The organism is Spirillospora sp. NPDC048823, from assembly GCF_043198445.1.
Classification (GTDB): domain Bacteria; phylum Actinomycetota; class Actinomycetes; order Streptosporangiales; family Streptosporangiaceae; genus Spirillospora.
The window spans coordinates 288,358-345,604 of the sequence record NZ_JBICUT010000001.1; the positions used below are offsets into that span (position 1 = coordinate 288,358).

General features: G+C 72.6%; 48 protein-coding genes and 1 pseudogene (2 of these 49 running past the window's edge). 22 read left to right on the forward strand and 27 right to left on the reverse strand.

Annotated features, from left to right (window positions below; all coding sequences use genetic code 11):
- Together ACGFK0_RS01135 and ACGFK0_RS01140 are read left to right on the forward strand one after the other, a co-directional pair.
- Positions 1-1,711, forward strand: the 3' portion of a protein-coding gene (locus ACGFK0_RS01135) for a DUF5682 family protein (protein WP_392898255.1). The gene continues 581 nt to the left of window position 1, outside the view; 1,711 of the gene's 2,292 nt are visible here — the last part of the coding sequence; its start codon lies off the left edge, out of view; its stop codon occupies positions 1,709-1,711.
- A gap of 105 nt (positions 1,712-1,816) precedes the next feature.
- Positions 1,817-3,010 (forward strand): VWA domain-containing protein, encoded by a 1,194-nt coding sequence (locus ACGFK0_RS01140; RefSeq protein ID WP_392898256.1) that lies wholly within the window; start codon positions 1,817-1,819, stop codon positions 3,008-3,010.
- Here the strand turns inward: ACGFK0_RS01140 and ACGFK0_RS01145 are convergent.
- On the reverse strand, positions 2,999-4,477 hold the full coding sequence (locus ACGFK0_RS01145) for a protein kinase (protein ID WP_392898259.1): 1,479 nt from the start codon (positions 4,475-4,477) through the stop codon (positions 2,999-3,001). The two genes, ACGFK0_RS01140 and ACGFK0_RS01145, sit on opposite strands and share 12 nt — an antisense overlap.
- A gap of 134 nt (positions 4,478-4,611) precedes the next feature.
- Here ACGFK0_RS01145 and ACGFK0_RS01150 point away from each other — a divergent pair, with 134 nt between their 5' ends.
- The 6 genes and pseudogenes from ACGFK0_RS01150 to ACGFK0_RS01175 form a co-directional block, all read left to right on the forward strand.
- On the forward strand, positions 4,612-5,679 hold the full coding sequence (locus ACGFK0_RS01150; protein WP_392898261.1) for a DUF6777 domain-containing protein: 1,068 nt from the start codon (positions 4,612-4,614) through the stop codon (positions 5,677-5,679).
- 25 nt (positions 5,680-5,704) lie between these two features.
- A complete protein-coding gene (locus ACGFK0_RS01155; protein ID WP_392898264.1) occupies positions 5,705-6,118 on the forward strand; it encodes an ArsR/SmtB family transcription factor in 414 nt (137 codons plus the stop codon).
- On the forward strand, positions 6,115-7,143 hold the full coding sequence (locus ACGFK0_RS01160; protein ID WP_392898267.1) for a cation diffusion facilitator family transporter: 1,029 nt from the start codon (positions 6,115-6,117) through the stop codon (positions 7,141-7,143). Before ACGFK0_RS01155 ends, ACGFK0_RS01160 begins: the two co-directional genes overlap by 4 nt.
- A gap of 287 nt (positions 7,144-7,430) precedes the next feature.
- Complete coding sequence (locus ACGFK0_RS01165) at positions 7,431-8,654, forward strand: hypothetical protein (protein WP_392898270.1); 1,224 nt, start codon at positions 7,431-7,433, stop codon at positions 8,652-8,654.
- Between the two features lie 115 nt (positions 8,655-8,769).
- Entirely contained in the window at positions 8,770-9,030 is a 261-nt protein-coding gene (locus ACGFK0_RS01170; protein ID WP_392898273.1) for a DUF6406 domain-containing protein, read from the forward strand.
- 44 nt (positions 9,031-9,074) lie between these two features.
- Positions 9,075-9,209, forward strand: a pseudogene (locus ACGFK0_RS01175) (DUF397 domain-containing protein); the annotation flags it as partial.
- 233 nt (positions 9,210-9,442) lie between these two features.
- On the opposite strand, the gene ACGFK0_RS01180 reads toward ACGFK0_RS01175, so the two are convergent.
- From ACGFK0_RS01180 to ACGFK0_RS01200, 5 genes are all read right to left on the reverse strand, one after another.
- Entirely contained in the window at positions 9,443-11,440 is a 1,998-nt protein-coding gene (locus tag ACGFK0_RS01180; protein WP_392898277.1) for a glycoside hydrolase family 44 protein, read from the reverse strand.
- A gap of 7 nt (positions 11,441-11,447) precedes the next feature.
- The gene (locus ACGFK0_RS01185) at positions 11,448-12,959 is read right to left on the reverse strand and encodes a cellulase family glycosylhydrolase (RefSeq protein ID WP_392898280.1); all 1,512 of its coding nucleotides are present in this window, start codon (positions 12,957-12,959) and stop codon (positions 11,448-11,450) included.
- A gap of 24 nt (positions 12,960-12,983) precedes the next feature.
- On the reverse strand, positions 12,984-14,126 hold the full coding sequence (locus tag ACGFK0_RS01190) for a cellulose binding domain-containing protein (protein WP_392898283.1): 1,143 nt from the start codon (positions 14,124-14,126) through the stop codon (positions 12,984-12,986).
- 152 nt (positions 14,127-14,278) lie between these two features.
- Complete coding sequence (locus ACGFK0_RS01195; RefSeq protein ID WP_392898286.1) at positions 14,279-15,166, reverse strand: amidohydrolase family protein; 888 nt, start codon at positions 15,164-15,166, stop codon at positions 14,279-14,281.
- Positions 15,167-15,186: 20 nt separating this feature from the next.
- On the reverse strand, positions 15,187-16,188 hold the full coding sequence (locus ACGFK0_RS01200; protein WP_392898289.1) for an alpha/beta hydrolase: 1,002 nt from the start codon (positions 16,186-16,188) through the stop codon (positions 15,187-15,189).
- A 173-nt stretch (positions 16,189-16,361) separates the two neighbouring features.
- Between ACGFK0_RS01200 and ACGFK0_RS01205 the strand changes: the two genes are divergently transcribed.
- Complete coding sequence (locus ACGFK0_RS01205) at positions 16,362-17,348, forward strand: diacylglycerol/lipid kinase family protein (protein ID WP_392898292.1); 987 nt, start codon at positions 16,362-16,364, stop codon at positions 17,346-17,348.
- Here the strand turns inward: ACGFK0_RS01205 and ACGFK0_RS01210 are convergent, their stop codons facing one another.
- Positions 17,349-17,960: a PadR family transcriptional regulator gene (locus tag ACGFK0_RS01210; RefSeq protein WP_392898295.1), complete on the reverse strand. Its 612-nt coding sequence runs from the start codon at positions 17,958-17,960 to the stop codon at positions 17,349-17,351.
- 59 nt (positions 17,961-18,019) lie between these two features.
- Complete coding sequence (locus ACGFK0_RS01215; RefSeq protein ID WP_392898298.1) at positions 18,020-18,874, reverse strand: aldo/keto reductase; 855 nt, start codon at positions 18,872-18,874, stop codon at positions 18,020-18,022.
- Positions 18,875-18,964: 90 nt separating this feature from the next.
- On the opposite strand from ACGFK0_RS01215, the gene ACGFK0_RS01220 reads away from it, so the two are divergent.
- The gene (locus ACGFK0_RS01220) at positions 18,965-19,630 is read left to right on the forward strand and encodes a DNA-binding response regulator (RefSeq protein WP_392898301.1); all 666 of its coding nucleotides are present in this window, start codon (positions 18,965-18,967) and stop codon (positions 19,628-19,630) included.
- 5 nt (positions 19,631-19,635) lie between these two features.
- Here ACGFK0_RS01220 and ACGFK0_RS01225 read toward each other — a convergent pair whose 3' ends face one another.
- Together ACGFK0_RS01225 and ACGFK0_RS01230 are read right to left on the reverse strand one after the other, a co-directional pair.
- Positions 19,636-20,028, reverse strand: coding sequence for a hypothetical protein (locus ACGFK0_RS01225; protein ID WP_392898304.1), 393 nt, complete (start codon positions 20,026-20,028; stop codon positions 19,636-19,638).
- Complete coding sequence (locus ACGFK0_RS01230) at positions 20,028-22,352, reverse strand: DUF4132 domain-containing protein (protein WP_392898306.1); 2,325 nt, start codon at positions 22,350-22,352, stop codon at positions 20,028-20,030. The genes ACGFK0_RS01225 and ACGFK0_RS01230 overlap by 1 nt, the downstream gene beginning before the upstream one ends.
- Before the next feature lie 126 nt (positions 22,353-22,478).
- On the opposite strand from ACGFK0_RS01230, the gene ACGFK0_RS01235 reads away from it, so the two are divergent.
- The 4 genes from ACGFK0_RS01235 to ACGFK0_RS01250 all read left to right on the forward strand — a co-directional run bounded on the left by ACGFK0_RS01235 (position 22,479) and on the right by ACGFK0_RS01250 (position 26,294).
- Positions 22,479-23,954: a flavin-containing monooxygenase gene (locus ACGFK0_RS01235; protein WP_392898309.1), complete on the forward strand. Its 1,476-nt coding sequence runs from the start codon at positions 22,479-22,481 to the stop codon at positions 23,952-23,954.
- A gap of 75 nt (positions 23,955-24,029) precedes the next feature.
- Positions 24,030-24,797, forward strand: a complete 768-nt coding sequence (locus tag ACGFK0_RS01240; protein ID WP_392898312.1) for an SDR family NAD(P)-dependent oxidoreductase — start codon at positions 24,030-24,032, stop codon at positions 24,795-24,797.
- 161 nt (positions 24,798-24,958) lie between these two features.
- Positions 24,959-25,912 carry a DMT family transporter gene (locus ACGFK0_RS01245; RefSeq protein WP_392898316.1) on the forward strand — a complete coding sequence of 318 codons (954 nt, stop codon included), beginning with the start codon at positions 24,959-24,961 and terminating at the stop codon, positions 25,910-25,912.
- A 61-nt stretch (positions 25,913-25,973) separates the two neighbouring features.
- Positions 25,974-26,294 carry a GroES family chaperonin gene (locus ACGFK0_RS01250; protein WP_392898319.1) on the forward strand — a complete coding sequence of 107 codons (321 nt, stop codon included), beginning with the start codon at positions 25,974-25,976 and terminating at the stop codon, positions 26,292-26,294.
- Between the two features lie 78 nt (positions 26,295-26,372).
- On the opposite strand, the gene ACGFK0_RS01255 is transcribed toward ACGFK0_RS01250, so the two are convergent.
- The 4 genes from ACGFK0_RS01255 to ACGFK0_RS01270 form a co-directional block, all read right to left on the reverse strand.
- Positions 26,373-26,825: a hypothetical protein gene (locus ACGFK0_RS01255; RefSeq protein WP_392898322.1), complete on the reverse strand. Its 453-nt coding sequence runs from the start codon at positions 26,823-26,825 to the stop codon at positions 26,373-26,375.
- Positions 26,826-26,845: 20 nt separating this feature from the next.
- The gene (locus ACGFK0_RS01260) at positions 26,846-28,297 is read right to left on the reverse strand and encodes a multicopper oxidase domain-containing protein (protein WP_392898324.1); all 1,452 of its coding nucleotides are present in this window, start codon (positions 28,295-28,297) and stop codon (positions 26,846-26,848) included.
- 73 nt (positions 28,298-28,370) lie between these two features.
- Complete coding sequence (locus ACGFK0_RS01265; RefSeq protein ID WP_392898327.1) at positions 28,371-29,423, reverse strand: multicopper oxidase family protein; 1,053 nt, start codon at positions 29,421-29,423, stop codon at positions 28,371-28,373.
- Between the two features lie 253 nt (positions 29,424-29,676).
- Positions 29,677-30,687, reverse strand: coding sequence for an SMP-30/gluconolactonase/LRE family protein (locus tag ACGFK0_RS01270; protein WP_392898330.1), 1,011 nt, complete (start codon positions 30,685-30,687; stop codon positions 29,677-29,679).
- Positions 30,688-30,789: 102 nt separating this feature from the next.
- Between ACGFK0_RS01270 and ACGFK0_RS01275 the strand changes: the two genes are divergently transcribed.
- Entirely contained in the window at positions 30,790-31,242 is a 453-nt protein-coding gene (locus ACGFK0_RS01275) for a MarR family winged helix-turn-helix transcriptional regulator (protein ID WP_392898333.1), read from the forward strand.
- 37 nt (positions 31,243-31,279) lie between these two features.
- Here ACGFK0_RS01275 and ACGFK0_RS01280 read toward each other — a convergent pair whose 3' ends face one another.
- Together ACGFK0_RS01280 and ACGFK0_RS01285 are read right to left on the reverse strand one after the other, a co-directional pair.
- Positions 31,280-34,303 carry an AAA family ATPase gene (locus ACGFK0_RS01280; RefSeq protein WP_392898336.1) on the reverse strand — a complete coding sequence of 1,008 codons (3,024 nt, stop codon included), beginning with the start codon at positions 34,301-34,303 and terminating at the stop codon, positions 31,280-31,282.
- Positions 34,300-35,427, reverse strand: a complete 1,128-nt coding sequence (locus ACGFK0_RS01285) for an exonuclease SbcCD subunit D (protein WP_392898338.1) — start codon at positions 35,425-35,427, stop codon at positions 34,300-34,302. Before ACGFK0_RS01285 ends, ACGFK0_RS01280 begins: the two co-directional genes overlap by 4 nt.
- A gap of 117 nt (positions 35,428-35,544) precedes the next feature.
- On the opposite strand from ACGFK0_RS01285, the gene ACGFK0_RS01290 reads away from it, so the two are divergent.
- From ACGFK0_RS01290 to ACGFK0_RS01305, 4 genes are all read left to right on the forward strand, one after another.
- Positions 35,545-36,231 carry a RibD family protein gene (locus tag ACGFK0_RS01290; protein ID WP_392898341.1) on the forward strand — a complete coding sequence of 229 codons (687 nt, stop codon included), beginning with the start codon at positions 35,545-35,547 and terminating at the stop codon, positions 36,229-36,231.
- Positions 36,224-36,667 (forward strand): dCMP deaminase, encoded by a 444-nt coding sequence (locus ACGFK0_RS01295; protein ID WP_392898343.1) that lies wholly within the window; start codon positions 36,224-36,226, stop codon positions 36,665-36,667. Before ACGFK0_RS01290 ends, ACGFK0_RS01295 begins: the two co-directional genes overlap by 8 nt.
- 142 nt (positions 36,668-36,809) lie before the next feature.
- Complete coding sequence (locus ACGFK0_RS01300) at positions 36,810-38,243, forward strand: aldehyde dehydrogenase (RefSeq protein ID WP_392898346.1); 1,434 nt, start codon at positions 36,810-36,812, stop codon at positions 38,241-38,243.
- 109 nt (positions 38,244-38,352) lie between these two features.
- Entirely contained in the window at positions 38,353-41,697 is a 3,345-nt protein-coding gene (locus ACGFK0_RS01305) for a hypothetical protein (RefSeq protein ID WP_392898349.1), read from the forward strand.
- A gap of 21 nt (positions 41,698-41,718) precedes the next feature.
- Here ACGFK0_RS01305 and ACGFK0_RS01310 read toward each other — a convergent pair whose 3' ends face one another.
- From ACGFK0_RS01310 to ACGFK0_RS01320, 3 genes are read right to left on the reverse strand one after another with little or no spacing between them, the layout of a single operon-like run.
- On the reverse strand, positions 41,719-43,083 hold the full coding sequence (locus ACGFK0_RS01310; protein WP_392898352.1) for an MFS transporter: 1,365 nt from the start codon (positions 43,081-43,083) through the stop codon (positions 41,719-41,721).
- Entirely contained in the window at positions 43,080-43,943 is an 864-nt protein-coding gene (locus ACGFK0_RS01315; RefSeq protein WP_392899567.1) for an SDR family NAD(P)-dependent oxidoreductase, read from the reverse strand. Before ACGFK0_RS01315 ends, ACGFK0_RS01310 begins: the two co-directional genes overlap by 4 nt.
- A 38-nt stretch (positions 43,944-43,981) precedes the next feature.
- Positions 43,982-45,337 carry a flavin-containing monooxygenase gene (locus ACGFK0_RS01320; protein WP_392898355.1) on the reverse strand — a complete coding sequence of 452 codons (1,356 nt, stop codon included), beginning with the start codon at positions 45,335-45,337 and terminating at the stop codon, positions 43,982-43,984.
- Between the two features lie 126 nt (positions 45,338-45,463).
- Here ACGFK0_RS01320 and ACGFK0_RS01325 point away from each other — a divergent pair, with 126 nt between their 5' ends.
- Positions 45,464-46,573 (forward strand): helix-turn-helix domain-containing protein, encoded by a 1,110-nt coding sequence (locus ACGFK0_RS01325; RefSeq protein ID WP_392898358.1) that lies wholly within the window; start codon positions 45,464-45,466, stop codon positions 46,571-46,573.
- Positions 46,574-46,766: 193 nt separating this feature from the next.
- A complete protein-coding gene (locus ACGFK0_RS01330) occupies positions 46,767-48,434 on the forward strand; it encodes a serine/threonine-protein kinase (RefSeq protein WP_392898360.1) in 1,668 nt (555 codons plus the stop codon).
- Positions 48,435-48,513: 79 nt separating this feature from the next.
- Here ACGFK0_RS01330 and ACGFK0_RS01335 read toward each other — a convergent pair whose 3' ends face one another.
- The 8 genes from ACGFK0_RS01335 to ACGFK0_RS01370 are packed head-to-tail and all read right to left on the reverse strand — an operon-like array spanning position 48,514 to position 56,997.
- A complete protein-coding gene (locus ACGFK0_RS01335) occupies positions 48,514-49,353 on the reverse strand; it encodes an ATP-binding cassette domain-containing protein (protein WP_392898363.1) in 840 nt (279 codons plus the stop codon).
- On the reverse strand, positions 49,350-50,408 hold the full coding sequence (locus ACGFK0_RS01340) for an ABC transporter permease (RefSeq protein WP_392898366.1): 1,059 nt from the start codon (positions 50,406-50,408) through the stop codon (positions 49,350-49,352). Before ACGFK0_RS01340 ends, ACGFK0_RS01335 begins: the two co-directional genes overlap by 4 nt.
- Complete coding sequence (locus ACGFK0_RS01345; protein WP_392898369.1) at positions 50,405-51,394, reverse strand: sugar ABC transporter substrate-binding protein; 990 nt, start codon at positions 51,392-51,394, stop codon at positions 50,405-50,407. Before ACGFK0_RS01345 ends, ACGFK0_RS01340 begins: the two co-directional genes overlap by 4 nt.
- Positions 51,395-51,442: 48 nt before the next feature.
- A complete protein-coding gene (iolD, locus tag ACGFK0_RS01350) occupies positions 51,443-53,293 on the reverse strand; it encodes a 3D-(3,5/4)-trihydroxycyclohexane-1,2-dione acylhydrolase (decyclizing) (RefSeq protein ID WP_392898372.1) in 1,851 nt (616 codons plus the stop codon).
- The gene (gene iolB / locus ACGFK0_RS01355; protein WP_392898375.1) at positions 53,290-54,147 is read right to left on the reverse strand and encodes a 5-deoxy-glucuronate isomerase; all 858 of its coding nucleotides are present in this window, start codon (positions 54,145-54,147) and stop codon (positions 53,290-53,292) included. The genes iolD and iolB overlap by 4 nt, the downstream gene beginning before the upstream one ends.
- Positions 54,144-55,079, reverse strand: a complete 936-nt coding sequence (gene iolC / locus ACGFK0_RS01360) for a 5-dehydro-2-deoxygluconokinase (protein ID WP_392898378.1) — start codon at positions 55,077-55,079, stop codon at positions 54,144-54,146. Before iolC ends, iolB begins: the two co-directional genes overlap by 4 nt.
- Positions 55,076-55,927 (reverse strand): TIM barrel protein, encoded by an 852-nt coding sequence (locus tag ACGFK0_RS01365; RefSeq protein WP_392898381.1) that lies wholly within the window; start codon positions 55,925-55,927, stop codon positions 55,076-55,078. The genes iolC and ACGFK0_RS01365 overlap by 4 nt, the downstream gene beginning before the upstream one ends.
- Complete coding sequence (locus ACGFK0_RS01370; RefSeq protein WP_392898384.1) at positions 55,924-56,997, reverse strand: Gfo/Idh/MocA family oxidoreductase; 1,074 nt, start codon at positions 56,995-56,997, stop codon at positions 55,924-55,926. Before ACGFK0_RS01370 ends, ACGFK0_RS01365 begins: the two co-directional genes overlap by 4 nt.
- A gap of 178 nt (positions 56,998-57,175) precedes the next feature.
- Here ACGFK0_RS01370 and ACGFK0_RS01375 point away from each other — a divergent pair, with 178 nt between their 5' ends.
- A protein-coding gene (locus ACGFK0_RS01375; protein ID WP_392898386.1) for a nitroreductase family deazaflavin-dependent oxidoreductase crosses the window boundary here: on the forward strand, positions 57,176-57,247 show its 5' end (the start). The gene runs 1,440 nt beyond the window's last position; the window shows 72 of its 1,512 coding nt (coding positions 1-72); it begins with the start codon at positions 57,176-57,178; the stop codon falls past the right edge of the window.

Here is a 57,247-nt window from a genome sequence, read left to right on the forward strand (position 1 = left end):
CGCGTCCGGCGGGCTGCCCGCCGGCCATCTGCTGCGGGAGGAGCAGCGCGAGGCGCACATGCGGCGGACGCTGCGCCGCACGCTCAAGGAGGGGCACGAGCGGGTCGCCGTGGTGTGCGGGGCGTGGCACGTGCCCGCCCTCCGGGCGAGGGTCCCGGCGGCCCACGACGACCGGACGCTGCGCGGGCTGCCGAAGGCCAAGGTCGCGATGACGTGGGTGCCGTGGACGCACGGGCGGCTCGCCGGGCGCTCCGGCTACGGCGCGGGCGTCCGGTCGCCCGGCTGGTACCACCACCTGTTCACGGCCGCGGATCGTCCCATCGAGCGGTGGCTCACCGCCGCCGCCCGCGTCCTGCGCGACGAGGACCTGCACGTCTCGTCGGCGCACGTGATCGAGGCGGTCCGGCTCGCCGAGGCCCTGGCCGCGCTGCGGGGGCGTCCGCTGGCCGGGCTGGACGAGGTCACCGAGGCGACGCGGGCCGTGCTGTGCGAGGGCGCCGACCTGCCGGTCGAGCTGATCCAGCGGCGCATGGTGGTCGGCGAGCGGCTCGGCGCCGTCCCGGAACGGACCCCCATGGTCCCGCTGCAGCGCGACCTGCAGGCGGAGCAGCGGCGGCTGCGCCTCAAGCCGTCCGCGCTCGACAAGGAGCAGGATCTCGACCTGCGCAAGCCCACGGACCTGGACCGCAGCCGCCTGCTGCACCGCCTCCGCCTCCTGGACGTCGACTGGGGCGTCCCGTCCGACACGGGCCGCTCCAAGGGCACGTTCCGGGAGACGTGGACGCTGGCGTGGCGCCCCGAGTTCGACGTCGAGCTGATCGAGGCCAGCGTGTGGGGCACCACCGTGCGCGGCGCGGCCACGGCCCGCGCGGAGGCGATGGCCGCGCACGCCACCGCGCTCGCCGACCTGACGTCGGTGGCCGAACGCTGCCTGCTCGCCGACCTCGGCGACGCGCTGCCGACGGTCATGGACGCCCTCGCCGACCGCGCCGCGGTCGACACCGACGTGGCACAGCTGATGTCCGCGATGCCCGCCCTGGTCCGCGCGCTGCGCTACGGCGACGTCCGCGGCACGTCCACGGGTCCGCTCCGCACGGTCGTGGACGGCCTCGTCGTCCGGATCTGCGTCGGGCTCCCGCCGGCGGTCTCCGGGCTGGACGACGACGCCGCCCACGAGTTCCTCACCCACGTCGACGCCGTGCACGGCGCCCTGGCGCTCCTGGCCGAGGAAGGCCACATCGAGCGGTGGCGCCGCACCCTGGAGAGCCTCCTCGCCCGGCCGGACGTCCTGCACGGCCTGATCGAGGGGCGCCTCACGCGCCTCCTGCTCGACGCGGGCCGCCTGCACGACGTCCCCGACCGGATGGCGCGGGCGGTGTCCGCCGGCGCCGCGCCGGACCGCGCCGCCGCCTGGGTGGAGGGCTTCCTGTCCGGCGGCGCGCTGATCCTCATGCACGACGACGCCCTCCTGCGCCTCGTCGACGACTGGATCTCGGGGCTGCCGGGCGACTCGTTCACCGACGTGCTCCCCCTGCTGCGCCGCACCTTCGGCGCCTACGCCGACGCCGAACGCCGGTCCATCGGCGAGCGGCTCCGCCGCCGGGGCGAGTCCCCCGCCCATTCACCCGGCGCCGAGGAGGCCTTCGACGAGTCCCGCGCGGCCCCGGCCGTCGACACGGCCCTGCGGATCCTCGGCTGGCCGGGCCCATGACCACACCACCGTCGGTCCGTGTTCATGGCGGGCACCGGCGTGTTCCCGCCCCGCCGACGCCGCCCACCGGCGGGCGGGGCGCACGGATGACGAGGAGGGATCGGCGTGAGCGGTGAGAGTACGGAAGACCGGGACGACCGGCTGCGGCGGTGGCGGCTCGTCCTCGGCGGCGAGCAGGCCGACGGGACCGGGGTGTCGCTCACCGGCGACGACGCGCGGATGGACGGGGCCCTGGAGAAGCTCTACGGGGCCGGCGGGGGCCGGCCGCGTCCGGGGCGGCGCAGCGCCGGGCTCGGGGATTCGGCGCCGTCGGTGGCGCGGTGGCTCGGGGACATCCGCGCGTACTTCCCGTCGAGCGTCGTGCAGGTCATGCAGAAGGACGCGATCGAGCGCCTCGACCTCACCCGGCTGCTGCTGGAGCCGGAGATGCTGGACGCCGTCGAACCGGACGTCCACCTCGTCGGGACGCTGCTGTCGCTGAACCGGGTGATGCCGGACCGGGCCAGGGAGTCCGCGCGGGCGGTGGTGCGCAAGGTCGTCCACGATCTGGAGGGGCGGCTCGCGCAGAAGACGCGGTCGGCGGTCGGCGGGGCGCTGGACCGGTCGGCGCGGGTGCTGCGGCCGAGGCGGCTCGCCGACGTCGACTGGGAGCGGACGATCCGCGCGAACCTGCGGCACTACCTGCCCGAGCACGGGACGCTCGTCCCGGAGCGGCTCATCGGGTACGGGCGGCGGCAGCAGGCCGTGAAACGGGACGTGGTCCTCGCGATCGACCAGAGCGGGTCGATGGCGGCGTCGGTGGTGTACGCGAGCGTGTTCGGCGCGGTGCTGGCGTCGATGCGGTCGCTGCGGACGTCGCTGGTGGTGTTCGACACGAACGTCGCCGACCTGACCGGGCAGCTGCACGACCCGGTGGAGGTGCTGTTCGGGACGCAGCTTGGCGGCGGGACCGACATCAACCGGGCCGTCGCGTACTGCCAGGGCCTCGTGGCGCGGCCGGAGGACACGATCCTCGTGCTGATCAGCGACCTGTACGAGGGCGGGGCGCGGGAGGAGCTGCTGCGCCGCGTCGCGGCGCTGACGTCGGCGGGCGTGCAGGTCGTGGTGCTGCTCGCCCTGTCGGACGAGGGCGCGCCCGCCTACGACCACGAGAACGCGGCGGCGCTCGCGGCGATGGGCGTGCCCGCGTTCGCGTGCACCCCGGACGCGTTCCCCGACCTGATGGCCGCCGCGATCGAGCGCCGCGACCTGCGGGAATGGTCGGAGCGCCGCGACCCGGGAGCCGCGTCAGCGGGGTGATCTCGTCAGGCCGCGGGCGAGGAGGACCACGACGACGGTGGTCACGGCGGCGTGCCCGGCGAGCGCGGTCGGCTGGATCTCGACGAGCGCCCCCCACGCGCCCCACATCGCGACGCGCACGACGCGGGCGGCCATCACCGTCCACGCGGCGGGGCGGCTGCCGCGCCACGCGAGGATCACCGCCACCAGCGTGACCACCGCCACCACCGCGAACGAGGACGCGACCACGGGCAGCAGCCCGCCGCGGGCACCCTCGCTGAGCGACGGCCTGGCGATCAGGATGGCGAGTGCGGCCACGTCCAGCGAGGCGAGGAAACCCGCGAGGAGGAGCCCGGTCAGAAGCGCCGGTCCGCGCGGGAGGGACCGGTGGGTCCGGGGCGGCGGGTGCGGTGGCGCCGCCGGGCCGGACGCGCCGCCGCCCTGCGGCCATGGTGCCTGCGCCGTCTCCGGTGCTCCGGGGCCGTGGACGAACGGCGAGCCGCCGTCCGGAGCCGGCTGCCGGATCGTCACCGGGTCCGCGTCCTGGCCGTATCCGGCGGTGGGGCCGGGTGCGGGCGCCGTGGAACCCGGCGCCCGGAGGGTTGGGCCGGGCTCCTGGACGGTGGGGCCGGGGAGTCGCGCGGTCGGGGTCTCCAGCCGGGCGCTTCCGTCGCGGTCGCCGAGGAGCCACAGCAGGACGTCCTCGGAGGCCGGGCGGGCCTTCGGGTCCTTGGCGAGGCAGGCGGCGGCGACCTCGGCGAGCGGGCCCGGCAGGACGCGCAGATCGGGCGTCTCGTGCATGATCTTGTACATGACGGCGGGCAGCGGGCCGCCCGCGAAGGGGTCGCGGCCGGTGGCGGCGTACAGCAGCGTCCCCGCCCAGGCGAACAGGTCGGTGGCGGGCCCGACCCGGCCGGAGAACTGCTCGGGCGCCATGTAGGCGGGGGTGCCGACGACCTGGCTGGTCAGGGTGGAGCCGGCGTCGAACGCGCGGGCGATGCCGAAGTCGATCACGCGCGGCCCGTCCGGCCCCATCAGGACGTTCTGCGGCTTGAAGTCGCGGTGCACGACGTTCGCGCGGTGGATGGCCGACAGCGCCGTCACCGAGCTGATCGCGAGGCGGTCGAGGTCGGCGCCGGCGCGCGGCCCCTCCTCCTGGACGAGCGCGCGCAGCGACCGCCCCGGAATGTACTCGCTGACGATGTAGGGGCGGTCGCCGGCCATGTCGGCGGCGAGCATCTGCGCGGTGCAGAACCCCGCGACGCGCTGCAGCAGCGCCAGCTCGCGGACGAACCGCTCCCGCGCGCCGGCGTCACCGAGCAGCTGGGTGTGCAGGAGCTTGACGGCGACGCGGGACGGCTGCGCGCCGGGCTCCACCGGGCGGCCGAGGTACACCACGCCCTGGCCTCCGGTGCCGATCCGGCCGAGCAGCTCCCAGCCGCCGAGGCGCGCCGGGTCGGCCGCGGTGAGGGGAATCGGGCTCGCCATTCGTACCCCCGTCGGGTCCCCCGATACCGGCCGTGCGGCCGGCGAAAAAATTCCGGTATTCACCGGGCACAAATCCACTCCGCCCGGCATCAAAGAGTATAGGTACGGGGAGCCGGGATCGGGAGAGACGAAGCATGGCTGAGATCCATTCGATAATTGCCCGGCGCAGGGGGACGGCCGGGCCGCTGGCGGGGTCGGTCGCGGCCCTGGTGCTGGCGGCGGGCACGCTTTCCGGGTGCGGGGACGCGGGGGCGACCATCACCCGGCTGACGGTGGGGACGCCGGGCCCGGACCCGTACACGATGGTGTCCGACACCGACAAGATCGACGTCAAGGAGCGGCCGCAGGCGGGCGGGACCACGACGGGCGACTCGCCCGGGCTGTACGGCGGGACGCGGCAGGAGGCGTCGTGCGACCCGCAGAGGCTGATCGCGTTCCTGCAGGCCAATCCCGGCAAGGCGAAGGCCTGGGCGGGTGTGCAGGGCATCCCGGTGAGCGACATCCCGCGGTACGTGTCGCGGCTGACGCCGGTGCTGCTGCGCACCGACACGCTGGTCACCAACCACGGCTACCGCGACGGGAGGGCGACGAGCGAACCCGCCGTCCTCCAAGCCGGAATGGGCGTTATGGTCAATGGCTACGGCGTGCCCGCGGTGAAGTGCAATTGCGGGAATCCCTTGACCCGTCCGGAGAAGAAGATCTCCCCGGACGACGCGTCCTACACTGGCCGGTCCTGGCCGGGATTCGAGGAGCGGAATGTGACCAGGATCCGCCCCAGCGATTCCAAGAAGGGCACGATCGTCACGTTCGTCCTCGTCGATCCGGAGGGCACGATGGGGTTCGAGCGGCCCCGCGCCACCGAGGGCGAGGCCGACGGCCCGCCGACCGAGCTGCCGGCGACGGAGACCGAGGTTCCGACGAGCGACTCACCGTCGCCGGAAGACTCGGGTGTGGAGTCCCCCGGGACGGGCTCGCCGGGCATGGAGACGCCCGGCACCGGCCCGACGGGCACCGGTACGCCATCGCCCGGCACGGGGGACGACTCCCCCGCCTCACCGGGTATGACCTCGAACGATCCGGGTACGGGCACCGACGGAGATCCGTCGGGCGAGCGCACCGGGGGCTCGGAGTGGCCCGGCGGCACACCGGACGGCCCGATCTCGCTGCCGCCGTCGGAGGAGCCCGCCCCGCCGATCTCCTGAGACCGCCTGCGGTATATTTGCTCATATGAGCAGTGCTTCAGACGTCGCATCTCCCGCAACGCCTGCCGCCGCGTCCGCCGAGGCGTGCGCGGTCCGGGTGGTCGATCCCGAGAAGGTCGCCGTCGTCACCGCCGCCCTGCCGGACGCGGAGACGGTCGCCGAGGTGGCGCAGGTGTTCGGGCTGCTGTCCGACCCCGGACGGCTACGCGTGATCACCGCGCTGCTCGAAGGGGGAGAGATGTGCGTGTGCGACATCGCCGCGTCCTGCGGGCACTCGGAGTCGGCGGTCTCGCACGCGCTGCGCCTCCTGCGCGCCAACCGCGTCGTCCGCGTCCGCAGGGACGGCCGGATGGCCTACTACCGGCTGGACGACGCGCACGTCCGGATGCTGCTCGATCTCGCCCTTACCCACGTCGGCCACGGGGAGGAAGGCACATGATCGGGGACCGGGAGGGCGAGCAGGGCCGCCACGGACATGGGCACGGACATGGGCACGGGCATGGGCACGGCGTGTCGGCGGGCGCCGACCGGCGGCTGCTGGGCGCCGCGCTGGCGCTGATCCTGGTCTTCATGGCCGGCGAGGTGGTCGTCGGCTTCATCGCCGGGTCGCTGGCGCTGATCACCGACGCGGCGCACATGATGACCGACGCGTTCGCGATCGCCCTGGCCCTGGTCGCGATGCGCATCGCGGCGCGTCCGCCGAAAGGCGGCTTCACCTACGGCCTGCGCCGCAGCGAGATCCTGTCGGCCCAGCTCAACGGGCTGACCCTGATCCTGCTCACCGTCTATTTCGTCTACGAGGGCGTCCGGCGGCTGATCGAGCCGCACGCCGTCGAAGGCCAGTTCGTGTTCTGGACGGCCCTGGCCGGCATCGCGGTCAACGTCGCGGCGACCATGCTGATCAGCAGGGCCGACCGGCGCAGCCTGAACGTCGAGGGCGCGTTCCAGCACATCCTCAACGACCTGTTCGCGTTCATCGCCACCGCCATCGCGGGCCTGGTCGTGTGGACGACCGGCTTCGCCCGCGCCGACGCGATCGCCTCGCTCGTGGTGGCCGCGCTGATGCTCAAGGCCGGGTACGGGCTGCTGCGGGACGCCGGCCGGGTCCTCATGGAGGCCGCGCCGGCGGGCATCGACCCGTCCGAACTCGGCACCAGGCTCGCCGGACGCCCCTGCGTGGAGGAGGTCCACGACCTGCACGTGTGGGAGGTCAGCTCCGGCTACCCGGCGCTGTCGGCGCACGTGCTCGTCGACACCGGAGGCGACTGCCACGCCGTCCGCCGCGACCTGCAGGAGCTGCTGCGCACCTCGTACGGGATCACCCACACGACCCTGGAGGTCGACCATGTGGACGACCCCTCCGGCCCCGGCGACGGCCACTGCGACGACCCGCACGGCCCCCGCCACGTAGGCGACCCTGCGAGGCCCCACGAACACGCCGGCCCCACCCCCTGCGACCACTGACACTCGCGTCCCTTGAACATCGGGGCCTCGAACCGTTGCTCGTCCTCCATTCAGCGCTCTTGGGAGACGAAACCACGATGTGAGGGCCGCAACGTCGTGTGAGACGCGTGCCCGGCAGCAGGTGCCCGATTTCCGTATGTGCAAAGTCCGCACGTACGCGGTTACATGGTGGCCGGTGTGGCCCCACGTCAGCCCCGCGCGTCAAGGGACACCCCGGCGAATCGCCCGACCGATGCCCTGATGGAGTGGTTCGCCTCCTCCCGGGGGAAAGGGCTGCGAGCGTGGGCGTGGAAGACAACACCAAGACCGACGCTCGCGCGGAGACCACCGGCGAGCCCGCCTCCCACGAGCGCCCGTACACACCGCCGCCGGACAATCCCGGGTCGCCCGGCCAACCGTCCCGCCGGGAAAGCCTCGCCCGCGCCCGCGAAGCCCAGCAGGCCCGTGCCGCGCAACGGATCGAGGCCGGGGACACCGGCGGCGAACCGCCCGACATCTCAGACGACCAGACGGACGGCCCGCAACCGGCCACCGGCACCGGCACCGACACCCCGGGCGACGCGTCAGACGACTGGGAGAGAAGGATCTCGGGCGAGGGACTGCCCGATGACGAGGCCCGCATGGCCGACCTGGACGAGGAAGCCCTCCAACGCGGCGTGGCAGATCGCCTCAAACGGGTCGCCGCCAGGCTGGAGCGGGGCGATGAGCCCAAGGAACTCGCGGAGACTGTCGACCGCCCGGACTTCCAGGACCCCACGGAGGATCCAAAGTACGTTCCCGACCGTTACGGCACTCCACTTGAGCGTCGCGACGGCACCCGTACACCACTCTTCGATGGTGAGCCCAAGCGGGAACAGTCGGAACAAGGGGCCCTCGGCGACTGCGGCATCATCGCCACCCTGGGCGCAGTCGCCGAACACCACCCCGAGGCCATCCGCGACTGCGTACGGGAAGGCGACGACGGCAACTATCAGGTCCGTCTGCACGAGGCGAAGTTCTCAACATCGAACCGGCGCTACGAGCCGACGGGACGGCGTATCACGCTGACCGTCACACCCGATCTGCCGGTCTACGGTCAACGACCCGATAAGCCCGCATTCGCCGACTCGACATCGACGGGAGCGGCTTGGGCCCCGGTTCTGGAGAAGGCGATCGCCGGGACGGACCAGATCTGGAACGATGAACGGCGGGACAAGGAGACCAGGATCTGGAATGCCCGGGGCAAGCCCGGCGACGCACCGACCGGCTACGTCCGGTTAAACCAGGGGAGCAACGCGGGGGAACGCGCCGAGTTGCTCACTCAACTCACCGGCCGTCCCGCCAAGACGGTGGAGTTTCCCGCCGGTTACGATAGCCGGGGCCGCAGCGCTGACCACCGGCTCCGTGACGAGATCGCCGGTCAACTCTCCGGCGGCAAGCCTGTGTTGTCGGCTCCCGTCCACTACGCAAGGGCGAATCCGCCCTTCCCAAGAACCTCCGAAAAAGCCACGTCTACGAGGTCACAGAGATAGATGCCAAGGGTAATCTCCACTTGCGCAATCCTTGGAATAACCAGCATCCTGAACCCATGACGATCCAAGAATTCAAGGCCAATATCCGGCCGCGCTACAGCACAGCGGAGTGATTATGGCGATCGAAGAGATCGGCCTTCGAGATGGCCGTCAGGCCCACCTCGATGCAGATATGAAAATCGGAGTGTTCAACATCCACGCGGGAGGCGAAGGAGGTCCTCTCGAAGTTGTTGTCGCGGTCAAAGACGACAACGAGCACAAGTTCACTCTGCGTCCTGGAGACACCTTCCCTGTCGGCGATCAAACCTGGCGGCTCGACCGCGTCATCGACCCCGGTGGGGACGGATCGACCGCCGTGTTCGCCAGGATCGAATGACAGCCGCCGGGCGCACCAAGAGCCTGCTGGAGCGAGCTTGCAGCATGCCGCTCGACCGACCCCGTGGTTGCGCCTTGCGGGATCGAGAGCACCGCAAATCCAGAGTCAGCTCCCACGGCTGGCGCAAGTCGCGTCACAGCGAACCGAACAGCGGATGCGTCGAGGCGGGTCGGGCGGTGGACTGCACGGTCGGCGTGCGTGACACCAAGCTTCACCACAGCCCCGTCCTCGAGTCCTCCTCCCGTATGGGCGCGGCTTCTCGAACGTATCCGCGCGGCCCGAGCAATGTTCGCCTGCGGCGGGCCGCCCGGGGGGCCTGGACGGGCGGCACGCCGCAGGTCGGCGGGGCCGCGGCGGGCCGGCGTCGTGAGGGCCACGGGGACGGCGGCCCGCCGCGGGTCGTCGGACGGCGTCAGGTGCAGGCGGCGCCGTTGACCCTGAAGGCGGACGGGGGCGGGTTCGCTTCCGCGCTCGAACCGTTGAAGCCGATCGTCACCGAGCCTCCCGGCTGGATCGTGCGGTTCCAGTCCAGGTTCCGGGCGGTGACGTTCTCACCGTCCTGAGCCCAGGAGGCGTTCCAGCCGTGGGTGACGCGCTGGCCGGCGGGGAAGGCGAACTCCAGTGCCCATCCGGAGACGGGTGAGGTGCCCGTGTTCGTGACGGTGACCTGCGCTGTGAAGCCCGTGCCCCACTCGCTCTGCACGGAGTAGCCCACCGTGCACGCCGAGGCGGCCGGGCCGTCGTCCGCCGGGACCTCGACCAGCGTGACCGAGGACGCCGGGAACGTTTCGGTGAACCCGCCGGAGCCCACGGTGACGTCGTCGTCCCGCTCGATCGCCGACAGGTCGTCCGCGCCGTAGCGGTAGACCTCGGCGTTCGCGGTCCCCGACCGTCCGGCGATCGACACCGTGCTGGTGAGGTCGTCGGTCGGGGACTTGTTGACGACCATCAGGGTGAGCGCCTCGTCGGACGTGCGCTTCGCCGCGTAGACGGCCAGTTCGCCCTGGTCGGCGCTGGCCGCCTGGACGGAGGTGTCGCCGAACGCGGAGCCGGCGCCGTCGTAGTCCAGGTACATGCGGAAGGCGAAGGCGCCGGGGTCGGTCGCGCTCGGCGGGCTCCACAGCGTCGCCAGGTCCAGGCCCTCGCGTCCGAAGATGCCGAGGATGTCGGCCTGAGCCAGTGCGCCGTTGATGTGGCCGAGGGCGCCCCAGTTGTACTCGGTGATCGCGAGTTTCGTGCCCGGATAGTTCTCGTCCACCAGCTTCTGCATGCGGGGGATGTATTGGATCGGCTCGTTGATCCAGCTTTCGTCCACGTACGTCGGGTCCCAGAGCTGGCGGGTCGAGCGGAGCCGGAGCTCCTGGGTCGCGGCGTCGCCGGGTGCGCTGAGCGCCACCCCGCTCTGCTGCGGATACAGGTGCTCGTCGAAGTAGTCGAGGATGCGGACGCCGTGTTCGTCCTCGTAGGCCTTCATCTGCTGGAGGTACCAGGCCGCGAACGGCACGCCGCCGTGCGCGGCGCGGTCGGGCGGGTCGGACCAGCAGTCGCCGCCCTCCCGGTCGCAGGTCTGCTTGTCCAGCCCGGACAGCGTCAGCGACTGGTAGCCCCAGCCGACCGGCCCGAGCGTCTCCGCGCCGGGGTCGGCGGCCTTCACGGCGGAGGCGATCGCGTACGTCTGCGCGCGCATCTCGTCGTAGCCCGCGCCGCCGGGGTGGACGTCGCGGTGCGTGTGGTGCCAGAGATCGGCTTCATTGTCGAGGTTGTAGAAGCGGACGCCGCCGTCGGCGGCCTTGCCGTACTTGCCGGTCAGGTGGGCCAGCCAGTCGGTGACGTACTCGGGGCCGGCCGGGACGCTGGTGTCGTGCGGGTCGTTGCCGGTGACGTTCGTGCCGTCCGGCTTGACGCCGTTGCCGCAGTCGGGGCGCCACTCGGTGTCGGCGGCCTCCTGCGGGCCGTACTTCTCGATGCCGAACCCGCAGGTGTAGTCGCGGGCCTTGGGCGTCCAGCCGATCAGCGGGACGGTCAGGATCGTGCCGGTGCCGGTGCGGCGGTCCTGCTCGGTGAACTGGTCGGTCTCGGAGCCGTCGGGGAGCTGCGCGGGGTCCGGCGCGGGGCCCGGCACGTTCTCGAAGTACCAGTCCGAGCCCCGGTTCGTCGTGTCGTACAGGTAGTTGTAGCGCGTGGTGGCGTTGCCGCCCCACCGCCGGACGGGGAGCCGCAGGTCCGCGGCGAGTTCCTCGTCGGCGAAGTTCATCCCGTAGATGTAGGGGCTGATGGCGTGCCGCCCGGCGGCGGGGTCGACGGTCAGGGCGGGGCCGTCCGCGGCCTGCGCCGGGGGTGCCCCCAGCGGCAGCAGCGCCGCGGACAGGACGGCGGCGAGCCATGCTCGTCGGGCCCCATGGGATTTCACGCGCATGTCACACCTCGCACGGCTGGTCGTTGAGGTCGAACGCAGCGGGCGCGGCGGCCGAGGGGCCGGTGGCGCTGAAGCCGATCGTGAGGGAGGCGCCGGGCGCGAGCGCGTCGTTCCAGTCCAGGCTCGTGGCGGCCACGTCGTCGCCGTCCTGCGACCACGTCGCGCTCCAGCCCTGGCTGATCCGCTGGTCGCCGGGAAACGCGAACGCCAGCGTCCAGCCGTCCACGGCCGCCGAACCGCTGTTGGTGATGGTGACCTGGGCGTTGAAACCGCCGTCCCAGCTGCTCTGGACGGCGTAGTCGACCTCGCAGAAGACTCCCGGCGTGCCCGGGTCGCCGCCGCCGGGATCGCCACCGCCGGGATCGCCGGCACCGAGGAGGTACGGGTCGAGGTAGGACTGCTTGCCGGTGTCGACCGTCGTCCAGTCGCCGTTGAGGATGCCGCCGGTGTCACCGGAGTTGGGGTTCCACGACCAGAAGGTGAAGGAGATCCCGCCGGCGCCCTCGCCGAGGTAGGCCATCAGCGTGCGCAGCCAGGTCTGGTCGCGGGGGTCGGTGAGCGTCGTCCCGAATTCGCCGAGCAGGACGGGAGCCACGTCGTTCTTGTGGAGGTAGCCCCAGTTCCTGTCCCAGATCGCGGCGAGGTTGGACGGGAAGGCCGGGTCGTCGAACCACGGCTGCCGGTGCACGGACGTGGCGTAGTCGTGCGCGGAGTAGACGAGCCGGCCGGGGACGTCCAGCCGCACCGGGTACCGCGCCGCGCCCTGCAGGTTGCCGCCCCACCAGTACGGGTCGTTCTCGTAGCTGTCGACGCCCTCGACGATGATCAGCCAGTCGGGGTTGGCGTCGAGGACGGCGTTCCCTGCCCGTTCGGCGGCGAGCCGCCAGTCCCGCGCCTGGTCACCGCAGCCCCAGCAGGCCGGTTCGTGGGGCTCGTTGTGCAGGTCGGCGCCGATGACCGTGGTGTTGCCCGCGTAGTGCTCGGCGAGCATCGTCCAGTCGGAGATCCAGCGCGACTCGGGGTAGGCGTCGGTGTACCAGAGCGCGGACTGGCCTGCGGCGCCGGGGCGGTGCCGGTCGAGGACGACCTTGAGCCCCGCCTCGCCCGCGTACTCGATGATCTCGTCGAGGATCTGGAGACCGTTCAGCCCGCTGAGGCCGGGGTTCTCGGTGTAGTCGATGCCGTTCGGCGTGCTCCCGGAGTCGAGGAGCTCGTTGGAGTACGGCAGCCGCAGCGTGTTGTACCCGAGGTCCTTGATCTGGTCGATCATGTCCTTGTAGTTGCGGGTCCAGAGCCCGTGCGGCGTGTAGTTGGACGTCTCGGCGCCGAACCAGTTGATGCCCGTCATGCGCACCTGCTGCCCGTTCGCGTCGAGCAGCCGGCGGCCGTCGGTGTGCCAGTACCCGGTGCCGGCGGCGCGGGCCGTCCCCGGCAGGGCGGGGACGAACACCAGCGCCAGCAGCGCGGCCAGGATGAGCGGGACGAGTCGGTGCAGTCTCTGAGGCAGGATCATGGGTCGCTCTCCTCCGCCCGGCCGTCAGCCGGCCGTGCAGGTGACGGCGGGCGTGCCGGGCGCGGGTCCGCTGCCCTGGAAGCCGAAGCTCGCCGAGCCGCCTTCGGGGACGGCGCCGTTGTAGCCCGCGTTCTCGGCGTGGACGCCGGCGCCGTTCTGGGTGACGGTGGCGTTCCAGCCGTTCACGACCTGCTGGCCGCCGGTGAACGTCCAGTCGGCGGACCAGCCGGACAGCGGCTCGTCCCCGGTGTTGGTGACGGTCACGGTCGCGGTGAATCCGCTGTTCCAGGCGTTGTCCGTGCGCAGGCTCGCCGAGCACGCCCGCCCGTCCCCGGGCGGGTCGGTCGGCGGGTCGGTGGTGCCGCCGACCTCGACGGAGAACGAGTTCGTCGTCAGGCCGGCCCCGCCCTGCCAGATCTCGAATCCGGCCTCGACGTCGATGAGGTGCCAGTCCTCTTCGACGGAGCCGCGCGACACGGCGTCTCTGGTGAAGGCCCGCAGATCGATGTCGTCGACGGACGTGGTGCCGCCGGTGCGCACGTAGGCGATGTAGCGCCAGTCCATCTGGGTGGTCCACACGTCCCAGGTGGCGCCGGAGATCTGCACGCCGCTCGCGATCCGGGACCCGGCGGGCTGGACGGGGCCCTGGTGGTCCAGCCAGATCATCATCTCGGCGCCGTCCGGGGCCTCGGTCGTCGCGGGGGTGGTGTTGTACCAGAGGTCGTACGCCACGTTGTACGCGCCCGAGCCGGTGACGGTCGTGCTCCAGTCGCTCGTGACGGAGGGCATGTCGCCGTCGACCTGGACCGGCAGGCCGCTGCCGGAGGTGCACTGACCCCAGTGGCAGCCCTTGAAGAGGGACGGGTACGCGGCCGGGGCGCCGCTGGTGTCGTTGGCGTGGCCGGACGAGTCGACCGTGAAGGACGTGCCGTCCACCGTGATGCACTGCGGGGTCTCCGCACCCCAGATGTTGTTCTGGGCGATGTACTCGCCGCCGCCGACGGAGACCGAGTCGGTCGCTCCGCACAGCTGCGTCGCGGCGCCGGCGGGCGCGCCGAGGGAGACCAGCGACAGCGGAACCGCGAGCAGGGCGGCGGCGAGGGCGGTACTGCTTCTGAGTGCGGTACTGCTTCTGAGTGCGGCTCGGCCTTTCAGACGCGCTTTCATGCGGGGACCTCATTCGGTGAACGCGCAAGTGGGAGCGCTCCCAAAGTCTCGGCCGCCGCCGGAACTGTCAAGAATGCGTATCGCGGTCCGCCGTGGAATGTCCGATGACCAGCCGTCCGGCATGAAAACTCATGAAACGGCGGCTTTTCCGGTCACTGCAGGCCGAAAAGCGCGGCGGGGCCGTGCCAGCAGACGGCGCGGAGCCAATCGTCGCCGAGGTCGAGCGCGGCCAGCGCCTCCAGCTGGTGCGCGTACTGGTAGGGGATGTTGGGGAAGTCGGTACCGAGCAGGATGCGCCCGGCCAGGCCGAGGTCGCGGAGGCGCGGCATCAGCGCCGCGGGGAAGGCGCCCAGTTCACCGAAGCTGGTGAAGGTCATCGTCGTGTCCAGGTGGACGCGCTCGTACCGGTCGGCGAGGGCGAAGAAGCCGTCGAACTCCGGCGCGCCCAGGTGCGCGACGATCGAGGTCAGGCGCGGATGGCGGGCGAGGACCTCCCCGAACGGCCCCGGGCCCGTGTACCCGTTGGCGACCGGACCCGACCCGGCGTGGACGAGGGCGGGAACCCCCGCCTCGGCGAGCATCCCCCACACCGGGTCCAGTTCCTTGGCGCGGGGGTCGAACCCGCCGACCTGGAGGTGGACCTTGAAGATCCGGGCTCCGCCGTCCAGGGCGCGGGCCACGTACTCCTCGACGCCGGGCTCGGGGAAGAACGCCCCGGTCTGGATGCACTCGGGGACCCGGGCGGCGAACCGGGCCGCCCACTCGTTCAGCGACTCGGCCATGCCGGGACGGTGCGGGTACACCAGGGAGGTGAACGCGCGGACGCCGAGGCCGCGCAGGAACGCCAGCCGCTCCTCCTCCGAGTCCCGGTACCGGATGGGCCATTCGGTGCCGATCAGCGGCCCCGCCTCGTCGAAGTACTCCCAGACCGCGCTCATCAGCCGCTGCGGCATGAAATGGACGTGGACGTCGATGATGCCGGCCAGCCCGAGCGCCCGCCAGAACGCCGGGACATCTGAATCAGAACGAGGTTCGGTCACGTCCCGACCCTAGCCGGAGGTCATGTGATCTCCGCCATGAGGGCGGGCAGGGCGGCACGGAGTTCGCGGCGCCAGTAGGGCCAGGTGTGGGTGCCGCGGTAGAAGTGCGTCGAGACGGGGATGCCGAGTTTCCCCAGCTTGCCCGCGAACCGCCGCGACACGGTGTGCGCCAGCGCCTCGACCGCGTCCGGGCCCGTGCCGGGGCGCGGGTCGTACGGTCCGGGGCCGCCGTCGCCGGCGCTCACGTGGACGCGCACCCCGGCGAGCCGGTCCGCCAGGTCGTACGGGTTGTGCTGCCGCCACACGACCCGCTGCTCCTCCGGGTCGCCCCACACGTCCGTCCAGTCGAGCGACGGCGCGCCGATCGCGACGCCCAGTTCCACGAGGTCGGCGACGTCCAGCCCGGACGGGTCGCGGTGCAGCGTGTGGAGGGGCCCGCTGAACGACGCCGCCGCCCGGAACAGGCCGCGGTGCCTGGCCGCATACGCCAGCGCGCCGAGTCCGCCCATCGCGTTGCCGGCGACGGCGCGGTCCGGCCCGGCGCGGTATCCGCGCTCCAGGATCTGCCGCAGTTCCGCGAGATGAAACGTCTCCCACTGCGGCGCTCCGCCGTCCCCGCGATTCCACCAGTCGGTGTAATTGCCGCACGGGCCGCCGTCGGGCATGACCACGATCACATCGGCGTCCTCGGTCAGTTCCTCGATGTCGGAGTGGTCGCTCCAGGAGGTGTGGCCGCCCGGCCCGGCCATGGCGCCGTGCAGCAGCCACAGCACCGGCCAGGTGCGGGACGCGTCGCGCGACCAGCCGCGGGGCAGCAGCAGGCGGACGTGGCCGACGCCCGCGAGGACGGGGGACCGGATCGCCAGGTCGAGCACCCGGCGGCGGGACCGGCGTTCGCCGACGACGGTCGCGCCGTCGTCGGCGAGGGCGGCGGGGCGTGCGGCGCCGCCGGCGGCGATGGACGCCGTGAGGCCCGCGATTCCGACGATGAAACCCGCTCCCGCCAAGCCGCGCAGCCGCATGTTTCCGCCCCGCTCATTCAGATGTGGTCCTTCTCCTTAAGGGTCCCCACTCACGGCCATGTTTCAACGGCGGGTTATCGGTTTATAAAATATCGGGCCGGGAGTTCCGGTCCACGTTTCTTGTAGGGTGACGCGGACGAAGGGGGCGACCGGCCGAGATGCGGAGCGCCGAGATGCGGAGCAAGACGGAGCTGGAGTCGGCGATCGCGGGCGGCGGACGAGCCGCACTGGTGATCAACTCCCGCTCGCGGCGGGGCCGCCGGCTCTTCGGCAGGGCCCGCCGGATGCTGCGCGAGGCGGGCGTGGAGTTCGTGCACGTCTTCCCCGTGACCGACCCGACCCGGTTGCGCGAGCTGTTCGCCGACGTCCTCGCCATGGAGCCCGACCTCGTCATCGTCGGCGGCGGGGACGGCACGGTCGCCGAGGCGGTCGGGCATCTGGCGCACCGCGACATCGCACTCGGCGTGATCCCCCTCGGCACCACCAACAACTTCGCCCGCAGCCTGGAGCTGCCGCTGAATCTGGACCGCGCGGTCCAGACGCTGGCCGTCGGCCGGCCGGGCGGCGGGAAGGTCGCGGACGTCGACGTCGGCTGGTTCGAGAGCACCGGCGACCCGCAGGGCGAGGGGCCCGGCGGCGACCGCGAGCACATCTTCGCGAACATGGTGAGCCTCGGCCTGTCGGTCCATGTGGCCGAGAAGGTCCCGCACACGCTCAAGCGGTTCGTGGGACGTCCCGCCTACGCGCTGACGGCGGCGAGGCTGCTGCCGTCGCACGAGGCGTTCACCGCCCGGATCACGATCGACGGCGAGACCGTCGAGCTGGCCACGCACCAGCTCAACATCGCCAACGGCGCGCACCAGAGCGGGCAGCGCATCGCCCGCGACGCCAGCCCCGACGACCGGCTGCTGGCCGTCTACCGGCTGGGCGACGAGCGGCGGCTGCGGCTGGCGTCGGCGACCGCCCGGCACGTCCTCACCGGCCAGTGGCGCAGCCTGAACGACGACGCGTTCCTGACCACCGGCCACGTGGAGATCGAGACCGATCCGCCGCTGCGGGTGGACGTGGACGGAGAGATCCGCGGCCGTACCCCGGTGTCGATCCGGCTGCACGGCAACGCCCTGCGCGTCATCGTCCCGCAGACGTTCGTCGACACCTGATCACACGGCGCCGCGGGCGCGGGCGTCCTCGCCCGCCGGTCCGTCCGACGGTCCGCCCGCCGTTTCGCCCGCCATGACGTAGGCGCCCGACTCCAGCCGCTCGATGACGCCGAGCGTCCACCGCGTGGCGGCGTCGGCCGAGTGCACCCACCACCCGAGCAGCTCGCGCCGATGGTCGGACGGGTCCTGCTCCGCCAGGTGCGGGGCGACGGACGCGCGCCAGGCGGCCAGGCCGTCCAGCCGCTCGCGCAGCAGCCCGATCGCCTCGGCGCGCGGCAGTTCGGTGAGGAACCCGAGCCCGGCGGTCAGCATCTCCGGATGCCGGATGTCCACGGTGGCGAGAGCGCCGCGCAGCAGCCGCAGGAACTCGGCGCGGCCCGCCCCGGTGATCTCGTAGTCGGTGTGCGGCGGGCCGGCGTCGCTCTCCTCCACGTCGTGCGCGAGGAGAAGGCCCTCCTTGGCGAGCTGCCTGAGCGCGTGGTAGATCGAGCCGGGGTTGACGTGCGCCCACTCGTCCAAGCCCCACGAGAGCAGCTCGCGGCGGACCTCGTACCCGTGCGCCCGCCCGGACCGCCGCACGCCGCCGAGCACCAGCAGCCGCGTCGCCGACATCCCACCTCCTGATCGTCTGTGTTCAGGCTAGGCCCTCACACCGGCGCCGGGGCTGTGCGTCAGGTTCTCAGCTCGGCCAGGTCCTGCGGGGTGAGGACCAGGTCGGCGGCGGCCATGTTCTCCTCCAGGTGGTCCGGGGAGCCGGTGCCGGGGATCGCCAGCATCACCGGTGACAGCGCGAGCAGGCCCGCGAGGAGCACCTGCGGGACGGTGGCGCCGTGGCGTGCGGCGACCGCGTTGACGCGCGCGTCGTCGGGGATGCCGAAGCCGCCGAGGGGGAAGTACGGGACGTACGCGATGTCCTCCCGCTCGCAGACGGCCAGGAGTCCGGTGTCCTGCGGCTGCGTCACGTCGAACCGGTTCTGGACGGCGGCGACCGGCGCGATCCGCCGGGCCTCCTCCAGTTGCGCCACGCCCACGTGGCTCACACCGAGGTGGCGGATGAGGCCTTCCTCGCGGAGCCCGGCCAGGACGGCGAACCGCTCCCCGACGGGCTCGTCGCCCGGGGCTTCCAGGCCGCCCGGCCGCAGGTAGACGAGGTCGAGGTGGTCGCGTCCCAGCTCGGTCAGGTTCCTCTCCACCTCGGCGCGCAGCCGGGACGCCTGGAGCTCCCCGGTCGGGAGCGGGTCGCCCGGCCCCCGGTACGGGCCCACCTTCGTCGCGATGACCAGGCCGGACGGATACGGGCTGAGCGCGGCGCGGATCATCTCGTTCGCCGCGAGGCCGTCCTGGTGGAAGTAGAACGCGGCGGTGTCGATGTGGTCCACGCCCAGCTCGACGGCCCGCTGAAGGATCTTCAGCCCGGTGTCGCGGTCGTTCGCCGGGCCGTGCAGGGTGCTCACGGGCAGCCGCATCGCACCGAAGCCCATCCGGTTGATCCGCAGGTCGCCGCCCAGATCGAAATGTCGTGTCATGTGCTCCACTGTGCTGCGCGGCCGCGTCCGGGACGAGCGGCTGGCAGCTTGCTGCCACCCGGCGTCTCCTGCGTGGCAGACTGACAGGCGATGAGCGTCGATCTGGACCGGAATGTCGTGCTGCGCGGTGAGGCGGAGCTGATCGAGCGCGCCGGGCGGCTGTTCCTCGCGCGCGGGGACTTCGCCTGCGCCGCCACGAACATGAACACGTGGGCGCTGCCGGGCTTCCGGGAGCGGATCGTCGCCGAGCGGCGCCGGACCCGGCCGGCGCCGCTGGCCCACAAGCTGTACAGCCCGGAGGCGCTCGCCGACGAGGAGTCCGAGCGGCGGCTCGTGGAGATCGCGAAGGCGGGCGCGCGGGTGCGGATCTGCCCGACGCCGCTCCCGCACGAGACGATCATCGTGGACTGGAAGATCGCCATTCTGGCGGGCCCGCCGGAGGGCGGCGTCCGCGAGTACACGGTCGTCCGGTCGCCCGGCGTGGTGAAGGGCGTCGTCTCGCTGTTCCGGGCGACCTGGGAGACGGCGGCCGACCTGGCCGACTTCCGCCGTGACCGGCCGCCCGCGCTGACCGGGGAGAGCCGGCGCATCCTGCGGCTGCTCGGCGGCGGGCTGAAGGACGAGGCGGCGGCCCGGCAGCTCGGCATGCCGCTGCGCACCTACCGGCGCCGGGTCGCGGAGATCCTCACGCTGCTGGACGCCGACTCGCGGTTCCAGGCGGGCCTGCGCGCCCACGAGTTCGGCCTGATCGGATAGGGCCGTCAACCGCCTGCGAGCGGGACGAGCTTGACGAACACCAGGTCCAAGCCGGTGGTCAAGTCCAACTCCTCGTCCAGGTCCTCGACCTGGCGGTCGCCGGCGAGGACGAAGAACCCGTTGCCGGTGAACGCGCGTTCGGCGATGCCGGCCTGCCGCTCCCAGTCGATGCGGCGGGGTTCGCGGAGGCGGTGGCCGTTCGATCCGGTTTCGGCGCCGTCCGGGCGGACGAGGCCGTTGAAGCGGTCCGCCGGGCCGGCGTTGTGCCGGGCGACCTCCTCGCGGACCCGGAGCCTGATCAGCTCCCGGACGGTCATCCGCCCGGGGAGCCCCTCCACCTGGAACTCGGCGACGGGCCTGCCGGCCGCGGTCTCGTCCCGGAACGTCACGGCGGCCATCAGGCACCTCGCTTGATCTGCATGAGGATCGACTCGTCGGTGATCTTGTCGTCGGCGGCGAGCAGGAACGCCTTGCTGAGGATCAGCGAGAGCCGCTCCTCCTCGAACGGCAGGAACACCTTGGCGCCGGCGCCCCGGCGGTCGGGGACGATGCACAGGAACGTGTCGTCCGGCTCCATCACGATGTTGGCCGACCCCAGATGGATCTTGTAGGTCCGCAGCTCGCCCTTCACGACCAGGTACCGGCCGTCGATCCGGCAGCGGTCGGCGATCTTCGTGCGCGGCAGGACGCGCTCCAGGGCGTCCTTGCGGGTCCGCGCGGATTCGCCCAGGTCCGCGTTCCACTCGCGGACCCGGTAGTCATGCGCCCCGCCGTCCTCCCATACGGGGTCGGCGGCGATCGAGGTGACGCCGACGAACAGGTCCACGTCCCGCATGGCCTCGCTGAACACGAGCGGCGGCACGTCGGCGAGCGGCGCGTCGCGCCAGGCGCCGTCCCGGCGGCGGGCGAAGCGTACCTGATCGGTTCCGGCGATCTCCCGCCCGTCCTCCCAATCGGCCAGGACGTGGGAGAAGCGGACCCGCCACTCCCCCGCCGCGAGGACGCGGACCGCCTCGTCCTCGCCGCCGCCGTCCCACGGACCGAGCAGCCGGCTCGTCCAGCCGCGCGCGCGGAACAGCGCGAACATGCGCCGGTAGTGGACGAGGTGCGCGGCGAACCGGTTGGAGTAGACGCGGGTCTCCTCCTCGGCCGGGGTGAGGAGGTAGATCTCGCGGAACGCCTGCTTGAACGGCTGCCGGATCCGCCGGTCGATGAGCACGTCGCGCCACGCCCGCACCTCGTCCGGTTCCGACCCGATCGGGTGCCAGAGCCTGACGTTCGCGTCGTCGGCGGCGTCAGGGAGGTCGTCCACCTCGGGCAGGACGGCCCGCCGGTCGCCGGGCGCCGTCTCGACCTCCCAGATCAGCGCGCGGACCGTCGGCCCGGCGATCGGGTGGCGCAGCAGCGCGTCCCGCCACCATCCGAACGGGTGCGCGGCGCCGGCGGTGTAGCCGCCCTCCAGCGCCCGCGCGAGCGTGACGAGGTGCGCGGCGGCCCGCTGGGTGAGCTCGCGCAGCTCCTTGACCTCGTCCTTGTGGTCGCGGCGGACGGGCGCGGGGACGCCCTTCAGGGCCTTGCCGTCTCGCTCGAAGGTCAGCTCGGCCTTGCCGGTGACGGTGACGACGGCCGTGTAGCCGCCGAGTTCCCGGCGGAGCACGCCGTCCGGGCCGAAGCCGAGGCCGGGGAGGCGGAGGGCGACCTCGGTGCGTTCGGCGAGGGCGGCGTCGACCTTCTTGAGCATCTTGTCGAGCCGCTTGGGCACGCCCGCGTGCCGGATGTCGCGGCGGACGGTCCGGATCGCGGTGACCAGCTCGGGGGTCGGGAGGTCCTGCGCCGCTCGGACGATCTCGTACAGCAGCGCCTGCGACGGCAGCGTCCTGGCGGACGTCGGCGCGATCGAAATGCCGGGCAGCAGCCCGTCGAGCAGCTCCGGCAGCCACGGCTCGTCGGACGCCAGCGCGACGCGCACGGCGTGCCCCAGCACGTCGACCTCGCTCGGGGTGAACGCCTTGTCCGGGCGGTAGGCGACGTCCCCGGCCTGGATCGCTCGGGCGCGCCCGGCGGCGGTCTCCAGGGCGCGCCGGGCGAACGCGCGGTAGCCGGGGATGCCGGCGATGCGGCGCCATACGTCTGGGAGCGGGGGCGGGGAGGTGTAGGAACGCGCGGTGTCCACCTCGCTGAGGAGTGCCTGTTCCTCCGGGGGGAGCCGCGTGATGACGTCGTACTCGTCCGGCACGATCGGGCCGGGTTCGGTGCGGAGCCGCTTGACGACGGCGCGCCGTGTCCTGTCCCCCGCGAGCGCGCCCACGGTGAGCAGGGCGTAGGGCTGTCTGAGGTCACCCTTCTTCAGCAGGTACCCGACCAGCGTGCGTGCGGGCTCGGAGACGTCCGGCCACGGGCCCGTGCAGCGGAGCAGCGCGCCCACGCCGAGGGTGAGGTCCGCCCATTTCCGCCTGTCCAGCCCGCCGACGAGGGCCGCGAACATCCGCTCGCACGCTTCGGGGGTGCAGCGCGGCTGCCGTTCCCGGCACTCGTCCTCGACCATGAAACGGATGGAGGTCGACACGTACGGTGCGCCCACCGCCGCGTAGGCCGCCGGCATGAGGGTGCCGAGATCCTCGTCGGAGATCTGCGACATGTCGGGGCGGTATCCGCGGAACTCCTCCTCGTCCTCGGGGGACGGGTCCGTCATCGTGCGCAGCAACCGCGCCGTGAGGTTCATCAGGCGCCCTCCCGATCCGCCGCAGCACGGCCTCGTCAGTGATCTTCTGGAGTGATCTTTCCAGAACGGTCCGACATCTGTTCAGTGACCTCGTGGTCACCTACGCTCGGTGGATACCGCAGCAGAATGAGATTCGGGACGGCCATGACGCACAGCGTGGTGATCATCGGAAGCGGGTTCGGCGGGATCGGGATGGCGATCCGGCTCCGGGAGGCCGGGATCCACGACGTGGTGATTCTGGAGAAGGCCGAGGGCCTCGGCGGCACCTGGCGGGACAACACCTACCCGGGCGCGGCGTGCGACGTCCCGTCGCACCTGTACTCGTTCTCGTTCGAACCCAAGACGGACTGGTCGCGGCGCTTCCCGCCGCAGGCCGAGATCCTCGACTACCTGCGGCACTGCGCCCGCAAGTACGGCGTCCTGGAGAAGGTGCGGTTCGGCACCGAGGTGACCGAGGCGCGGTTCGACGAGGACGGGGCCGTCTGGCGGATCTCGACCACGGCCGGCGAGCTGGAGTCGCGGGTGCTGGTGTCGGCGTGCGGGCAGCTCAACCGGCCCGTCCTGCCCGAGATCGCGGGGCGCGAGTCGTTCACCGGCACGAGCTTCCACTCCGCCCGCTGGGATCACGGCGCCGACCTGCGGGGCAAGCGGATCGCGGTGATCGGGACGGGCGCGAGCGCGATCCAGATCGTCCCGGAGATCGCCGAGGAGGCGGCGGAGCTGCGGCTGTTCCAGCGCTCCGCGCCGTACGTGATCGACAAGCCGGATCGGCTGTACCGGGGCTGGCAGAAGGCCGCCCTGAAGAACGTGCCGGGGCTGTACGAGCTGAGCCGCGCCCGCATCTACGCGCTGTACGAGGCGCGGGCGCTGGGGTTCATCAAGTACCCGAAGCTGATGTCGCTGCTGGAGAACCGGTTCCGGAACGCGCTGAAGGACGGCATCGAGGACCCCGCCCTGCGGGAGGCGCTCATCCCCGGTTACCCCATGGGCTGCAAGCGGATCCTCATCTCCAGCGACTACTACCCGACGCTCGCCCGGCCGGACGTCGACCTGATCACCGACCCGATCGAGGAGATCACGCCGTCCGGTGTCAGAACCGCGGAACGGGAGTACGACGTGGACGTCATCGTGTACGCGACCGGGTTCCAGACGACCGAGTTCCTGTCCCCCATGAAGATCGCCGGGCGGGACGGGCGGGAGCTGAACGAGGCGTGGCGCGACGGCGCGCAGGCGCATCTCGGCATCACCGTCAGCGGCTTCCCGAACCTGTTCCTGCTGTACGGGCCGTACACCAACCTCGGGCACAACTCGATCATCTACATGCTGGAGTCGCAGTTCCGGTACGTGCTCGGCTGCGTGGAGGCGCTGCGCAAGCACGGTTTCGGCTGGATCGACGTCCGGACGGACGTGCAGGACGCGTTCACCCGCGAGATGCAGGAACGGCTTCGCTCCACGGTGTGGCAGGCGGGCTGCCAAAGCTGGTACATGCGGGCCGACGGCAAGGTCGTCAACAACTGGCCCGGGTTCACCTTCGCCTACCGCCGCGCGACCCGCCGGCCCGATCCGCGGCACTTCCACGCGCGGAAGGCCGTCACCGGGTGACCCGTCTGCGCGCATGACGCATCGGCCCGGTCACCCACGGCGTCGGCTCCCGTCCCACGGCATAGGCTCGGTCCCATGCCGACCGCCTTCATCACCGGTGCGACCGCGGGGATCGGTGCCGCCTTCGCCCGCCGCCTCGCCTCCGACGGTTTCGACCTCGTCCTGCTGGCCCGCGACACCGAGCGGCTGGAGCGCACCGCCGCCGAGCTGGCCGGCGGGTACGCCGTGCGCGCCGAGACGCTGACCGCCGACCTGTCGACCGAGGAGGGCCTGGCCGCGGCCGAGGAACGCGTCCGCACGGACGTCGACCTGCTCGTCAACAACGCCGGATTCGCCAACAGGGGCGTGTTCCTGGACGTCCCTGTGTCGGACGAGCTGACGATGCTGAAGGTGCACTGCGAGGCCGTCCTGCGGCTCACGCACGCGGTGCTGCCGGGGATGCTGGAGCGCGGCCGGGGCGGCGTCATCAACGTCTCGTCGGTGTCGGCGTTCGCGACGCGCGGCACGTACGGGGCGTCCAAGGCGTGGGCGGTGGCCTTCAGCCAGGGCGTCGCCGCCGACATCCGGAAGCGCTCGCAGGGCAGGGTGCGCGTGATGGCGCTGTGCCCGGGTTTTGTGCATACCGAATTCCACGAGCGCGCCCAGATGGACATGTCGGACGTTCCCGGCTTCATGTGGCTGGACAAGGACGACGTCGTGGACGCCTCTCTGCGCGATCTGCGGCGCGGAGTGCAGGTCAGCGTCCCGAGCCCGCAGTACAAGGCGATCGTCGGCGTCAGCCGCCTGATCCCGCACGGGCTGGTCGCCCGGCTGTCGTCCACTACCGGCCGTAAATACAAGTGATCTTGTAGTCAGGGTTCTCGGTCTTGTTGTTGGCGGTGCGACAAGGCAGGCTGGCGGTAGGTCGATTCGAGGCGCGCCGAACGACATCGCCCACCGTCCCCCACCCGCCCCATTCAATCGACGAGCTCCGCTCGGGCCAGTCCGTCGAGAGGTACATCCCGATGGGTCACGAACTGGGTCATGCCGCCCTCGCCTTGATCGCGACGACCGTCTACTACATCGCGTTCCTGATCTTCCGGATCTCCGCGCGCCGCATGGAGCCGCTGCGAGGCAGCCGCCCGATCCGCGTCGCCCGGCTGATGCTCACCGACCCCATCTGGCTGGCCGGCGGGCTGCTGCTGTTCCTCGGCCTCGGCTACGAGGTCGTCGCGTTCTCCGCGTTGCCGCTCGCGCTCGTGCAGCCCGTCTTCGCCGCAGGCCTGGTCTTCCTCGTCACGTTCGCCGTGCTGTTCCTCGGCGAGCGGATGAGCGTGCGGGAGTGGACGAGCGTCGCGCTGTTCGTCATCGCCACGATGCTGATCGGGCTGTCCGCGACGTCCGGCGGCGAGCCGCGCGCGGACGCCACCCTCGTCGGCACGCTCGCCCGGCCCTGGATGATGATCGCCATCTGCGCCCCGGCGGTGATCATCGCGGCGCTGGTGTGGCTGGTCGGGGACCGCCGCGCGGGCGGCCGGCACGCCCGCAAGCTGGCCGGCGTCGCCTACGGCATCGGCGCCGGGGCGTGCGCCGGGCTGGCAGAGGCGGGCATCCGGGGCATCTCGCTCGTCTACCAGGACACGGGCAGTTACCGAGCGGTGCTGGAGTCCCCGTACCCGTACCTGACGATCGGGCTCGCCGCGATCGCGCTCGGGCAGCTGCAGGTCGCGCTGCAGCGCTGCCGGGTCGCGATCATCGCGGTCGTCCTGACCGTCATCGGCAGGACGTACCTGATCCTCAGCAGCACCGTCCTGTTCGACGAGGAGTGGCCGCGCGAGACGCTGCCGCTCATGCTGCGGACGGGCGGTTTCCTGCTCGCGCTGGTCGCGCTGGTCACGTTCCCCCGGTACGAGGAGCGGGGCGCGTCGGGCACGGCGCCCGCGGCCTTCCCCCTGGAGAGCATGCGCACCATCCGCTGACATGGCCGACCGTGCCCGCCGACCGTGCGGACCGCCCCGTGCGGACGGATAAACTCCCAGCGTGTCCGAGCCGAAGTTCGAAGTCCAGATGCTCCACGACCGCGTCATGATCAAGGTCGAGAAGGACAGCGGCGAGCGCCGCAGCACCGGCGGGATCGTCATCCCGGCGACGGTGGAGCAGAGCAACCGCCTGGTGTGGGGCGAGGTCTGCGGGGTCGGCCACCACGTGCGCATCGTCAAGCCCGGCGACCGTGTGCTGTTCCACCCCGGCGACCAGTACGAGGTCGAGATCCAGGGCGAGAACTACCTCGTCATGCGCGAGCGGGACCTGCACGCCATCGCCAGCGAACGCCCCGAGCACGGGACCGGCCTGTACCTCTGAACGGTGCCGCGGGGGGACGTGCGCAGGACCGCGGCCCCCTGTCGGGGTCCGCGGGCCTGCGGGTCGGGCCGAGCCGCGTCAGTCGCTCTGTTCGGCGGATTCCGCGGGAGTGCCGGCCTTGCGCCTCGGGCGCAGGGCGAGCAGGATCGCGCCGGTCACCGCCAGTTCGGCGGCGGCGCTGAGCACGTCGAGGACTCCGAACGCCTCGGCCTCCCCCGAATCGGGGCCGAAGGGCAGGCCGGCCGTGCGGCTCACCACCCACAGCGCGAGGACTCCGACGTTGACCGCGAGCCCGAGCAGCAGCACCGGCCGCTCGTTCCCGGTGTGCACCAGCACGGCCCAGATGAGCTGGAACATGCCGACGGCGCTGAAGAAGACGGCGTACGCCCACCATTCGCTCAGGTGCTCCGGCACGACGGCGTAGTGGACGAGCGCGGCGAGGACGGAGCCGATCGCGGCCACGCGCCTGGCCGAGGGCACGGACGAGGTCGCTCGGGCGGCCGTCCCGGCGCCGGTCTCAATGGTTGTCATGGTCACCTCCATGGTGCGGGTCAGCCGACCTGAAAGACGCCGACGCCGCCGGCGGCCATGTTCCGCATCTTGTGGCCGAGGAACGCATAGGTGCCGGCGTCGGGGAGGGTGAACTCGACGAAGCCGCCCTGCGTGGGCTGCAGGTCGAGGACCTGCGCCCCGCCCTTATCGGCGTTGTCCTTGCGCACCCGGTAGGCACCGTCCTTCCAGACCGTGTCGAAGATCGTTCCGACGACGTGGAAGGCGATGTTCTCGTTGGGTCCGCCGTCATCGAGCCACACCCGGACGCGGTCCCCGGGCTTCACCTTGATGGGGGCGTGCACGTACTGGTTGTGGTAGCCGTTGAAGACGACCGCGTCGTACTGGCCGGACATCATCTTCTTCAGGTCTCCGGGCCCGCCCTGCGGCCCGAGGTACAGCTCGGACTGCACGAGCACCAGCTCCTTGTCGACCTTGTCCAGCTTCGGCGGGTCGACGATCACGGCGCCGTGCATGCCGTTGCCCATGTGGTAGATCATCGGGTCGGAGCCGCAGTGGTAGGTGAAGATGCCGGAGAACCGCGCCTTGAACTCGTAGACGAGCGTCTCGCCGGGCTTGATCGTCCTCATCTCGACGTTCGGCGCGACCTTCGAGGCGTGGAAGTCGATGGAGTGTCCCATCGACCCCTTGTTGACCAGCTTGATCCTGAAGGTGTCGCCGACGTCGCCGCGCAGTGTGGGACCTGGGGCGGTGCCGTTGTACGTCCACCGGGTCTGCTTGACCCCGGGGGCGACTTCGATCTCCTTCTCGGTGACGGTGAAGGTGACCTCGTGGACGTCCTTGCCGTCGTTGACCGGTGCCGTCGGGTCGAAGGCCTTCCAGCCGTCCCCGGGCTTGGCCGCCGGGTCGATCTTGGCGTTCCCGCCGTCGGCCGCCGCGGCCGCCGGAGCGTCGGCGCCGGCCGCGGCCGTCGTGCCGCTCTCACCACCGGTCACGGTGATCTCGACCAGCATGCCGGCGTCCTTGTGACCGGCGACGACGCACCACGCCTGGGTGGACTCGGTGAGAACCCCCCAATGCTGGGTCTCGGACTCGCCGGGCTGGAGCTGCTTGTTCGTCTTGCCCAGGAGGCTCAAGGTGTGCGCCATGCTGCCCTTGTTGACGACGTTCACCGTGACGTCGGCGCCGGCCGGGACGGTGACCTTGTTCGGCTTGATGTACATGTCGCCCTCTTCGAAGTCGAGGGTGATCTTCTTGCCCTTACCGGGCAGGGCCGCGCCTCCGGCGGAGGACGAGGCGCCTTCGGCGGACGCCAGCGTGCCGCTGTGACCGCCGGGCGAGACGCTGACCATGAGCAGCCCGACGATCAGGCCCAGCGCGAGCGCCGCGCTGATGGCGGGCAGGAATCCGTTCAGGGCCGCGGTCCAGCGGCCGAGCCGGAAGCCCGGCCGTCTGCCCGGAGCCGGATGATCCGGCGCAGGGGTCGTTGACATTGACTCACTCCAAAAGTGTGAAGCGGGGGGGATGGTCGGGTCGTGCGGGCCGCTACCGGCGCCCGCGCCCGGCTCAGGTGATGTCCATCTCCATGACCAGGCCGAACATGCCCTGCGGGCCTTCGGCGTGCGTGAAGATGTGGCAGTGCCAGATCCACTTGCCGGGCTGATCGGCGTGGATCAGCACGGTGTAGCGTTCCCCGGGCGCCACGTTGACGGTGTCCGCCTTGTACGTCGACTCCAGCGGGAATCCGTCCTTGGCGATGATCACCTGGTCGACACCGTGCAGGTGCATCGGGTGGGCCATGGTGCCCGCGTTGACGTAGGTGACCTGCACCCAGTCGCCCAGCTTGGCCTTCAGCGGGCTGGTGGCGGGGAACGCCTTGCCGTTGAGCGTCATTCCGACGGCACCGGAGTCCTGGATCTGGATGATGTGCTTCTGCGCGACCTTCTCGTTGTTCGGGTTGGGGATGTCACCGAACTGGATCGCGCCCCACAGCCCGCTGCTCACCTGCTTGACGCCGTTGTAGTGCGAGTGGTACCAGGTGTCCTGGATTCGCGTCACCGGGAACGCGTAGGTGAACGAGTCACCCGGCTTGATCGAATCCTGAGTGACGTTGGGGACGCCGTCCATCTTGTTGGGCAGCTGAATGCCGTGCCAGTGGACGCTGGTCGCCTCGGGAAGCTCGTTCTTCACCACGATGCGGACCTTGTCCCCGACGTCCGCGCGGATCGTCGGGCCCGGCACCATGCCGTTGAAGGCCCAGGCGTCCACGACCTTCCCGGGCTCGACCTCCCACTTGGTGGGCTTGGCGGTCATGTGGAACTCCTTGGTTCCGTCCGCCAGCACCTTGGGGACGAGGTCCTGGCCGCCCTGGCCCTTGGTGGCCGCGGGGAAGCTCTTGTCCCGCTTGGCCATGTTCTCGTCCATGGTCTTCCAGTCGGTCCCGCCGTCGTGCGTCGCCCCGCCGTCCTCCGTGGAGGGCGACTCGGCGACCTGGGACGATTCCGCCGCATGCGAGGACTCGGCCGCGCCGCTGCCGCGTGGAATCGTCCACAGCGCCACGGTCAGCGCGACCGCGAACGCGACCGCCGCGACCAGCATCCTCGTTCTTGCACCATCCATCCTGGTGACCCCTTCCGGGTCATGATTTTTACTAGCGAGGCTAGTTTTTATTGGTAAATCCCCAATAAGTCCAGCGATCGCGCGTGTGAAGCAACACACAGCCGCGACGCACCAGGAATGCGCTGGTCAGCGCTGTGCCCTGCGGCGACACTCGTCCCACGCCCTCCGCAACCCGCACCCCGCTGCGGCCCGCGAGATTGAACCAATTACACTAGTTTTTTTAAGAGAAACTCGTACGAGGTCGAGATCACCGTCAGATGCCGCGGACGGCGGCGATGGTGAAGGGGATCTCCGGTGTCCCCTCGCCGAGCGGTCCGCCCTTGTCGAACTGCGAGCGGACCACGTACAGCGTCCCGTGCCGGCGGACCAGCGTCGTCGGCACCTGCAGTGACGCGTCCGCCAGGGTGCGCTCCAGGCGGGCCCGGGTGCCGTCGCGCGCGACCCGCCAGCGGTTGATGACGTTGTCGAGGTTGTGGGCGCTCCACAGCCGTCCGTGCTGGAGTTCCAGCCCGTCGGCGTAGTGCATGTCGCCTCCGTGCAGGGCGACCTTGCGGACGGCGCCGGACGCGATGTCCAGCCGGTACAGGTCGGCGCCGAGCAGGTCGGCGGCCAGCAGGAAGCGCCCCCGCGGGTCGGCGACGATGCCGTTCAGGGTGAAGTCGCCGGGGCCGTGCGGTTCGAGGGCGTCGTTCAGGTCGAAGTACGGGACGAGTTCGGCGCGTCCTCCCCATGCCCGCGCCAGGTCGCGGGGTGTGACCCGGTAGACGACGGAACGGAGGCTGTCGGTCAGGTAGGCGGTGCCGTCCGGTGCGATGGCTAGATCGTTGACGAACCGTGCCTCGTCCCCGGGGACGTCGAACCGGGCCAGCAGACGGCGGTTGCGCGTGTCGTACACCGAGACGCCGGCCGAGGAGTCGGTCACCCACAGCCGTCCGGCCCTGTCGACCTTCAGCCCGTTGGCGGTGCGGCGCCCGTCGGCGCCCGCCGGGAGGAACACCTCGGCGACACGCCGTCCGGGCCGCATCGTGTAGACGGTGCCGTCCTGGAACGACCCGGCGTACATGGCGCCGGTGCGGGGATCGGCGGCGATGCCCTCCGGGTAGACGCGGTCGCCCGGCAGCACGAACGCCGCGGAGATCTGGGCCCGGGACGGCGCCTGCTGCGCCGTGGCGGCGGCGGGCGGGGCCAGGGACACGGACGCGGGCAGCACGGCCACGGCGGCGGCGAGGGCCGCGGCGGTGGTGGAGCGGTGAAGGCGGGACATGATTCTCCGTTCGAGGACAATGATTAATACGTGTCCATACGTTAGTTAGAGCTCTAATACTCGTCAACAGGCTTCCGTTCGTTGGCTGGATACCATGCGGGTATGACCTCGATGCCCGGCCCGGAGCGGATCGGCTCGCACCTCAAGCGCGCCGAGCAGGCGCTCAACGGGGCCAAGCACGCGGCGCTGAAGCCGAGCGGGCTCACCGTGCCGCAGTACGCGGCGCTGCTCCACCTCGCCGACAACCCCGGCATGTCGGCCGCCGCGCTGGCGCGGGCGTGCACCGTCACCCCGCCGACGATGAACACCGTCCTGAAGAACCTTCAGGAGCGCGGGCTCATCGAGCGGACCCCGCACGAATGGCATCGCAACATCCTGGAGACCCGGCTCACCCCCGAGGGCGCGGCGGTGCTCGAGAACGCCGACGCCCGCGCCGTGCGGGTCGAGCGGGGCCTCGCCGCCGAGTTCACCGAGGACGAGCGGGCGACGCTGATCGAGCTGCTGGGCCGCTGCACCGGCTTCCTCGAAACCGCCCGCCCCACCCGCGGCGGCTGACCCGCCGGGCCGCCGGGGCCGCCGAAGGAATCGCCCGTCAGACGTTGATCGCGGTGGTGGAGCCGGCGCGGTCCTTGGTGACGCGGAGCTGGGCGGGGATGCGGGCGCGCAGTTCCGCGACGTGGCTGACGACGCCGACCGCGCGGCCGCCGTCGCGCAGGCCGTCCAGGACGTCCATGACCTCGTCGAGCGTCTCCTCGTCGAGGGTGCCGAAGCCCTCGTCGACGAACAGCGTGCCGATCTCGGTGCCGCCCGCCTCGGCGGTGACGACGTCGGCGAGGCCGAGGGCCAGGGACAGCGAGGCGATGAACGACTCGCCGCCCGACAGCGTCACCGGGTCGCGTTCGAGGCCGGTCCAGGCGTCGGCGACGCGCAGGCCGAGACCGCCGGCGCCCTTCGTGCGGTCGCCCGCCGCCTTGTCGGTGGTGTGGACGAGGGCGTAGCGGGCCCCGGACATGCGTGAGAGCCGCTCGTTCGCGGCGGCGACGACCTGTTCGAGCCGCGCGGCCAGCACGTACGCCGACAGCGACATGGCGTGCCGGTTCGCGGCGTGCTTGCCGGAGGCCAGGCCGGCGAGGCGTTCGGCGACGTCGCGGCGTTCCGCGGCGGGACGCCACGCGCGGACGGCGTCGTCGAGCCGTGCGCGCAACTCGGCGAGCCGGTCGCAGCGGTGCCGGGCGCGGTCGGCGGCGCTGGCCGCCCGGGTGCGCGCCGCGTCCGCCGCCCGCAGCGCCACGTCGAGGGCCGGCAGGTCGGGGGCGGGCTCGGCGGCGGCCTTCACCAGCGCCGGGTCCTTGAGGAGGTCGCGGACGGCGGCCTCCTCGTCGTCCAGCCGGCGGATCCTGTCGCGCAGGACGCCCTGCTCCTCGTCGGGCAGCGCGGCCTCCAGGACCTCGTCGGGGCTGCGGAACCCCTCGGCCTCGGCGGTCGCCATCGCGTTCGCGCGGGCGGCGGCCAACTCCTCGGCGGCGCGATCGGATCGTCGCAGCGCCTCGACCGCCTCGGCGAGCGCGTCCGCCTCGCGTCCGAGCCGGGCGATGCGCGCTTCGAGCGACGCGTCCCCGCCACGCGCCTCGTCCAGTTCGGCGGCCAGCCTGGCCTGCTCGGCGGCCAGCTCCCGGTCCCGGGCGCGGTTTCCCGTGAGGGCCTGGGCGACCTCGCTCCGCGCGTCGCGGACGCGGTCGAGTTCCTGCTCGTTGCCGTGGAGGGCGGCCTCCAGGCGTTCGGCGTCGGCGGCGCGGGCCACCGCCTCCTGGAGCATCCGCTCGGCATCGGCGAACTCTTCGGCGAGGACCCCGGCGGTCATCTCACCGGCGGTCTCCAGGAGATGGTCGCGTTCGGTGCGCAGCGCCTCGACGTCCCTGCCGGTCTGCTCCCGGACCGCCTGGACCTGGTCGGACTCGGCCTGCGCCCGGTCGATCCGCTCCTCGGTCGGGATCGGCGCGAGGGACGCCACGGGCGCCGGATGCTCGGGGGAACCGCAGACCCGGCAGGGCTCGCCGTCCACGAGGTCCCCGGCGAGGACGGCCGCCATGCCGTCCAGCCGGGCCTGGCGGAGGTCCAGCACCCGCTGGCGGGCGTCCTGCGCGGCGTCGACCGCGTCGCGGTGCGCGGACTCGGCCTCGGCGAGGAGATGCTCCACCTGGTCGCGGCGCTGCGCGGCGTCGAGACGGCGGCGGGCGCCGGTGACCGCCGCTTCGGCTCCGGGGCGTCCGGCCGCCGCGGTGCGGGCCTCGTCCAGCTCGGCGCGGCCCGCCTCGACGATGCCCGGCAGGTCGGCGAGGGCCGCGGCGATCCGCGCCTCCTCGGGTTCCAGCCGGGCCAGGTCGCGGGCCAGCGCCGCGCGCTCGTCCTCGATCTGCCGGATCCGGGCGGCGGTGGCGCGCCTGCCCTCCAGCGTCGCGATCTCGTCGCGGCGGGCCCGCTCGGCCTTGACCAGCACGTCCTCCGAGGCGTTCGGGGGCAGGACCGCCGCGGCCCCGGCGCGCGTCTCGTCGGCCCAGCGGCGCGCCCGCCGCGCCTCGTCGTGCCGGGCCTGGACGGCGCGCACCAGCGGGACGACCCGGTCGGCGCGTTCCGCGGCGTAGAGCCGCGACCCCATCCGGGACCTCTCCTCGGCGCGCTCCCCCAGGGCCTCGCGGCGGGCGAGCGCCTCGGCGTGGCGCCGCTGCCGGTCGGCGAGCGTCCTGGCGTCCTCCATCGCCGCGCGGGACGTCTCCAGCGCCGCCGTGACCTCCCGGCGCAGCTCGTCGACGACCGCGCGGACGTCCTCGTGCCCGGCCGCCAGTTCGGCGGCCCACGCGGGCAGGGTCTCCACCTCGGCGAACGGCTCCGCCGCCGGTTCCGCGCGGCGCGGCGCCGGGACGGACGGGTGCCCCCCGCGCGGCGGCGCGGCACCCGACGTCTCGGCGATGCGGTCGGCGATCGAGGCCGCCGCCGCGCCCAGTTCGGCCGCCTCGCGCCCGGTGGCGGCCCGGCGGTCGGCCAGCCATTTCTCGACCTGCGTGAACACCTCCGTCGCGAAGAGCCGCTCCAGGACCTTGCGGCGATCGTCGGCGCCGGCGCGCAGGAACCCGGCGAACTCGCCCTGCGGCAGCAGCGCGACCTGGCAGAACTGGACGGCGTTCATCCCGAGCAGCCGCGGCACCAGGTCGCCCGCCTCGTCCAGCCGCGTGGTCAGCCCCACCCAGGCGCCGTGCTCGAACTCCTCCAGGATGACCTTGGCGTGCTCGGCCGTCGTCCCGGAGCCGCGCAGCTTCGGCCGCTCCCATGCGGGCGACCGCGTGATGCGCATCCGCCGGCCCCGGATCGTCGTCTCCAGGACGACGCGCGGGCCGGTGCCGGGGGCGGCGTGGTCGCTGCGCAGGCCCTTCACGGCGTTGCGGGCACCGGGCACCTGGCCGTACAGGGCGAAGCACACCGCGTCCAGGATGCTCGTCTTGCCCGCGCCCGTCCGGCCCTGGATGAGGAACAGCCCGGCGTCGGACAGCGCGTCGAAGTCGATGTCCTCGGTCTTCGAGAACGGCCCGAACGCGGTGACCTCCAGCCGGTGGAGCCTCACACCAGCGCCTCCTTCCGGCGGCAGGCTTCGAACGCCTCGTGCAGGAGGGCGCGCTCGGCGCCGGTCGCCGGGCCGTCGGTGACCTCGGCGACGAAGTCGCCCGCGATGTCGAGGGGGGAGCGTTCGCGGACGCGTTCGGACCAGGTGCGGGCGCCGTCCGTCCCGCCGCCCTCGGGTTCGAAGCCGAGGACGAGCGCGTGCGGGAACCGGCGGCGCAGCCGTTCCATCGCCTCCGACGGGCGGCGCGGGTCGGTGAGCGTGATCTGGAGCCAGCGGTCCTCGACCTCGTCGTGGGACGCGTCGGAGAGCAGGTCGTCGATGCGTCCCCGCAGACGGGCGAGTCGGCGCGGGACGGGCGCCTCCACGAACCGCGAGTCGATGCCGTCCTCGCGCAGGTCGATCAGCCACGAGCCCTTGACGTGCCCGTCCTCGGAGAACGAGTACGCGAGCGGCGAGCCCGAGTAGCGGACGCGGTCGGTGATGCGCCAGGCGCCGTGCAGGTGGCCGAGCGCCGCGTAGTCGACGCCCTCGAACACCGACGCCGACACCTGCGACGACCCGCCGACCGAGATGTCGCGTTCGCTCTCACTGGCCGCCCCGCCGGTCACGAACGCGTGCGCGAGCACCACCGACCGCTGTTCACGGCCCGCGGCGTCCTCCCTCACCCGGCGCATGGCCTCGGTCAGCGCGGCGGCGTGGCTGCGTTCGTCCAGATCCCAGGGGTGCCGGACGAGTTCGGGCTCCAGATACGGGATCCCGTAGATCGCGGCGTCCCCGACGATGACGGGTTCCCCCACGGACGCGAAGTCGGTGCGGACGTGCACGCCGGCGGCGTCCATCAGCGCCGACCCGAACCCGAGGCGCCGCGCCGAGTCGTGGTTGCCCGCGATGAGCACGACCCTGGCCCGTTCGGAGAGCCGCCGGAGCGCCTCGTCGCACAGCCGGACGGCGTCGACGGCGGGCAGCGCCCGGTCGTAGACGTCCCCGGAGATCAGCACACAGTCGACCCGCTCCGCCGCGACGGTCTCGACCAGATGGTCGACGAACGCCGCCTGCGCGGCCAGCAGGTCCTCGCGGTGGAACGATCTGCCGAGATGCCAGTCGGAGGTGTGCAGGATTCGCATGTCGCAGCAACCATAGGCACCCCCTCCGACACATCCCGCGCAGAAACGCCGGGTCACCCCAAACGATCTTCAACGGCCGCGCGGCCACCGCCATCGGCGCTCCCGTAGGGTTGCGGCGTGAGTGATCGTCCCTATGTGCTGCTGAGCTGCGCGATGTCCGCGGACGGCTATATCGACGACGCGACCCCGGAGCGGCTGCGGCTGTCCAGCGCGGCGGACTTCGACCGCGTCGACGCCGTGCGCGCCGGCTGCGACGCCATCCTCGTCGGCGCCGGGACCGTCCGGGCCGACGACCCCAAACTGCTGATCCGCTCCGAGGCGCGGCGGGAGAAGCGGATCGCGCGCGGTGTGCCGCCCGACCTCACCAAGGTGACGCTGACCTGGAGCGGCGACCTCGATCCCGCCGCGCGGTTCTTCACCACGGGCGAGTCCCCGAAGCTGGTGTACGCGCCGTCCCCCGCGGCCGGTGACCTGGCGCCGCGGCTGGACGGCCTCGCCGAGGTCGTCGACGCCGGCGACCCCCTCTCCCTGCCGGCGGTGCTCGGCGACCTCGCCGCACGGGGCGTCCGGCGGCTCATGGTCGAGGGCGGTGGCGGCATCCACACCCTCTTCCTGACCGGCGACGTCGTGGACGAGATCCAGCTCGTGGTCGCCCCGTTCTTCATCGGCGACCCTTCGGCACCGCGCTTCGTCCGGTCCGGGGTGTTCCCGCAGTCGCCGGACCGCCCGATGCGGCTGGCGGAGGTCACCCGCATCGGCGACCTGGTGCTTCTCCGCTACCTGACGGGGCACGCGCGTGGATGACCTGGCCGCCGGCGACCGGGCCTGGCTGGAGCTGGCCTGCGACCTGGCGAAACTGTGCCCGCCGTCGCGCACCGCGTTCTCCGTCGGCGCGGTCGTCGTCGGCGCGGACGGGCGCGAGGTCGCGCGCGGCTTCTCCCGCGAGGGCGACCCGCACGACCACGCCGAAGAGGCCGCTCTCGCCAAGACCCGGGGCGACCTCGCCGGCGCGACCGTCTACAGCTCACTCGAACCGTGCGGGCACCGCGCGTCCCGCCCCCGCACGTGCGCCGAGCTCATCGTCGCGTCGGGCGCCCGCCGCGTCGTGTTCGCCTGGCGGGAACCGGCCCTGTTCACCGAGGGAACGGGCGCGGAGATCCTCGCGGCGGCCGGCATCGAACTGACCGAACTGCCGTCCCTCGCCGCCCGCGCCCGGGAACCCAACGCCCACCTGCTCTAGCCACTGGCCGTTCGCGTCGTGCGCCGGACGCCGGATGAGACGCGAGTCTCATTGGTCTTCCACCGCGCCGGGACGTCATGCGATGCTGTGCCCAAGCAAGCATTCGGTTATCTATTCGGCCCGTCGGGCAGGAGGCGGCAGCATGCGTGAGCACGATCGGCTGTTCATCGGCGGCGAGTGGACCGCACCGGCCGGCACCGGCACCATCGACGTCATCTCCCCGCACACCGAGGAGGTCATCGGGCGGGTGCCGGAGGGCACCGAGGCCGACATCGACGCGGCGGTCGCGGCGGCGCGCCGCGCGTTCGACGACGGCCCCTGGCCCCGGATGACGCCCGCCGAACGCGCCGAGATCGTCGGGCGGCTGTCGGCGATCTACGCCGAGCGGCAGCAGGCGATGGCCGACCTCGTCACCGCCGAGATGGGCTCCCCGATCATGTTCTCGATCTTCGGGCAGGCCGCCATCCCGCAGATGGTGCTGCAGTACTACGTGGACCTCGCCGCCACCTACGCCTGGGAGGAGGAGCGGCAGGGCATGCTGGGCCCGGTCACCGTGACCCAGGAGCCGGCGGGCGTCGTCGCCGCGATCGTCCCGTGGAACGTCCCCCAGTTCACGCTCATGCTCAAGCTCGCCCCCGCCCTGATCGCCGGCTGCACCGTGGTGGCCAAGCCGTCCCCCGAGACGCCCCTGGACACCTACCTCCTCGCCGAATGGATCAAGGAGGCCGGGATCCCGGACGGCGTCGTCAACATCGTCCCGGCCGGACGCGAGGTCGGCGCGCACCTCGTCGCGCACCCGGACGTCGACAAGGTGTCCTTCACCGGCTCCACCGCCGCCGGACGCAAGATCGGCGCGGTCTGCGGCGAGCAGCTCAAGCGCGTCACGCTGGAACTCGGCGGCAAGTCCGCCGCGATCATCCTGGACGACGCCGACCTCGCGTCCACCATCGAGGGCTTCAAGCTGGCCTCGCTGATGAACAACGGCGAGGCCTGCGCCGCGCAGACCCGCATCCTCGCGTCCCGCCGCCGCTACGACGAGGTCGCCGACGCCCTCGCCGCCATGGTCGGCGGCCTCGCCGTCGGCGACCCCGCCGACTACGGCACCGAGGTCGGCCCCCTCGTCGCCAAGCGGCAGCAGGAACGGGTGGAGAACTACATCCGGATCGGCCAGGACGAGGGCGCCAAGGTCATCACCGGCGGGCTGAACCGCCCGCACGACCGCGGCTGGTACGTCGCCCCCACCGTGTTCGGCGACGTCGGCAACGACATGCGCATCGCCCGCGAGGAGATCTTCGGCCCCGTGCTCGTCCTCATCCCCTACGAGGACGAGGCCGACGCCATCAAGATCGCCAACGACAGCGACTACGGCCTCGGCGGCTCGGTCTGGACGGCCGACGCCGCCCACGGCGTCGAGGTCGCCCGCCGCATCCGCACCGGCAGCTGCGGCGTCAACATGTACACCCTCGACCCGAACACCCCCTTCGGCGGCTACAAGAACAGCGGCCTGGGCCGCGAACTCGGCCCCGAGGGACTGAACGCCTACCTGGAGCACAAGTCCATCCCGCACCCCGCGTGACACCGGCCCGCGCATCCCCGCCCGGTGGATGCGCGGGCGTCGATCCCCTCGGGGCCCGGACGGTCAATGCGGGTGAAGCGGGACGGCGGATCCGGCAGGATTGCGCGTTATGCGCGTCGAGGAACTGCTGACCGAGATCGAACCGCTGCCGTTCAAGGCCCGCTGCCGCCGGCTGGCGGACCTGCGCCGCCTCGCCGGCGATCCCGCCCTCGCCGCCCTGCTGGACGGCCTGGCCCGCCGCGGCCACTACGAGCGGTCGCTGGCGCTGTTCGTCGCGGCGGCGGTCCGGGACGAGGCGTCGCTCGCGCACATCGTGACCACCATGCGCGATCCCGACGCGGAGCTGGCATGCCAGGCGATCCGGCTCGCGGTCCGGTACGGCGCCGGCCCGGAGCCGTTCCTCGCCGGGCTGGAGGACGCCCCCGCGGCGGTGCGCACGGCGTTGTACGACGCCGTCCGGGCCCGGCGGCGCGGCGACCTCGCCGAAGCGCTCATCGGACGGGTCGCGGAGCGGTGGGGCGAGGAGGAGGCGGCGAGGCTGCTGCCCGCCTGCGGCCCGGACGTCGTCGCGGAGCGGATCGACGCGCTCGGGCACGCCGTCGTGAACTGGGCGTCGCTGGGCCGCTCCCTCCCGGACGCCGTGCTCGGGTACGCGGAGCGGAGCCTCGCCGGACTGCCCGAGGCGATGCGGGACTCCTGGTGGTTCCGGCACGCGCCCGGTGTCGCGGCGGCCCTGCGCCACGACCCCGGACGGGTCGTCGGCCTGCTGGAGCGCCACTGCGCGACCCGGGCGCTGCCGCATCCGCTGCACCCCGCCGCCGGGGCGCTGCTGGACGCCGAGCCGCGCCGCATGCTCCGCCTGCTGCTGTCCGAGGCGCACCGCGGGGACCTGCGGATCCTGCTGTACCGCAGGTCCGTCAGGGACCGGATGGCCCGGCTCGGCGACGACGACCTGACCGCCGTCGCGCGTGCCGTCCGCGAGGACGAGAGCATGCTGCGGCTGCTGCTGGGGGCCTTCCCGCCGAGCCGCCGCGAGGCGGTGTTCGAGGCGGCGACGGACGGCGTCGACCGCGGCGTCGCCGAGCCCGGCGAAGGACTGCTGGAGGTCCTCCCCCGCGCGGTCCGGCACCGGGAGGCGCGCCGGATGATGGGCCTGCGCAGCGTCACCGGGACGCCGGCGCGGATGTGGGCCGTGGCGGCGTTCCTGCCCTACGAGGAGGGGTCGCCGGTCCTCGCCGAGCTGACCCGCAGGGCGGACGCCGACGAGCGCGGCACCGGGTACGCCCTGCTCATCGGATGCGCGGGACGCTCCCGCGACCCGGCGACGCTGACGGCGGCGCTGGAGTCGCTCGGGCGGCTGCGCAACGAGCAGGACCCCGTCCGGTACCGTGCGCTGAAAGCGCTGGCGTCCGTCCCGGAGGGGATGCTGCGCGACGAGCACGCGACGGCGATCGGGCGGCTCGCCGACGACGCGCTGAACGCCCGCGACCCGTCCTACGCGACCCGCCACGAGCTCGGCAGGGTCGCCGCCGCGCTGTGCCGCCAGGGCGCCGTGCGCGACGACGCCGCGCTGATGGTGTCCGGCCTGGAGCTGGTCGAACGTCTCGTCGGCGGCACGGGATCGTTCGCCTTCGGCCGGCTCGACCACGCGCTGCGGCGCGGCCAGGAGCACCGGCTGGCGCAGACTCTGGCGCCCCATCTGGAGGCGGGCGCACGCCGCGACGACCACCGGCTGGCGCTGCTGCTCGTCCGGGCGCTGCGCCGCCGCGCCCACCACGTCCCGATCCTGCAGGACGCGCTGGAGGCGGCGCTCGACGCCCGCGACGACGCCGTGCTCACCCAGGCGATCACGCTGTGGCTCGCCGCGCCCGGCACCCGCGCCGAACGGGCCGGGCGGGCCGTGGCGCGGGACCCGTCGGCGGTCGCCGTCCCGGCGGTGCTCGCCGCCATCGCCCGCGAGCGCACCGACCTGCTGCACCTCGTCCTCGCCGAGGACACCCCGGCGGGACGGTTCCACCGCCCCGGCGTGACCTACGTGCGCCACATCGCCCCGGTCTGGATGCGCCGCTGGACGGCCCGGCAGCGCGACGCCTACCGCGCCCTCCTCGAACGGGTCGCGGCGGACGAGACGGCACCCGGCACCGGCCGGGCGGGCGCCGTCGCGGCCATGGCGCGGATCCCCGGCACGGAAGCGGCACTGCTCCGTCCCTACTTCGGCTTCGACGACGCCTACATCAGGCGTTCCGCGCTGACCGCGCTCCCCTGGACCGCCGCCCCGCAGGACGTCCTGCCCGGCCTGCTCGCCCACGCGAACTCCGACGACGCCCACGTCGCCGTCTACGCGGCGGCCCGCGCGGCCCGGTTCATCCGGCCGTCGGCGCTGTCGGCGATGCTCCGGCCGGTCCTGGCCGACGGCAAGATCACGGCGCAGAAGGAGGCCGTCCGGATCCTGCTCCGCAACCGCGCACCGGACGCCCTGGACATCGTCGCCGCGGCCTGGGACGACCCGGACCGGCACCGGGACGTGCGGGCCGCGATCGCCTCGGCCGCCCGCGACCACCTCGACGAGCCCGTCGCGCGGCGCATCCTGGCCGAAGCCGCCGAGGGCCCCCGCGACCTCGCCCGGCAGGTGCTCGGCACGCCGCCCATGTACGTGGAGGAACGGTTCCGGGGCCGCTACGCCGCGCTGGTGCTACGCGTGGCGCGCTCCGCCGACCCGGAGGCCCGCGCGGCGGCGCTGCCCGCCGTCGCCACCTGGGCGCCCTGGGCACCGGACGCCCCCGCCCTGCTGGCCGGTCTCGTCACCGACCTCGGCGAGACCCGCGCCTGGCAGGCCGCGCTGCACGCCCTCGTCCGCTGCGCCGCGACCGGCATCGGCGCGGCCGAACTCGGCGCGGCCGCCGCCGGACTGGCCGCCGCCCCCGCCGAACCCGACGCCGAAGCCGAACGCGACCTGCCCGCGTTCCAGCGGCTCACCGCGCTGGCCGGCGCCGTCCGGGACCAGGCCGCCCGCCACCGGACGCTCGGGGAACGCGCCGTCCGCGCGGTCGACGGCCACCTGCCCGAGCCGATCGCGAGCGAACTGGCCGCCGCGACCCTCCGGTGGGACGACCCCGGCGCCGCCTCCGCCCTCGACGCGCTGGCCGACCGGTGCGCCGGTCACGGCGTCCTGGCCGTCGCGGACGTCGCGGACGCCCTCGCCGCCGGCCCCTCGGAGTTCACCGCGCTCAACGGGCAGGGCCTGCCCGACCCGGAGGACGCGCACCCGCACACGGCCCGGCTCGCGGCGCGCGGCGACCTCGCCGGCGGGCTGTTCGCCTGCGCGCTCACGGAGGCGCACGGCCCCCGCGCCGGGTGGTCCGCGGACTGGCGTGACCTGCTGCGCGGCCTGCGCGCCCACACCGAACCCGATGTCGCGTTCACGGCCCGCAGAATCCACACCGCGGACGAATGACCGCCGGCGGGCGGACGACCGTCAGGAGGCGGAGGTGCGGGCGGACATGCGGTCGAGGGCGAAGCGGCGCTGGAAGGCGACGGCGACCACCATCAGCGCGGCGGGCACCACCGTGACGCCGATGCGGAGCGCCAGCAGCGCGGAGTCGGACTGCGCGATGGCGTGACCCTCGGTCGTGGAGACGAAACCGCCCACGGCGAGGGTCGCCGAGTACACGTAGGGGCCGATCGCCGTGCCGGTCGCCTCGGTCGCCGTCCACACGCCGGTGTAGGCGCCGGCGCGGGCCGTCCCCCGCGATTCGGCGGCGGCCACGATGTCGGGGATCAGGGAGAACGCGAAGAGCTGAAGGCCGGCGAACGCGGTGCCCAGCACGGCGATCACGGCGACGGTCGGCCCGACGCCCATCGCGTCGCCGACCCACAGGGCGAGGGAGCCGACGACGAAGACGGCCTGGCAGAACAGGAGCGAGCGCTGCTTGCCGGTCCGCTCCGACACCTTCTTCCAGACGGGCCCGGCGACCACGGCGGGGACGAGGAACGCGCCCATGAACACGGCGGTCAGACCCTCGTCGTCGAGGACGTACAGGGTGTAGAACGGCACCGCCGCCAGGAACAGGTGGGTGGTGATGCCGGTGAACAGGTACGACAGCGCCAGGGCACGGAAGTCGCGGTCCCGCAGGGTGATCCGGAGGTCGTCGATGACGGAGTGCGCGTTCCCGCCGTCCGGGATCCGGAAACCGGAGCGGTCCGTCAGCCGCCGGATGAACACGATCGCGAGGAGGCCGGTGACGACGAGGACGCCGGCGAGCATGACCGCCATCCGGGTGTAGTCGCCGCGGCCGCCGCCCGACACCAGCGCGGGGGCCGCGACGCCCGCGCCGAGCAGGCCGATGGTCAGCAGCAGCATCCGGTACATGAACACGCGGGTGCGCTCGTGGTACCCGATCTGCAGGTCGGACGGCGTCGTCAGGTAGGGCACCTGGAAACACGCGTACAGGATGTTCCCGGCGATGTAGAAGGCACCGACCCACAGCGCCGCCGACCAGCCGGACAGGCCGCCCGGCACCGAGAACAGCCCGATCCAGGCGATGGCCAGCAGCAGCCCCCAGCGCAGCATCCCGCGCCGGTGCCCGGCGCGGCGCGCCTGCCGGTCCGACACCGACCCGAACCACGGGTGCACCACCGCGTCGATGATCTTCGGGAGCAGCAGGGTGAGGCCGGCCAGGAACGGGGACACGCCGAGCGTGTGCGTCATGAAGTAGAGCAGCAGCAGCCCGGGGATGGTGACCCAGACGCCCATGCCGAGCGAGCCGGCGGCGTAGCCGATGAGGTCGCCGGCGCGGGGCCGGGTCGGGGTGTCCGCCCGCGCCGTCTCGGCGGTGCTCATGAGCGGCCCGCGTGCCGGCGCACGACCCCGGCGGCCATCTCCGCGCCCTGGAACGCACCGTCCCGCACGCGGCCGGCGAACGTCCGGGCGACGATCCGGTCGGTCAGCGCGGGCAGGTGCCTGGCCAGGAAGAACTCGACGGCGCCCCGGCGGGTCGTCGTCACGTCGCGGCGCGGGCGGCGGGACAGTGCGGCGTACAGCACCGCGTCCACCACGCCGTCGAGCGGCTCGTAGCGGCTCACGCCCTCAAGCGAGAGGCCGGCCGCGGCGGTCGAGTCATGAATCGGGCTCCGCACGGCCGAAGGGTACACGCACGTCACGCCGACATGGGTGCCGATCTCCATGCGGAGCGCGTCCGCGTACGCCACGAGCGCACGTTTGGACGCGCCGTAGGCCGCGGCCAGGGGAAGCTGCATGACGGCCATCCGCGAGGACAGCATCACGACGCGTCCGCGCGACTCCACCAGGGCGTCGACGCACGCGGCGGTCACCCGCCAGGTTCCGAGCAGGTTGATGTCGAGCTGGCGGCGCACCTCGTCGCCCGGCGGCAGCTCCGCCGGGGCCGGGCCCCCGATCCCGGCGTTGTTGATGAGCAGGTCGAGGCCGCCCAGCCGCTCGATCGCGGCGGCGACCGCCGCCGGGACGGCGTCGTCGTCGGTGACGTCGCAGGCGAGGACGTCGACGGGGTCGTCCGGGCCCGGCGCCACGTCCAGGCCGACGACCCGCGCGCCGAGCCCGGTCAGCCGAGCGCCGATCGACCTGCCGAACGTTCCCGACGCGCCGGTGACGATCACCCGCAGGCCGCTCGCGTCACGGCGGCCCCAGCGCGGGCCGGCCGGGTGCGGACGGTCGTCGCCCATGTCTCTTCCCTGTGGGGCCGGCCCCCGGTTCGCTTCGCTCATGTGGAGGTCTCCTCGCGGTGCGTCGGGGTGAACGGGCGGGCGCCGCCGCGCGCGAGGCGGGCCCGGCCGGCCTTCATCTCGCGGGGCAGGTCGGCCACGTACTGGTCGAAGTCCACGCGCATCATGGGCCGGCGGTCGCCCCACCGCCGGGTGGCGGCGCGCAGGGCCCGCGCGACGGCGCGCCGCCGCTCCGGCGGGGGCGGCAGCGCGTACGTGCCGGAGAAGTAGGCGGCGGCCAGCTTGGCCTGCGCCTCCACGATGGGCAGCGCCGCGCCCGTCGACTGCATCAGGCCGACGAAGGCCAGGCTCGGGTCGTCGAGGTGGAACACCCGCTTGAACAGCGGCAGCCGCTCGGGATCGCCGCCGGTCAGCCCGGACGGCAGGAACGGAACGCTCACCCGGTAGCCGGTCGCCCAGACGATCACGTCGACGGCGTCGGCGGCGCCGCCGTCGAACACGACCTTCTCGCCGTCCAGGCGCTCGATGCCGGGCCGCGCCTCGACCTCGCCGTGGGTCAGGCGGTGCAGGATCGTGTCGCTGATCGTGGGGTGGTTCTGGAAGAGGCCGCCCGATGGCGCGGGCAGCCCGTAGTCCCGCGGGTTCCCGACTGCAAGCCGCAGCATCGTCTCGGCGATGCGCTGGCGCATCCGCCACGGCAGCACGGCCAGGGCGCCGCCGGTCGCGTCCGACGGCCGCCCGAACAGGTACTTCGGGACGATGTGAACGCCGCGCCGCGCCGACAGCAGGACCGGTCCGTGCGCGACGTGCGAGGCGTCCACGGCGATGTCCATGGCCGAGTTCCCCATGCCGACGACCAGTACCCGCCGGTCGCGGAAGACGTCGGGCGCCCGGTAGTCGTGCGCGTGCATCTGCGTCCCCGTGAACTCGCCCGGGTACGCCGGTTCGGGCCACCGCGGATCCCAGTTGTGGCCGTTCGCGACCACGACCGCGTCGAACCGCTCGACGTCCCCCGCTTCCGTCGTCACGGCCCAGGAGCGTCCCTCGCCGCGTTCGACGGACGCGACCGCCGTGTGGAAACGGATGTGCGGGACGACGCCGAACCGCTCCGCGTAGTCGGCGAGATACCCCGCGATCATGTCGGCGGACGGGTAGTCCGGCCACCGCCGCGGCATCGGGAAGTCGGCGAACTCGGTCCGCCCCTTGCTCGTGTTGAGGTGCAGGGACGCGTAGGCGGGCGACAGGCCGCTGCTGTTGCCGCGCGCCCACAGCCCGCCGGGCCGGTCGCCCTTCTCGTAGAGCACGACCTCCAGACCCGCGTCGCGCATCGCCTTGCCGGTGGCCAAACCGGCCGCCCCGGCGCCGATCACGGCGACACGACAGGCAGAGGTCATGCGGGCACTTCCCCTCAACGAACGTCCATTGTGGCGAAGTCCAACCCTAGGGGCCCGCTGACGTGCTTGACATGGACGTAGCCACGCATTTGGCGCCTCAAGCTGTAGTGCACCACAATCGTCACCATGAACCAGGGTGACACCGACTGGGCCCCGGTGATCGATCTCATCGAGCGCGTCACCGTCGAGAAGGACCTGCTGCCGTCCGTGGTCGCCGGCGTCTCCTCGATGGTGCGGGAGGTGTCGGTGCTGCCGCCCGCCGACATCGCCGGGCACACCCGGGCCCTGCTCGCCGCCGCGACCCGCGCGATCGCGGCCCGGCGCGGCCCGACCGAGGCGGAACTGTCGTTCGTGGCCGAACTCGCCGTCACCCGCGCCCGCCAGGGCGTGCCCATCGAGGCGGTGCTGAGCGCCATCCACGTCGCCGAACGCGCGATCTGGTCCCGCGCCCGGGAGGTGGCCGCCGCCGAGGGCATCGGCGCCGGGCTCCTCCTCGACGCGCGTGAGCTGTACGACGACTGGGTCGAGGCCGTCCGGTCCCGGCTGATCAGGGCGCACCGCGAGGCACAGGCGACCGGCGAGCCGGGCCCGGACGAGCGGGACGCGGCGATCCTGCGCCGCCTCCTCGACGGCGGCTCCGCCGCCGCCCTGGCCGCCGCCGAAGCGGGCCTCCCCACCAACACCCCGCTCTGGGTCATGGCCACCCGCCCCACCTCCACCGTCACCACCGCCACCCGGGGTCCGGGGGTGTCGGCGCTGGTGGACGGGCTGGTGATCGCGGTGGTCGTGCGGGCGCCGGCGTCCCACGACGCCGGGGTCCCCGCCGGGGTCGCGGGGCCGGTGGAGGCGGAGAACCTGGCCGCCGCGCGCAGGCTCGCCGTGTCCGCGCTCACCGCCGCCGAGGCGACCGGGCGGACGGGCATCGCGCATGTCGCGGATGTCGCCGTCCTCGCCGCGGTCGCCGGCCGCTCCGACCTGGCCTCCGTCCTGCTCGAACGGCACCGGGCGGCCTGGCGGGAGCTCGGCGCGAACGCCGAGCCGGTCGCGCGCGCGGTGTGCGCCTGGCTGGAGGCGCGGCGTGACGTCACCTCGGCCGCCGGGCACCTGTTCGTGCACCCCAACACGGTGCGCAACCGGGTGCAGCGCTTCACCGACGTCACCGGGATCGACCCGTCCGACACGTTCGGCGCCGTCAACGCCTGGTGGCTGTGCCGAACCTGGCTCGCCCCCGGCTGACCGGCGCCTCCCGCCGCGAACCGCGGACGGCCGAGCCCCGGGGCCGCCGCCGCGGTGGGGGCCACCCGACGCCCCGGACGGCCGCCGGCCGCCCGCCCGCGGAAGCCCGCTGTGTCCGAAGAGTGATCAACTTGCCGGCCGCCCGCCGCGTCACACGGGTGCAGACTCCGGAACGAGCCTTGAGGAGCGGCCTGTGACGCAGTGGAGGGTGTCGGGATTCGAGGAGGTCAGGGAACTCGGGCGCGGCGGGCAGGGACGTGTCGTCCTCGCGCGGCACGCCGAACGCGGTGTCCACGTCGCGATCAAGTACCTGCCCGAAGGAGCCGACCCGGACGCGCGGGAGCGGTTCCGGCACGAGGCGCGGATGCTGGGCCGCGTCGACGACCCGCACGTGGCGCGGCTGTACCGGCTCGTCGAGCACGACGGGGAACTGGCCATCATCATGGAGGCGGTGAACGGCGTCTCGTTCAAGGAGATCCTCGGCCGGTACGGAACCCTGGAGCCCGAGGCGGCGCTCACCGTTTTGAAGGGCTCGCTTCTCGGCCTCGCCGCCGCCCACGCCGCGGGGGTCGTGCACCGGGACTACAAGCCCGCCAACGTGATCGTCCCCGCCGACGGACGCAGCAAGCTCATCGACTTCGGCGTCGCCACGGCCGAGGGCACCGCGTCGGGGGCGGGCACGCCCCTCTACATGGCGCCCGAGCAGTGGCGCGGCGAGCCCGCCGGGCCCGCCACCGACGTCTACGCCGCGACCTGCGTGTTCTTCGAATGCCTGACGGGGCGCCGCCCGTACGGCGCCGGCGACCGGGCGTCGATCATGGCGGGCCACCTGTCCGGGGACATCCCGGCCGACCAGGTCCCCGAGGCGCTGCGCCCGCTCATCACCGCAGGCATGGCCAAGGAGCCGGCGTCGCGGCCACCGGGCGCGGCGGCGTTCGTCCAATGGCTGGACGAGCTGGCGCGGGCGGCGTACGGGACCGGCTGGGAGTCCAAGGGGGTGCGCGTCCTCGCCGGGAGCGCCGTCGCGCTCACCGCGCTGTTCCCGCTCGCCGCCGCCGGCCTCGCCCCGGCGGGCGCGGGCGCGGCGGGCGCGGGCGCCGGCGCGGGATCGACCGGTGTGCTCGCCGCCATCGGCACCAAGACGGCCGCCGCCATCGCGGGCACCGCCGTCGTCGGCTCGGCGGCCGGCGGCGTCGGCGCATACCAGGCGTCCAGGCCGGAGCCGCAGCACACGGCCGCGGTGCGGGCGACTCCGGCCCCGTCCGGTGATCCGCTGCGCATCGGGAAGATCACCGTCCGCGCCCCCGCCACGTGGAAGACCCACCCGATGCGCAACCGGGACACCTCCTCCCCGGACGACTCGCCACCGCCCGACAGCTACTACGTGGCGACCGCGAAGAACTGCGACTACATGCGGCGATGGGGCGGGGCCGGTCCCAGCTCGTCCTCGTGCCGGGGGTTCTTCGTGCTGGGCCCCAGCTTCTTCGCCCGGCCCTCCGCGTACATCGCCAACCCGTACAAGACCACCGACACCTACGGCGTGCTGTTCGGCCAGGACGAGGGGATGAACTGCCCCCGGCACGAGGACCTGCGGGCCGTGGGCGTCGGACACGGCGCCACGCGAACGGCGAACCGGCTCGCCGCCATCGGCTCGAAGAAGGCGGAATACCACCAGTGGCGCGTCCCCTGCTACACGCGCGCCCCCTCCCCTGACGACCCGCACGGCTACGGCCCCACCCGCAGGACGGGCTCCGCCTACACCGAACGCCTCTGGTACCTGCCGCAGTCGCGCATTCTGATCGTCGACCTCTGGGACACTCCGAACCTCGAACGAATCCTGGCGGACGCCGAATGGGCGTGACCCCACTGACGGAACCGCCACGGCCCGCACCATCGCGCGGCCAGGAGGGCCGGGGCGGGCGGGCTGTGGCGCCGGGTGTTCAGTCGTCGGTGAGGCCCAGGGTTTCGGCCTCCTTCGTCAGGCGGGCGGCGGCGGCCGATGAGCCCGCCGCGTCCAGTTCGTGAGCGAGTTCCTCGAGTTCGCTGCCTCCGGCCATGAGGGCGGTCAGTTCCTCGCGGGTGAGCTCGTCCTTGGGGTGGTAGCCGATGCTCTGGCCCCGGTTGAGGATCAGGAAGCGGTCGCCGACCGGGTAGGCGTGGTGCGGGTTGTGGGTGATGAAGATGACCGCGAGCCCCCGTTCGCGCGCCTGGACGATGTAGCGCAGCACGACCCCGGCCTGTTTGACGCCGAGGGCGGCCGTGGGCTCGTCCAGGACGAGGGCCCTGGCGCCGAAGTAGACGGCGCGGGCGATGGCCACGCACTGCCGTTCGCCGCCGGAGAGGGTGCCGATGGGCTGGTTGACGTCGCGGAGGTCGATGCCCATCGCGGCCATCTCACCGTGGGTGGTGGAGCGCATGAACTCGACGTCCATGCGGCCGAAGCCCTTGCGCTTCTCCGACCCGAGGAAGAAGTTGCGCCAGACCGGCATCAGCGGGACGACCGCGAGGTCCTGGTAGACGGTCGCGATGCCGTGGTCGAGGGCGTCGCGGGGCGAGCTGAACGCGACCTGCTCGCCCTGCACCTCGTAGGTGCCCGTGTCGTGGCGGTGCAGACCGGCGACGATCTTGATCAGGGTCGACTTGCCCGCGCCGTTGTCGCCGAGGACGCAGGTGACCTCCCCGGCGGACGTCTCCAGGCTCACGTCCCGCAGCGCGATGACGTTGCCGTAGTTCTTGCCGACGCCGCTCAGCCTGATCAGCGGCGCGTCCTTCGCGGTCACGAGGCGCGCTCCACTCTGCGCCGGACGATCAGGTTCACCACGGTGGCGATGAGCAGCATCGCGCCGAGGAAGAACCGGAACCAGTCGGGGTTCCACTCGGCGTACACGATGCCCTTGTTCGTCATGCCGAAGATGAACGCGCCGATCGCCGCGCCGATCGCCGATCCGTAGCCGCCGGTCAGCAGGCACCCGCCGATGACCGCGCAGATGATGTAGAGGAACTCGTTGCCGACGCCCTCCCCCGACTGGATGGTCGCGAACGCGAACACCAGGTGCATCCCGGAGAACCAGGCACAGAACGCCACGCCCATGAACAGGCCGATCTTGACGCGGGCGACCGGGACGCCGACCGCGCGGGCGCTGTCGGCCGAACCGCCCACCGCGAAGATCCAGTTGCCGATGCGGGTGCGCAGCAGGATCCAGGTCGCGACCGCGACGAACAGCAGCCACCAGAACACCGTGATCTTGATCCGGAAGTCGAGGACGCCGATGTCGGAGGCGAAGATCGCGCGGGCGGTGTCGAAGCCGTCCATGTCGCGGACGGAGTCGCTGGCGACGTTGCCGGTGAGGGCCTTGGTCACGCCGAGGTTCAGGCCCGCCAGCATGAAGAACATGGCGAGCGTGATGATGAAGCTCGGCAGCTTCGTCCAGTTGTAGAGCAGCCCGTTGATCATCCCGAGCGCCAGCGTGAGGACGAGCGAGATCACCACGCCCGCCCACACGTTCAGCGTGAACTGGTAGGCGGTCAGCGCGGCGATCAGCGCCGCGGACGTCACCATCACCCCGGCGGACAGGTCGAACTCGCCGCCGATCATGAGCAGCGACACGCCGACCGCCATGATCCCGAACGTGGAGCTGGCGTACAGGACGGTCGAGAACGACCCGGCCCGCAGGAACGCGTCCGCGATGACCGCGAAGAACGCGAACAGCGCCACCGCGCCGAGCAGCGCGCCGAGCTCCGGGCGGCCCAGCAGCCGCCGCAGCGGCGACTGCCGGGCCAGGCGCTCGTCGGGGCCCGGGTCGGCCACCGGCGGCTCGGTGACCGCGTGGGTCACCGGGTCCCCCGGTTGGCGAACTCCTCCAGCCCGGCGGCGTTGTCCTTGGTGACGATCGCCGGGCCGGTCAGCACGGGACGGCCCCCGCCGAGGACGTTGCCGTTGTTCTTCAGCAGCCACAGGGCGTCGACGGCCTCGTAGCCCTGCAGGTACGGCTGCTGGTCGACGGCGAACTCGATCGCGCCCGACTTGAGCGAGGCGATGAGGTCCTTGTTCAGGTCGAACGTGCCGATCTCGGCCTTGCTGCCGGTCTCCTCGACGGAGTCGACGGCCGTCGCGGCGAAGGGCGCACCCAGTGTCAGGATCCCGTCGATGTCCTTGTCGGCCTGGAGCTTGGCCGTGATGGACGACTTGACGTCCGGCATGTTCGAGCCCTGGACGAACAGGTTCTCCAGGTCGCCGCCGAACGTCTTCCTCGCCCCGTCGCAGCGGGCCTCCAGGCCGACGTTGCCCTGCTCGTGGATCACGCACAGCGCCTTGGAGGCGCCGATCTCCCCGAGTTCGGTGCCGGCCGCCTCACCCGCGATCGACTCGTCCTGCCCGAAGTGCGCGACCACGCCGAGCTGCGCCGACTCCTCCTGTCCGGAGTTGATCGACATCACCGGGATCTTCGCGGCGGCGGCGCGGGCCAGGACGTCCTTCATCGCGTCGGGCTTGGCGAGGGTGACGATGATGCCGTCGACCTTCTTGTCGATCGCGGCCTGGACGAGCTGGGCCTGCTTGCCGCCGTCCGGGTCGGCCGAGTACAGGAACTCGACGTTGTCCTTGGCGGCGGCCGCCTTGGCGCCCTTCTGGACGATGTCCCAGAAGGTGTCGCCCGGGGCGGAGTGCGTCACCATGGCGATCTCCAGCCGGGGGCCGGCGCCCTGGGTGTCCTCCTCGGACTCCTTGCCGCCCGAGCCGCTGCAGGCGCTCAGCGCCAGCATTCCCGCGGCGGCCAGGACCGCCAGGCTCGTGGACGATCCACGCGCGAAAACGCCTCTCATCGGATGTGTTCTCCGTTTCTCCCCGAATGGTCGGTCTGAGGGAGTTGATCACAGATGGTGGCGGCGTGCGCGCCGATCCCCCTCATAACGGGCACGAGCCTCCCTGGTGGCGTCGAGCGCCGCCACCTCCGCGACCGGGACGTCCCACCATGCCGCACTGTCGGGGGTGCCTGCCAAGGGGTCCGTCTCAATGTGGATGACCGTCGTCCGTGCGGCCTTCCTCGCCTCGCCGAGCGCGTCGCGAAGGCCGGCGGCGGTGGACGCGCGGATCACGTCGGCGCCGAGGCTGGCGGCGTTGGCAGCCAGGTCGACCGGGAGCGGGCCGCCGTCGAGGCCGGTGCCGGTCCGGGCGCGGTAGCGGGTGCCGAACCGCTCCGCGCCGACCGATTCCGACAGGTTCCCGATGGAGGCGTAGCCGTGGTTCTGGACCAGCACGACGATCAGCTTGATCCCCTCGGCGACGGCCGTGGTCAGCTCCTGGGCCATCATCAGGTACGACCCGTCCCCGACCAGGACGAACACCTCGCGGTCCGGGGCGGCCATCTTCACGCCGAGGCCGCCCGCGATCTCGTAGCCCATGCAGGAGTAGCCGTACTCGACGTGGTAGCCCTTGGGGTCGCTCGCCCGCCACAGCTTGTGCAGGTCGCCCGGCATGGATCCGGCGGCGCACACGACGACGTCCTGCGGGCCGCCGGCCTCGTTGACGGCGCCGATCACCTCGGACTGGGCGGGCAGCCTCCCGTTCCGGGACGCGTACGCCCGGTCGACCTTCGCGTTCCAGTCGGCTGCGAGGGCCTGGGCTTCGTCTCGGTAGGCGCCGGCGACTCCGTAGCCGTCCACTGCGGCGTTCAGGCCCCGGATGCCTTCCCGGGCATCGGCGACGACGGTGATGCCGGCGAGTTTGGCGGCGTCGAACCTCGCGACGTTGAGGTTGACGAACTTCACGTCCGGGTTGGCGAACAGGCTGTGGGACGCGGTGGTGAAGTCGCTGTAGCGGGTGCCGACGCCGAGGACGACATCGGCCTCGCGCGCGAGAGCGTTCGCCGCGGTCGTGCCCGTCGCGCCTATGGCACCGACTGAACAGGCATGGTCCCAGGGCAGAGCGCCCTTGCCGGCCTGGGTTTCGGCCACGGGGATGCCGGTACGTTCGGCGAAGGCGCGCAGGTCGTCGGTGGCCCGGGAGTAGATCACGCCGCCGCCCGCGACGATGAGGGGACGTTCGGCGCCGTGCAGGACGGCGGACGCCTCCTCCAGCGCGGCGGGTTCGGGCACAGCGCGCGGGATACGCCACACACGGCGGGCGAACAGGTCGTCCGGCCAGTCGTGCGCCTCCGCCTGGACGTCCTGTGGCAGTGCCAGCGTGACCGCGCCCGTCTCCGCCGGGTCGGTGAGGACGCGCATCGCCGCCATCAGCGCACTGGGGAGTTGCTCAGGACGGTTGACGCGGTCCCAATACTTCGAGACGGGCTTGAAGCAGTCATTGACGGAAACGTCGTATGACCGGGCGTCTTCCAGCTCCTGCAACACCGGGTTGGCTGGACGCGTGGCGAAGACGTCACCCGGCAGAAGCAGAACGGGCAGCCGGTTAATGGTGGCGAGGGCCGCACCCGTCACCATGTTGGTCGCCCCAGGCCCGATGGACGTCGTACAGGCGAAGGTGGCGAGCCGGTCGTTCATCCGGGCGTATCCCGCCGCGGTGTGGACCATCGCTTGTTCGTTGCGGGCCATGTAGTAGGGGACGTCGTCGGCATGCTCCAGCAGCGCCTGGCCGACGCCCGCGACGTTGCCGTGGCCGAAGATGCCGAAGCAGCCCGCGAAGAACCGCCGCTCGTCCCCGTCCCGCTCGCTGTACTGGGCCGCCAGGAACCGCACCAGCGCCTGCCCCGCCGTCAGCCTCATGGCCGTCCCTCCGGTGAGGTCAGCGGCAGCCGCGGATCGACGGGCCGTCCGGCCCAGGTGTCGCGGATCCAGGCGTGCGCGGGGTCGTCGCAGATCCGCCACGCCCGCTCCGGCGACGGCCCGGCCATCACGTTCAGGTAGTACAGGTCATGGCCCGGCGGAGCCATCGACGGCCCGTGCCAGCCGTGCGGGATCAGGACCGCGTCGCCGCTGCGCACCTCCGCGAGCACGTCGATCGGGCGTCCCGGCGACCCGTAGACGCGCTGGTAGGCCATGCCGCCCCGGGCGACCTCGAAGTAGTAGATCTCCTCCAGGACGGCCTCGTCCGGCGTCTCCTCGTCGTGCTTGTGCGGCGGGAACGACGACCAGCAGCCGCCCGGCGTCAGCACCTCGCACGCGATGAGCTTCTCGGCGAACGGGAAGCCCTCCGGCGTGCCGAAGTTGTTGACCTGCCGGCTCGCCGGCCCCGCGCCGCGCAGCTCGACCGGGACGTCCCGGGCGGGGCCGTAGCGCGGCGTGAGCCGGGCCTCGCACCGGGCGCCGGCCAGCGCGAACCGGCCGCGTCCGCGCACCGTGACCCGCGCGTCCCGCGGTACGTAGGCGAAGTCGCTGACCCGGCTGAAGACGTCGTCGCGGCCGTCCAGCCCGAAGCGCTCGCCGTCGCACTCGACGGCGCACGACCCGGCGAGCGGCAGCACGATGGTCTCGAAGTCGCCGGTCTCGAACTCGTGCGAGCCGCCGTCCGGCAGTTCGAGGACGCGCAGCGCCGAGTGGATCCATCCGGCCGACTCGGGGGTCACGACGAGCCCGTACGGCTCCTCGGCGGCCGTCCCCGCGGGCAGGTGGTACTTCATCGCCGCTCCTCAAGGAGGTCTTCCACTTCGTCCGGCGTGGGCATCGCGGCGGAGCAGGCGATGCGGGACGCGACGATCGCGCCCGCGGCGCCCGCGAACTCGATCACCCGCCGCAGCTCCCAGCCCGCAAGGAGGCCGTGGCAGACCGCGCCGCCGAACGCGTCGCCCGCGCCGAGCCCGTTCACGACGTCGACCTTGACCGGCGGCACCTCCACGACCTCGCCGGCCGTGGCGGCGAGGACGCCCTCCGGCCCCATCTTCACGATGGCGAGTCCGGGGCCGCGGTCGAGGATCGCGCGGGCGGCGGCGCGCGGCTCGCGCTCCCCCACCGCGACCGCGCACTCGTCCAGGTTCCCGACCGCGACGGAGGCGTGTTCCAGGGCGAGCCCTGCCCAGTGCGGGGCCTCAGCGGGGTCGGCCCAGAGCATCGGCCGGTAGTCGAGGTCGATGACGGTCTGCCCGGGATGTTCGGCGAGCGCGGTCAGCGTCGCCTCGCGGCTGGGCTCCTGCGACAGCCCGGTGACGGTCGCCCACATGATGCGGGCTTCGCGGATCGCCCCGAGGTCCAGTTCGTCCGGGTGGATCTCCAGGTCCGGGGCCTTGGGATAGCGGTAGAAGTACAGCGGGAAATCGTCCGGGGGAAAGATCTCGCAGAACGCGAGCGGCGTGGGCAGCCCGGGGACGGCGGTGACGAACCGGTCGTCGACGCCGTACCCCTTGAGCGCCTTGTGCACGAACCGTCCGAACGGGTCGTCTCCGGTGCGGGTGATGACGGCGGCGCGGCGGCCGTGCCTCGCCGCGGCCACCGCGACGTTGGCGGGGCTGCCGCCGAGGTACTTCCCGAACGTCTCGACGTCCTCCAGTGGCACGCCCACCTGGTCCGGGTAGACGTCGACGCTCACCCGTCCCATCGTGATGAGGTCGAAGGTCATCGGGCCACTCCGGCGAGGAAGTCCAGGCTCCTGCGGACGTCGTCGAACGGTCCGCCGCCTTCTGGGGGCTCTTCGGTCAGGACGGTGTCCTGTTCCATCACGTACCAGCCTTCGTAACCGGCGCCGTCCAGAGCACGGATGATGCCGGGGATGTCGATGTCGCCCTCCCCCAGTGGCCGGTACAGACCGTCGCGTACCGCGTCCGTGTAGGCGACGTCGCCGTTGAGCACCCGGTCGGCGAGCCCTGCGTCCACGTCCTTCAGATGGACGTGCGCGATCCGCTGCGCCGCGAAGCGCGCCAGCCACACCGGGTCGGTGCCGCCGACGAGCAGGTGCCCGGTGTCCAGGCACAGCGGGACACTGCTGCCGCCCAGCACCCGCTCGACCTCCGCGCGCGACTCCACGACCGTCCCGACATGCGGATGCAGGGTGACCGGGCGGCCACGGGCGGCGGCGCGCAGGGCGATCGCGTCGAGGTTGGCCAGCAGCGTCGACCACGCCTTGGTGTCGAGGGCGGGCCGCCCGTCGTAGCCGTCGAGACCGGTGGCGGCGGCCAGGATGAGGACGCCGTCGACGCGGTCCAGCGCACGGTCGATCTCCGGCATCGGGTCGTACGCCGGATCGTGCAGCACGACCGGGACGAACGCCCCGACAAGCCCCAGCCCGTGGGAGGCCAGCAGCTCGTCCCTCGCCCGCGTGCCGCCGGGCAGGAAACCGTCCGGCCCCAGCTCCGTCGCCGCGAGGCCGAGAGCGCGCATCTCGGCGAGGACCCGTCCCGGCTCCATCTGATGGCCCCACCCGGGGACCTCGCACACGCCCCAGGAGATCGGCGCGGCCGCGATCCTCATCGCCGCACCTCCTCGGTCCCGACGATCCGCCCCTCCCGCAGGGACAGCTCGCACGCCTCGGCGAGGTAGAAGGCCTCCAGCGCCTCCTCGGGCGGGCACGGGTTGCCGCGGCGGCCGGCCACCACGTCCACGAAGGCGCGGAGCTCGGCGTCGTAGGCGTCGGCGAACCGCTCCATGAAGCCTCCGTAGACGTGCCTGGGCTCACCGCCCGGCCCCGCTCCCGGCCCGGCTCCCGGCCCGGCTCCCGGCCCGGCCGCGGCCTTCGGTTCCTCGTGCTCGGGCAGGACGGTGACGGGCGTCCGGTCGTCCATGCCCGCGACGATGCTGTCCTTGGACCCGAACAGCTCCAGCCGCGAGTCGTACCCGGCGGCGTTGTAACGGGTCGCCGACACGAGCCCGAGCGTCCCGTCGTCCAGGACGAGCAGCGCGGACCCGGTGTCGATGTCGCCGCACTCGCGGAAGAAGTCGTCTCCCCGGTTGGCCCCGGAGGCCATGACCCGGACGATCTCGCGCCCGGTCACGAACCGGATGAGGTCGAGGTCGTGGATGACGCAGTCGCGGAACAGCCCTCCGGACGTCGGGACGTACTCGGCGGGCGGCGGCGCGGGGTCGAAGCTGCACGAGCGGACGGTGTGCAGCCAGCCGAGCCGTCCCGACGCCAGCGCCTCGCGCGCCGCCGCGTTCCCCGCGTCGAACCGGCGCTGGAACCCGACCTGCACCGGAATTCCGGAGGTGGCGGCCGCGGCCACGGCTTGGAACGTTCCATCAAGATCCGAGGCAAGCGGCTTCTCGCAGAACACGGGGACCCGCGCGGCCACGGCCCGCTCCACCAGGCCCGCATGCGCGTCGGTGGCCGCGGCGACGATCAGGCCGTCGAGGCCGCTGGAGAACAACTCCTCGACCGCGTCCAGCGCCGCGACGCGGGAAGAGCGGGGCAGGCGGGCGGCGAGGTCGCGGGCGCGGCCGGGATCCGCGTCGGCGACGCAGAGGGCCTCCACCTCGGGCAGTTCACACAGGGCGGCGGCGTGGCGCGCACCGATGCGCCCCGCGCCGGCCAGTCCGATCTTCATTGATCCCTCCCGGTCGGCGGTCAGGTGACTCACGAGTGTGATGGAGCGTTCCAGGAGCGTCAACGATCGGTTGTGCGCGTTCCCGGTATTGGAGGTGTCCGAAATCGAACCGGTTACTCTTGGGAGGTGAAGTGCAAGGACTGTCGTCCGGACGTGACCAAGCGCTAGTTTGTCCTCCATGCGGGTCTTCGTCACCGGCGCCTCCGGGTTCGTCGGTTCCCACACCGTGCGCGCGCTGCTCGCCGCCGGG

Coding starts and splice junctions, on each gene's coding strand:
- ACGFK0_RS01145 (WP_392898259.1), bottom strand. CDS start 4,477: ATGGCGAGCCCGATTCCCCTCACCGCGGCCGACCCGGCGCGCCTCGGC.
- ACGFK0_RS01150 (WP_392898261.1), top strand. CDS start 4,612: ATGGCTGAGATCCATTCGATAATTGCCCGGCGCAGGGGGACGGCCGGG.
- ACGFK0_RS01155 (WP_392898264.1), top strand. CDS start 5,705: ATGAGCAGTGCTTCAGACGTCGCATCTCCCGCAACGCCTGCCGCCGCG.
- ACGFK0_RS01160 (WP_392898267.1), top strand. CDS start 6,115: ATGATCGGGGACCGGGAGGGCGAGCAGGGCCGCCACGGACATGGGCAC.
- ACGFK0_RS01170 (WP_392898273.1), top strand. CDS start 8,770: ATGGCGATCGAAGAGATCGGCCTTCGAGATGGCCGTCAGGCCCACCTC.
- ACGFK0_RS01185 (WP_392898280.1), bottom strand. CDS start 12,959: ATGATCCTGCCTCAGAGACTGCACCGACTCGTCCCGCTCATCCTGGCC.
- ACGFK0_RS01190 (WP_392898283.1), bottom strand. CDS start 14,126: ATGAAAGCGCGTCTGAAAGGCCGAGCCGCACTCAGAAGCAGTACCGCA.
- ACGFK0_RS01200 (WP_392898289.1), bottom strand. CDS start 16,188: ATGCGGCTGCGCGGCTTGGCGGGAGCGGGTTTCATCGTCGGAATCGCG.
- ACGFK0_RS01205 (WP_392898292.1), top strand. CDS start 16,362: ATGCGGAGCAAGACGGAGCTGGAGTCGGCGATCGCGGGCGGCGGACGA.
- ACGFK0_RS01210 (WP_392898295.1), bottom strand. CDS start 17,960: ATGTCGGCGACGCGGCTGCTGGTGCTCGGCGGCGTGCGGCGGTCCGGG.
- ACGFK0_RS01215 (WP_392898298.1), bottom strand. CDS start 18,874: ATGACACGACATTTCGATCTGGGCGGCGACCTGCGGATCAACCGGATG.
- ACGFK0_RS01220 (WP_392898301.1), top strand. CDS start 18,965: ATGAGCGTCGATCTGGACCGGAATGTCGTGCTGCGCGGTGAGGCGGAG.
- ACGFK0_RS01225 (WP_392898304.1), bottom strand. CDS start 20,028: ATGGCCGCCGTGACGTTCCGGGACGAGACCGCGGCCGGCAGGCCCGTC.
- ACGFK0_RS01230 (WP_392898306.1), bottom strand. CDS start 22,352: ATGAACCTCACGGCGCGGTTGCTGCGCACGATGACGGACCCGTCCCCC.
- ACGFK0_RS01235 (WP_392898309.1), top strand. CDS start 22,479: ATGAGATTCGGGACGGCCATGACGCACAGCGTGGTGATCATCGGAAGC.
- ACGFK0_RS01240 (WP_392898312.1), top strand. CDS start 24,030: ATGCCGACCGCCTTCATCACCGGTGCGACCGCGGGGATCGGTGCCGCC.
- ACGFK0_RS01245 (WP_392898316.1), top strand. CDS start 24,959: ATGGGTCACGAACTGGGTCATGCCGCCCTCGCCTTGATCGCGACGACC.
- ACGFK0_RS01255 (WP_392898322.1), bottom strand. CDS start 26,825: ATGACAACCATTGAGACCGGCGCCGGGACGGCCGCCCGAGCGACCTCG.
- ACGFK0_RS01260 (WP_392898324.1), bottom strand. CDS start 28,297: ATGTCAACGACCCCTGCGCCGGATCATCCGGCTCCGGGCAGACGGCCG.
- ACGFK0_RS01265 (WP_392898327.1), bottom strand. CDS start 29,423: ATGGATGGTGCAAGAACGAGGATGCTGGTCGCGGCGGTCGCGTTCGCG.
- ACGFK0_RS01270 (WP_392898330.1), bottom strand. CDS start 30,687: ATGTCCCGCCTTCACCGCTCCACCACCGCCGCGGCCCTCGCCGCCGCC.
- ACGFK0_RS01275 (WP_392898333.1), top strand. CDS start 30,790: ATGACCTCGATGCCCGGCCCGGAGCGGATCGGCTCGCACCTCAAGCGC.
- ACGFK0_RS01285 (WP_392898338.1), bottom strand. CDS start 35,427: ATGCGAATCCTGCACACCTCCGACTGGCATCTCGGCAGATCGTTCCAC.
- ACGFK0_RS01300 (WP_392898346.1), top strand. CDS start 36,810: ATGCGTGAGCACGATCGGCTGTTCATCGGCGGCGAGTGGACCGCACCG.
- ACGFK0_RS01305 (WP_392898349.1), top strand. CDS start 38,353: ATGCGCGTCGAGGAACTGCTGACCGAGATCGAACCGCTGCCGTTCAAG.
- ACGFK0_RS01310 (WP_392898352.1), bottom strand. CDS start 43,083: ATGAGCACCGCCGAGACGGCGCGGGCGGACACCCCGACCCGGCCCCGC.
- ACGFK0_RS01315 (WP_392899567.1), bottom strand. CDS start 43,943: ATGGGCGACGACCGTCCGCACCCGGCCGGCCCGCGCTGGGGCCGCCGT.
- ACGFK0_RS01320 (WP_392898355.1), bottom strand. CDS start 45,337: ATGACCTCTGCCTGTCGTGTCGCCGTGATCGGCGCCGGGGCGGCCGGT.
- ACGFK0_RS01325 (WP_392898358.1), top strand. CDS start 45,464: ATGAACCAGGGTGACACCGACTGGGCCCCGGTGATCGATCTCATCGAG.
- ACGFK0_RS01345 (WP_392898369.1), bottom strand. CDS start 51,394: ATGAGAGGCGTTTTCGCGCGTGGATCGTCCACGAGCCTGGCGGTCCTG.
- iolD (WP_392898372.1), bottom strand. CDS start 53,293: ATGAGGCTGACGGCGGGGCAGGCGCTGGTGCGGTTCCTGGCGGCCCAG.
- iolB (WP_392898375.1), bottom strand. CDS start 54,147: ATGAAGTACCACCTGCCCGCGGGGACGGCCGCCGAGGAGCCGTACGGG.
- iolC (WP_392898378.1), bottom strand. CDS start 55,079: ATGACCTTCGACCTCATCACGATGGGACGGGTGAGCGTCGACGTCTAC.
- ACGFK0_RS01365 (WP_392898381.1), bottom strand. CDS start 55,927: ATGAGGATCGCGGCCGCGCCGATCTCCTGGGGCGTGTGCGAGGTCCCC.
- ACGFK0_RS01370 (WP_392898384.1), bottom strand. CDS start 56,997: ATGAAGATCGGACTGGCCGGCGCGGGGCGCATCGGTGCGCGCCACGCC.